Origin of the sequence: Photobacterium kishitanii, from assembly GCF_000613045.3 — a bacterium.
Classification (GTDB): domain Bacteria; phylum Pseudomonadota; class Gammaproteobacteria; order Enterobacterales; family Vibrionaceae; genus Photobacterium; species Photobacterium kishitanii.
In genome coordinates this window covers 1,668,939-1,726,609 of record NZ_LN794352.1, presented here as the reverse complement: position 1 = coordinate 1,726,609, position 57,671 = coordinate 1,668,939, and the positions used below count along the sequence as shown (strand labels likewise).

52 protein-coding genes and 1 pseudogene (1 of these 53 only partly in view) are annotated in these 57,671 nt (G+C 36.5%); 19 read left to right on the top strand and 34 right to left on the bottom strand.

All coding sequences use genetic code 11. From position 1 onward, the window contains the following. Positions 1-5 precede the first annotated feature (5 nt). From PPBDW_RS08170 to PPBDW_RS08155, 4 genes are all read right to left on the bottom strand, one after another. Positions 6-761: an FNR family transcription factor gene (locus PPBDW_RS08170; protein ID WP_036794696.1), complete on the bottom strand. Its 756-nt coding sequence runs from the start codon at positions 759-761 to the stop codon at positions 6-8. A 74-nt stretch (positions 762-835) separates the two neighbouring features. Then, positions 836-1,513: a sulfite exporter TauE/SafE family protein gene (locus PPBDW_RS08165; protein ID WP_036794694.1), complete on the bottom strand. Its 678-nt coding sequence runs from the start codon at positions 1,511-1,513 to the stop codon at positions 836-838. Then, positions 1,500-1,718 (bottom strand): cbb3-type cytochrome oxidase assembly protein CcoS, encoded by a 219-nt coding sequence (ccoS, locus tag PPBDW_RS08160; RefSeq protein ID WP_036794692.1) that lies wholly within the window; start codon positions 1,716-1,718, stop codon positions 1,500-1,502. Before ccoS ends, PPBDW_RS08165 begins: the two co-directional genes overlap by 14 nt. Continuing rightward, positions 1,719-4,136 (bottom strand): heavy metal translocating P-type ATPase, encoded by a 2,418-nt coding sequence (locus PPBDW_RS08155; RefSeq protein ID WP_036794690.1) that lies wholly within the window; start codon positions 4,134-4,136, stop codon positions 1,719-1,721. It lies immediately after the preceding gene. A 132-nt stretch (positions 4,137-4,268) separates the two neighbouring features. Here PPBDW_RS08155 and PPBDW_RS08150 point away from each other — a divergent pair, with 132 nt between their 5' ends. Then, the gene (locus tag PPBDW_RS08150; RefSeq protein WP_036794688.1) at positions 4,269-4,712 is read left to right on the top strand and encodes a hypothetical protein; all 444 of its coding nucleotides are present in this window, start codon (positions 4,269-4,271) and stop codon (positions 4,710-4,712) included. Between the two features lie 60 nt (positions 4,713-4,772). On the opposite strand, the gene PPBDW_RS08145 is transcribed toward PPBDW_RS08150, so the two are convergent. Beyond that, the gene (locus tag PPBDW_RS08145) at positions 4,773-5,510 is read right to left on the bottom strand and encodes an SDR family oxidoreductase (protein ID WP_036794686.1); all 738 of its coding nucleotides are present in this window, start codon (positions 5,508-5,510) and stop codon (positions 4,773-4,775) included. 152 nt (positions 5,511-5,662) lie between these two features. Between PPBDW_RS08145 and PPBDW_RS08140 the strand changes: the two genes are divergently transcribed. Next, a complete protein-coding gene (locus PPBDW_RS08140; protein WP_036796368.1) occupies positions 5,663-6,826 on the top strand; it encodes an FIST signal transduction protein in 1,164 nt (387 codons plus the stop codon). A gap of 5 nt (positions 6,827-6,831) precedes the next feature. Then, positions 6,832-8,916 (top strand): ATP-binding protein, encoded by a 2,085-nt coding sequence (locus PPBDW_RS08135; RefSeq protein WP_036794684.1) that lies wholly within the window; start codon positions 6,832-6,834, stop codon positions 8,914-8,916. A gap of 345 nt (positions 8,917-9,261) precedes the next feature. Here PPBDW_RS08135 and PPBDW_RS08130 read toward each other — a convergent pair whose 3' ends face one another. Then, positions 9,262-9,546 carry a hypothetical protein gene (locus PPBDW_RS08130; RefSeq protein ID WP_036794682.1) on the bottom strand — a complete coding sequence of 95 codons (285 nt, stop codon included), beginning with the start codon at positions 9,544-9,546 and terminating at the stop codon, positions 9,262-9,264. An 18-nt stretch (positions 9,547-9,564) separates the two neighbouring features. Here PPBDW_RS08130 and PPBDW_RS22780 point away from each other — a divergent pair. The 4 genes and pseudogenes from PPBDW_RS22780 to PPBDW_RS08110 all read left to right on the top strand — a co-directional run. Continuing rightward, positions 9,565-9,919 (top strand): annotated as a pseudogene (locus PPBDW_RS22780) (ISNCY family transposase); the annotation flags it as partial. A gap of 855 nt (positions 9,920-10,774) precedes the next feature. After that, a complete protein-coding gene (locus tag PPBDW_RS08120) occupies positions 10,775-11,554 on the top strand; it encodes a winged helix-turn-helix domain-containing protein (RefSeq protein ID WP_036794678.1) in 780 nt (259 codons plus the stop codon). After that, on the top strand, positions 11,544-11,957 hold the full coding sequence (locus tag PPBDW_RS08115) for a hypothetical protein (protein WP_054262024.1): 414 nt from the start codon (positions 11,544-11,546) through the stop codon (positions 11,955-11,957). Before PPBDW_RS08120 ends, PPBDW_RS08115 begins: the two co-directional genes overlap by 11 nt. A 124-nt stretch (positions 11,958-12,081) precedes the next feature. Further along, a complete protein-coding gene (locus tag PPBDW_RS08110; RefSeq protein ID WP_036794676.1) occupies positions 12,082-12,327 on the top strand; it encodes a hypothetical protein in 246 nt (81 codons plus the stop codon). Between the two features lie 30 nt (positions 12,328-12,357). Here the strand turns inward: PPBDW_RS08110 and PPBDW_RS08105 are convergent, their stop codons facing one another. The 3 genes from PPBDW_RS08105 to matP form a co-directional block, all read right to left on the bottom strand. Further along, positions 12,358-12,759: a PPC domain-containing DNA-binding protein gene (locus tag PPBDW_RS08105; RefSeq protein ID WP_036794674.1), complete on the bottom strand. Its 402-nt coding sequence runs from the start codon at positions 12,757-12,759 to the stop codon at positions 12,358-12,360. Positions 12,760-12,829: 70 nt separating this feature from the next. Then, entirely contained in the window at positions 12,830-13,135 is a 306-nt protein-coding gene (locus tag PPBDW_RS08100; protein ID WP_036794672.1) for a DUF3634 family protein, read from the bottom strand. 66 nt (positions 13,136-13,201) lie between these two features. Then, positions 13,202-13,663: a macrodomain Ter protein MatP gene (matP, locus tag PPBDW_RS08095; protein ID WP_036794671.1), complete on the bottom strand. Its 462-nt coding sequence runs from the start codon at positions 13,661-13,663 to the stop codon at positions 13,202-13,204. Between the two features lie 195 nt (positions 13,664-13,858). Here matP and PPBDW_RS08090 point away from each other — a divergent pair, with 195 nt between their 5' ends. Continuing rightward, the gene (locus PPBDW_RS08090) at positions 13,859-15,574 is read left to right on the top strand and encodes an AAA family ATPase (RefSeq protein WP_036794670.1); all 1,716 of its coding nucleotides are present in this window, start codon (positions 13,859-13,861) and stop codon (positions 15,572-15,574) included. 68 nt (positions 15,575-15,642) lie between these two features. Then, on the top strand, positions 15,643-16,158 hold the full coding sequence (fabA, locus tag PPBDW_RS08085; RefSeq protein WP_036794669.1) for a 3-hydroxyacyl-[acyl-carrier-protein] dehydratase FabA: 516 nt from the start codon (positions 15,643-15,645) through the stop codon (positions 16,156-16,158). Between the two features lie 304 nt (positions 16,159-16,462). Here the strand turns inward: fabA and rmf are convergent, their stop codons facing one another. The 10 genes from rmf to pepN form a co-directional block, all read right to left on the bottom strand. Continuing rightward, complete coding sequence (gene rmf / locus PPBDW_RS08080) at positions 16,463-16,636, bottom strand: ribosome modulation factor (RefSeq protein ID WP_036794667.1); 174 nt, start codon at positions 16,634-16,636, stop codon at positions 16,463-16,465. Positions 16,637-16,807: 171 nt separating this feature from the next. Further along, a complete protein-coding gene (locus tag PPBDW_RS08075; RefSeq protein ID WP_036794665.1) occupies positions 16,808-18,820 on the bottom strand; it encodes a DUF3466 family protein in 2,013 nt (670 codons plus the stop codon). After that, complete coding sequence (gene uup / locus PPBDW_RS08070) at positions 18,820-20,754, bottom strand: ATP-binding cassette ATPase Uup (protein WP_036794664.1); 1,935 nt, start codon at positions 20,752-20,754, stop codon at positions 18,820-18,822. The genes PPBDW_RS08075 and uup overlap by 1 nt, the downstream gene beginning before the upstream one ends. A gap of 6 nt (positions 20,755-20,760) precedes the next feature. After that, complete coding sequence (locus tag PPBDW_RS08065) at positions 20,761-21,018, bottom strand: glutaredoxin family protein (RefSeq protein ID WP_036794662.1); 258 nt, start codon at positions 21,016-21,018, stop codon at positions 20,761-20,763. Next, a complete protein-coding gene (rlmKL, locus tag PPBDW_RS08060; protein ID WP_036794659.1) occupies positions 21,019-23,157 on the bottom strand; it encodes a bifunctional 23S rRNA (guanine(2069)-N(7))-methyltransferase RlmK/23S rRNA (guanine(2445)-N(2))-methyltransferase RlmL in 2,139 nt (712 codons plus the stop codon). 908 nt (positions 23,158-24,065) lie between these two features. Further along, complete coding sequence (locus PPBDW_RS08055) at positions 24,066-24,608, bottom strand: cell division protein ZapC domain-containing protein (protein ID WP_036794656.1); 543 nt, start codon at positions 24,606-24,608, stop codon at positions 24,066-24,068. A gap of 188 nt (positions 24,609-24,796) precedes the next feature. Continuing rightward, a complete protein-coding gene (pyrD, locus tag PPBDW_RS08050; RefSeq protein ID WP_036794654.1) occupies positions 24,797-25,807 on the bottom strand; it encodes a quinone-dependent dihydroorotate dehydrogenase in 1,011 nt (336 codons plus the stop codon). A 276-nt stretch (positions 25,808-26,083) separates the two neighbouring features. Continuing rightward, positions 26,084-30,904, bottom strand: coding sequence for an NAD-glutamate dehydrogenase (locus PPBDW_RS08045; protein ID WP_036794652.1), 4,821 nt, complete (start codon positions 30,902-30,904; stop codon positions 26,084-26,086). A gap of 83 nt (positions 30,905-30,987) precedes the next feature. Continuing rightward, the gene (locus PPBDW_RS08040; RefSeq protein WP_036794651.1) at positions 30,988-31,206 is read right to left on the bottom strand and encodes a DUF2835 domain-containing protein; all 219 of its coding nucleotides are present in this window, start codon (positions 31,204-31,206) and stop codon (positions 30,988-30,990) included. Positions 31,207-31,323: 117 nt separating this feature from the next. Beyond that, entirely contained in the window at positions 31,324-33,954 is a 2,631-nt protein-coding gene (gene pepN, locus PPBDW_RS08035; RefSeq protein WP_036794648.1) for an aminopeptidase N, read from the bottom strand. A 380-nt stretch (positions 33,955-34,334) separates the two neighbouring features. Between pepN and pncB the strand changes: the two genes are divergently transcribed. Further along, the gene (gene pncB, locus PPBDW_RS08030; protein WP_036794647.1) at positions 34,335-35,534 is read left to right on the top strand and encodes a nicotinate phosphoribosyltransferase; all 1,200 of its coding nucleotides are present in this window, start codon (positions 34,335-34,337) and stop codon (positions 35,532-35,534) included. 101 nt (positions 35,535-35,635) lie between these two features. On the opposite strand, the gene PPBDW_RS08025 is transcribed toward pncB, so the two are convergent. The 4 genes from PPBDW_RS08025 to PPBDW_RS08010 form a co-directional block, all read right to left on the bottom strand. Then, on the bottom strand, positions 35,636-36,301 hold the full coding sequence (locus PPBDW_RS08025; protein WP_036794646.1) for a lipocalin family protein: 666 nt from the start codon (positions 36,299-36,301) through the stop codon (positions 35,636-35,638). Positions 36,302-36,535: 234 nt separating this feature from the next. Further along, entirely contained in the window at positions 36,536-38,539 is a 2,004-nt protein-coding gene (prc, locus tag PPBDW_RS08020) for a carboxy terminal-processing peptidase (protein ID WP_036794645.1), read from the bottom strand. A 17-nt stretch (positions 38,540-38,556) separates the two neighbouring features. Then, the gene (gene proQ, locus PPBDW_RS08015; RefSeq protein ID WP_036794643.1) at positions 38,557-39,189 is read right to left on the bottom strand and encodes an RNA chaperone ProQ; all 633 of its coding nucleotides are present in this window, start codon (positions 39,187-39,189) and stop codon (positions 38,557-38,559) included. A gap of 109 nt (positions 39,190-39,298) precedes the next feature. Continuing rightward, the gene (locus PPBDW_RS08010; protein ID WP_036794641.1) at positions 39,299-39,757 is read right to left on the bottom strand and encodes a GAF domain-containing protein; all 459 of its coding nucleotides are present in this window, start codon (positions 39,755-39,757) and stop codon (positions 39,299-39,301) included. Positions 39,758-39,843: 86 nt separating this feature from the next. Between PPBDW_RS08010 and PPBDW_RS08005 the strand changes: the two genes are divergently transcribed. The 4 genes from PPBDW_RS08005 (at position 39,844) to rsmF (ending at position 47,231) form a co-directional block, all read left to right on the top strand. Continuing rightward, positions 39,844-41,676: an ABC transporter ATP-binding protein gene (locus PPBDW_RS08005; protein WP_036794639.1), complete on the top strand. Its 1,833-nt coding sequence runs from the start codon at positions 39,844-39,846 to the stop codon at positions 41,674-41,676. A gap of 118 nt (positions 41,677-41,794) precedes the next feature. Beyond that, entirely contained in the window at positions 41,795-42,991 is a 1,197-nt protein-coding gene (locus tag PPBDW_RS08000; RefSeq protein WP_036794637.1) for a paraquat-inducible protein A, read from the top strand. Beyond that, the gene (locus PPBDW_RS07995) at positions 42,972-45,599 is read left to right on the top strand and encodes an MlaD family protein (RefSeq protein ID WP_036794634.1); all 2,628 of its coding nucleotides are present in this window, start codon (positions 42,972-42,974) and stop codon (positions 45,597-45,599) included. The genes PPBDW_RS08000 and PPBDW_RS07995 overlap by 20 nt, the downstream gene beginning before the upstream one ends. Positions 45,600-45,800: 201 nt before the next feature. Further along, a complete protein-coding gene (gene rsmF, locus PPBDW_RS07990) occupies positions 45,801-47,231 on the top strand; it encodes a 16S rRNA (cytosine(1407)-C(5))-methyltransferase RsmF (RefSeq protein WP_036794631.1) in 1,431 nt (476 codons plus the stop codon). Positions 47,232-47,529: 298 nt separating this feature from the next. Here the strand turns inward: rsmF and PPBDW_RS07985 are convergent, their stop codons facing one another. Continuing rightward, on the bottom strand, positions 47,530-47,844 hold the full coding sequence (locus tag PPBDW_RS07985) for a DUF496 family protein (RefSeq protein ID WP_036794628.1): 315 nt from the start codon (positions 47,842-47,844) through the stop codon (positions 47,530-47,532). A 545-nt stretch (positions 47,845-48,389) separates the two neighbouring features. Between PPBDW_RS07985 and cspE (PPBDW_RS07980) the strand changes: the two genes are divergently transcribed. Both cspE (PPBDW_RS07980) and cspE (PPBDW_RS07975) read left to right on the top strand, forming a co-directional pair. Next, on the top strand, positions 48,390-48,599 hold the full coding sequence (gene cspE / locus PPBDW_RS07980) for a transcription antiterminator/RNA stability regulator CspE (RefSeq protein WP_036794625.1): 210 nt from the start codon (positions 48,390-48,392) through the stop codon (positions 48,597-48,599). A gap of 458 nt (positions 48,600-49,057) precedes the next feature. Continuing rightward, positions 49,058-49,267: a transcription antiterminator/RNA stability regulator CspE gene (gene cspE, locus PPBDW_RS07975; protein ID WP_036794623.1), complete on the top strand. Its 210-nt coding sequence runs from the start codon at positions 49,058-49,060 to the stop codon at positions 49,265-49,267. Between the two features lie 64 nt (positions 49,268-49,331). Here the strand turns inward: cspE (PPBDW_RS07975) and PPBDW_RS07970 are convergent, their stop codons facing one another. Together PPBDW_RS07970 and efpL are read right to left on the bottom strand one after the other, a co-directional pair. Continuing rightward, the gene (locus PPBDW_RS07970; protein WP_054262023.1) at positions 49,332-49,793 is read right to left on the bottom strand and encodes a GNAT family N-acetyltransferase; all 462 of its coding nucleotides are present in this window, start codon (positions 49,791-49,793) and stop codon (positions 49,332-49,334) included. A 91-nt stretch (positions 49,794-49,884) separates the two neighbouring features. After that, positions 49,885-50,457 (bottom strand): elongation factor P-like protein EfpL, encoded by a 573-nt coding sequence (gene efpL / locus PPBDW_RS07965; protein ID WP_036794621.1) that lies wholly within the window; start codon positions 50,455-50,457, stop codon positions 49,885-49,887. Between the two features lie 274 nt (positions 50,458-50,731). On the opposite strand from efpL, the gene PPBDW_RS07960 reads away from it, so the two are divergent. Further along, positions 50,732-51,646, top strand: a complete 915-nt coding sequence (locus tag PPBDW_RS07960; RefSeq protein ID WP_036794619.1) for a VirK/YbjX family protein — start codon at positions 50,732-50,734, stop codon at positions 51,644-51,646. Positions 51,647-51,742: 96 nt separating this feature from the next. Here PPBDW_RS07960 and PPBDW_RS07955 read toward each other — a convergent pair whose 3' ends face one another. From PPBDW_RS07955 to PPBDW_RS07920, 8 genes are all read right to left on the bottom strand, one after another. Then, positions 51,743-52,162 (bottom strand): GNAT family N-acetyltransferase, encoded by a 420-nt coding sequence (locus PPBDW_RS07955; protein WP_036794618.1) that lies wholly within the window; start codon positions 52,160-52,162, stop codon positions 51,743-51,745. Between the two features lie 112 nt (positions 52,163-52,274). Further along, positions 52,275-52,421, bottom strand: coding sequence for a hypothetical protein (locus tag PPBDW_RS07950; protein ID WP_156312885.1), 147 nt, complete (start codon positions 52,419-52,421; stop codon positions 52,275-52,277). 137 nt (positions 52,422-52,558) lie between these two features. Then, positions 52,559-52,774 (bottom strand): hypothetical protein, encoded by a 216-nt coding sequence (locus PPBDW_RS07945; protein ID WP_036794616.1) that lies wholly within the window; start codon positions 52,772-52,774, stop codon positions 52,559-52,561. A 252-nt stretch (positions 52,775-53,026) separates the two neighbouring features. Further along, a complete protein-coding gene (locus PPBDW_RS07940) occupies positions 53,027-53,824 on the bottom strand; it encodes a Cof-type HAD-IIB family hydrolase (protein ID WP_036794615.1) in 798 nt (265 codons plus the stop codon). A 188-nt stretch (positions 53,825-54,012) separates the two neighbouring features. Next, complete coding sequence (locus PPBDW_RS07935; protein WP_036794614.1) at positions 54,013-54,195, bottom strand: hypothetical protein; 183 nt, start codon at positions 54,193-54,195, stop codon at positions 54,013-54,015. 125 nt (positions 54,196-54,320) lie between these two features. Next, positions 54,321-55,124 (bottom strand): Cof-type HAD-IIB family hydrolase, encoded by an 804-nt coding sequence (locus PPBDW_RS07930; protein WP_036794612.1) that lies wholly within the window; start codon positions 55,122-55,124, stop codon positions 54,321-54,323. Positions 55,125-55,274: 150 nt separating this feature from the next. Further along, positions 55,275-55,514 (bottom strand): hypothetical protein, encoded by a 240-nt coding sequence (locus PPBDW_RS07925; RefSeq protein ID WP_054262022.1) that lies wholly within the window; start codon positions 55,512-55,514, stop codon positions 55,275-55,277. Positions 55,515-55,526: 12 nt separating this feature from the next. Beyond that, positions 55,527-56,003 carry a DUF417 family protein gene (locus PPBDW_RS07920; RefSeq protein ID WP_036794611.1) on the bottom strand — a complete coding sequence of 159 codons (477 nt, stop codon included), beginning with the start codon at positions 56,001-56,003 and terminating at the stop codon, positions 55,527-55,529. A 133-nt stretch (positions 56,004-56,136) separates the two neighbouring features. On the opposite strand from PPBDW_RS07920, the gene PPBDW_RS07915 reads away from it, so the two are divergent. Continuing rightward, complete coding sequence (locus PPBDW_RS07915) at positions 56,137-56,700, top strand: TetR/AcrR family transcriptional regulator (protein ID WP_036794610.1); 564 nt, start codon at positions 56,137-56,139, stop codon at positions 56,698-56,700. A 779-nt stretch (positions 56,701-57,479) separates the two neighbouring features. Beyond that, a protein-coding gene (lysM, locus tag PPBDW_RS07910) for a peptidoglycan-binding protein LysM (RefSeq protein WP_036794607.1) crosses the window boundary here: on the top strand, positions 57,480-57,671 show its 5' end (the start). 240 nt of this gene lie beyond the right edge of the window; the window shows 192 of its 432 coding nt (coding positions 1-192); its start codon is at positions 57,480-57,482; its stop codon lies off the right edge, out of view.

Genomic DNA, 57,671 nt, shown 5'->3' with positions numbered 1-57,671 from the left:
TGCTACTACAAATTATTACTTTTACTGACACCAGCAAGTTTTGCTAACTCATCATGATCTAAGATCGTAATGTATTTACCTTTTACACTTAGCATTTCAGTTTTTTGAAAACGACCCAATAAGCGACTTATAGTTTCTACAGTTAAGCCTAAATAGTTACCAATATCACCACGTGTCATGGTTAAACGGAACTCACGAGGAGAAAAACCACGTTGAGAAAAACGTAATGATAAATTATAAAGGAACGCTGCTAAACGCTCTTCTGCATTTTTCTTAGACAATAGTAAAATCATTTCTTGATCACCTTTGATTTCACTACTCATCAAACGCATGATCTGTTGTCGAAGTTTAGGCATTTTACCCGATAAATCATCTAGAATTTCAAATGGTATTTCACATACCATTGATGTTTCTAATGATTGTGCAAAGCTAGGATGTTGCATTTCATTGATAGCATCAAAACCAACTAAATCACCGGCTAAGTGGAATGCAGTGATCTGCTCATCACCTTGCTCTGTAATAGTGTAGCTTTTTATTGTACCTGAACGAATAGCATACAAAGATTTAAGCTCATCGCCAGCTTTAAAGAGTTCTTGACCTTTCTGAATCGGCTTTTTACGTTCAATTATTTGATCCAGTTGATCTAACTCTGATTCATTCAAAGTGAATGGAATACACAGTTGGCTAATGCTGCAATCTTGACAGTGAATAGCACACCCACCGGATTGAATGCGTTTTGTGGTGAATTTTTCTGAAATCATATGCCTATCTAACCAATTTGATGTAGGTCAATATTTTAACATATTATGAAGCAATATTACGAGTATTAAAAACCTTACCATATTTGATTGATTGCAATGTAACCAGTATGCATACCATAAATGATAATAAATAATGCATTACCTCGTTTAAAGTAACTATTTTGAAGTAATAATTTTAGTTTATCTGCGACAGTTCCTATAGCTAACATAGCTGGTAATGTACCTAGACCAAAAGCTAGCATGATAGTCATACCATTGATTGCACTTCCAGAGACTGCAGCCCATGTTAATGTCGAATAGACTAAACCACAAGGTAACCATCCCCATAGAAAGCCAAAAGGAATGGCTTTAAAAGGTGATGTTAATGGTAAAAAATACTTAGTTATAGGTGCAATATAACGCCATAGACAGTGACCAACACGCTCAATATAAGTAAGACCAGACCACCATTTACCGATATATAGCCCTAATATAATCATCATGATAGAAGCTAAAATACGCAACAAAATCAATACACTACTTGAGTTGCTGAGAGTTGCAGCTTGAACGACGGCTTGGCTAACAATTAATCCGGCTATCATATAGGCACTTATTCGACCTAAGTTATAGCATAATAAATATATCCAATGTTGTTGCGGTTTATCTGGCATCCCCATTGTTACTGCTGCCGCGATACCACCACACATGCTAATACAATGGCCTGCACCGGTTAGACCTATAATTAATGCCGTCAGAAAATTAAGTTCGATCATGACTAGAGTTTGATGATAACACTGCCTTTTTTGATGAAGTTTGAGATGAATGTTGGGGCTTTTCTAAATCATCATCAAACAAAATATCATAACCTCGGCGCTCCAAATCATCAAATTGGTTAGTCTTTACTGCCCATAAAAAGACAGTAATTGCGAGGCAAACAAAAACAAGTGCAATAGGTATTAATATGTAAAGAATTGCCATTTATTTTAATAACCTTAAAGAATTTGATACAACAATAATAGAGCTTGTAGACATACCTATAACCGCAATATAGGGAGCAACAAGACCAATTATAGCTAATGGTAGAATAATTAAATTATAGCCTAATGCCCAAACTAGATTTTCATGAATAATATTACGTGTCCGTAATGCTAATTGTCTCGCGGCAATGATAGGTAATAATCGATCACCTAATAACACTATATCTGCCGATGACTTAGCAATATCGGTACCACCACTTAACGCAATAGAAAGGTGAGCTCCAGCCAAAACGGGGGCATCATTAACACCATCACCAATCATTAATGAAATATCAGTCGATGGTATTTTTTGTAAGTAATTCAATTTGCTAATTGGGGTCATATTCGCTTGTAAATGATCAATATCTAATTCTTGCGCCACTCGTTGAGCATTAACAGAGCAATCGCCTGTTAACATTGTGACTTTCATTCCTTGTTGTTTTAAAGCATTAACTAATTGTTTGCTATCACTACGTATTGGATCTTCGATTTTAAAAGCAGCAATAATACGTTTATTGCATGATAACCATATTGAGTAGTCATTAAGATGTTGATTGTTAATAGCAGGAGGATGCGAAGATTGGTTGTGACTGACAAATGCGTACTTACCAATTCGCCATTGTTGTTGATTTATAGTACCACTTAAACCATGACCAATTACATTTTCAACTTTATCAAATAGTGCTGTTTTTGCTTGATAAAGTATAAACATTTTTGCGATCGGGTGATTTGCATAGCGTTCTAACTCTGCTGCGTACATTAGAATATCTGCTATGGAATGTTCACCAAAGACTTTGGTTGTAACGAGTTGAACATTACCTTCGGTTAAGGTACCCGTTTTATCTAATATAACATGATTTACTTTGCACAATGTTTCTAATACGTGGCCGCGACGAACCAATAATCCTAGTCGCCCTAATGACGATGTTGAACAAGTTATTGCTGTTGGTGTAGCAAGCGATAATGCACAAGGGCAGGTAGCAACTAGTACAGCTAATGTTATCCATAATGCATCTTGCGGGCGATAAATATTCCAATAAAGCCATGTTGAAAGAGCAATGACTAAAATTGCTGCGACAAAATAGCGTGCAACAGTATCAGCAATTAAAGCTATTTGGGGTTTTGAATATAATGCATGATCTTGTAAACGAACAATGTTGGAAATTAATGAGTCTTTGCGATCGTGCATAACTTTAACAGAAATATTTCCATCGATATTAATTGTACCAGCGAATACAGCATCATTTTTAGTTCGTTGAACCGCAACAGATTCTCCCGTTAGCATTGATTCATTAATAGTTGTTGTACCTTTAGCAATGATTCCATCGGCTGGTAAACATTCACCAGGAAGAACTGTGACAACGTCACTTTTTTTGAGCGTTTTAGCTGCAACTTTCTTGCCTGAAATAAGCGTAGCCATTGTCGGAATAAGTTTTAATAAATTAGCACTTATAGCTGCGGCATGACGTCGAGCTCGCATTTCAAAAAAACGACCAAGCAAGAGGAAAAAAGTAAACATTGAAATTGATTCAAAAAAAACCTCACCTTGGCCAGTAATGGTGGCATATAAGCTGGCGCTATAAGCAAACAATAAAGCAATAGATACAGGCACATCCATACCTAAACTTAACGTCTTAATATTTCGCCAAGCATTACGATAAAAAGGGAGAGCTGAATATAATAAGACAGGGGTCGCTATCAATAAACTAACCCAGCGTAAATAATTTTGGAAACTATTATCATGCTTATCCACAACATCAAAATAAAGTGCAATAGCTATCATCATAATCTGCATTGTTGCAATACCAGCAATCCCTAACTTATACAGATAATGGCGCATAGTTTGTTGATAATTTTGCTCTTGAGAATCAACTTCAAATGGTGCTGCTTGATAGCCTAATTGATGAATAATAACCAGTAAATCGCTTAATTTTACAGTTGCTGCGTCCCAAACTAATAAAGCGCGATGAGTTGTAATATTCACTTCAATCGTGATGACACCTGCTTGTTTCTTTAACTGTTTTTCAATTAGCCACGCACATGCGGCACAAGAAACGCCATCAACAGAAAGTGATATTTGTTTATGCTGATGATCATTTTCGATTACAAAGTCATCTTGGATATCTTGATGATCATAAAGTTGTAATGCTTGTAGGTTAGGAGGAATAATATTGGTTTTTTTCGCAGTTTGAGTTCGATGTTCATAGTAAGTGGTTAAGTTATTATCAACGATAAGCCTCGCTACAGCTTCACATCCAGCACAGCATAAGTGTCGTGACTCTCCTAAAATCTCAAGATGAAATTGACACTCTTTAGGTATTGGTTCATCACAATGATAACAACGTTGGGTAGGCGGTGGTGTTATACTGTTTAAAGTCATTCCTTGTTATACCTATGTATTAATATAGGAAAAGTATTGGCTCCTTATAAGGTTAGCACTTAATATCGAATATGAATTTTTTTAGTCATTTAATAGCTAAATAATAGTAACAAAGGAAGGAATAAATAAGAAATGGCAGCACAAAAATTAACCAGAGGGCGATTAATTCAAATTATTGTTCTAATGATCATTTTAATTACAGCATTTGTTTGGAGAACAGTAACATATCAAGCACAACCTATAACAAAAGTTAAAGCGAAGGTCTGTAGTTTAAATGCTGGAAATTGTTTATTTAATATTAATAATAAAACAGTCACAGCCGCATTATTACCTGTAGCACCAAAAGCTGATATACCGCTTATATTGAATATTAAAAACGTTGATATAAAACCAAGTGCAAAGGTGAGTGGTGTTAGTATGAATATGGGTTCATTACCCGTTATATTTAAACAAAAAAATGATGGTTGGAGCGGTGAGTTTATAGTCCCTCAATGTACCCATGACAATATGACATGGGTTATCGATATTAAGGTTAATGACAATATATATTCATCAGAATTTACAGTAACTAAATAAGATAGGTAGTGCTATTTGGCACTATATATCAAATACAGAGTAAATATTAATGGTAAATGTTTACTCTGTATAAATCATTTTTTTTGTCATCCCGCCATCGATAACAAAATTTTGCCCTGTAATAAAACCAGATTGAGAACAGACTAAAAACTCAATCATTTCTGCAATATCGTCTGTATTACCAACACGACCAACAAGATGTTGTTGATGGTCTGCGCTATTTAAAATTTCGTTAGATGAATTGATCCACCCAGGCGATATACAATTTACTTTAATTTCCGGTCCTAAACTAACCGCTAATGCATGAGTTAATGAAACAATACCACCTTTAGTTGCACTATAAGCCTCTGTATTTGCTTCTGATTGAAGTGCTCGCGTTGATGCAATATTAATAACATTACCATGTGAGATCTTTAATAATGGTAAGCATTGTTGAGTGATCATTAAAGGAGCAGTTAAGTTAATATCAATAATACGTTGCCATTCATCCAATGGTAAAGACGCTAATGGTGTATTGTAAGGATTAGCAATCGCTGCATTATTAATAAGTCCATTGAGTCGACCAAACTGTAATGTTATTTCATTAATAATTGCTGTCATTTCATTTTTATTAGTCACATCAGCAGGCCAAAATCTAATTTTCGGGTTATCTGCAACTAGTTGATGGCCAGCATCAATATCTATATCGACAGCAATTACAATATTATTTTTTTTAGATAAATACTGACAAATACCTTTACCGATACCTTTTGCACCACCAGTAACTAATATAACATTTTGAACAATTGAATATGACATAACGCTCCTTGAGTCTATTAACTGTATACTATGATAGGTGATAATAGGTTAATTCATAATAATAAGATAAAAAATAATAATTAAAAATGATTTGTTTACTGATCATATTAAGAAAAATGATTATTATAAGGAAAAATTAAAAAGATATGGCTATGGATATTGCAACAAGTTTTTCAGTGCTAAATAATTCTCATGATGCGATCGTTGACGCGATTAATAAATTAGATGAGAAAATAGCACCTCCATCATTACTTTTGTTGTATTTTTCGGAAAATTACGATTACGACGTTTTACAATTAATATTAACGAAGCGCTACCCAAATACACCGTTTCTCGCATGTTCATCATGTCAGGGGTTTATGACGGAGGAAGGATATATTAATGGCCAAGGTATCGCACTTTGGGCTATTAATGATATTGTTGGTGCTTATGGGACATCTATTGTTTCATCTAACAGCTCTATTTTTAATATTGCTCGCCAAGCAATACTTAAAGCAATTAATAATAGTGGTCGCCTTGGTGAAGCACCAACATTAATTTTACTTCATGCGACACCAGGATATGAAGAAGAGGTGATTAGAGGAATAGAAGATGTTGTTGGTAAAAACATTGCCATCATTGGTGGTAGTGCGGCTGATGATCATGTTCAAGGTAAATGGCAGATATTTAACCAAGAACAACAAACACAACAGGGTATAGGCATTGCTGTTTTTTATCCAAATTGTGAAGTAAGTTTTTCTTTTCACTCAGGTTATGCTGCAACTTCATATTCAGCCATTGCCACAAAAGTGCAAGGTCGAGAGTTAATTGAATTAGATTATCAGCCAGCTGCGGATATTTATCAAAAATGGATAAAACAAAGTTTTGACGCAAACAGTAGTATTATTAATGAAAGTAGTTTAAATCCTCTCGGACGCTTAGTCGGAGAAATTCATGATTTACCTTATTTCAAATTAGCGCATCCTTTAATGGTAACTAAAACCAATGGTTTAAAAATGTTTGCCTCTATCATTGAGGGTGAGCGTTTATATTTCATGACTGGTACAGATGAACGATTAATAACTCGAGCAGGTCGAGTTGTTACTGCAACAAATGGAATTAAATTAGACCCAATTGGTGGCCTAACAATATATTGCGCAGGTTGCATGCTTAAAGTTCAAAAACGTATGAAAGAGGTCGCATTGTTTGTAAAGATTGCGATGCATGACAAACCTTTTGTTTGCCCATTTACTTTTGGTGAGCAGGGGCAATTCGTTACTGGTGAGAATGCACATGGTAATTTAATGATTTCAGCTGTTGTTTTTCATAGGGACTAATAATTATGATTGGTTTTGATTCAGAAAAACTACAAGAAACATTATTAGATCTTCAGCGCAGTCAAGAGAGAGAAAATCAATTACGGATAGAGAATGCAGCAATTCTTGAAGGCGTTTCTGCAATGGCTGGCGCAAATAATAAGCGTCAAGTTTTTAATAGTTTATTAGAAGTTTTACGGAAGTTTATTGCTTTTGATAATGCGATAGTTCTAACTCGTGACGACGAGGCTTCAGATTTACATGTTTTAATGAGTACTGTTACAACGCTTGATTTTAGCCATTGGCAAGTCGGAAGTACATTTAATCGCTGTATAAATGGGGAGTGTATTGCATTATATTCTCCCAAAGACATTGAAGAATTTAAAAATAAAAGCTCTGATTTATTAGATATATGTAATTCAAGTTTGATTACTGGGGTAAAAATCAGTTCTGGCGATGCTATGATTATTCTAATGAGCACCGAAAAAGGACATTTCACTTCTAGTTGTCGACGTGTTTTAAATAGATTTAGACCATTACTTGAACGTGCAATTATTGATATTGATTATCGAGAGCGATTGCAATCGTTAGTTACAGCACGAACACAAGAACTCACTCATAGCCAACAACGTTTTAAAGATTTTGCGCGTACTGTTGGTGATTGGTTCTGGGAGATAGACACTGATTATAACTTTAGCTATATTTCAGCGTCTCATATTGCTAACCATTTAATAGATAATGATAATATCATGGCATTCTTTGATGGCCATGAGGATTTTAAACAAAAATTTCGATTACAATTACAGCAAAATCAGTCATTTGAAGATCTTGAGTGGCAATTAGTCATAGACGGAAAAAAACAATGGCTCAGTTTTAGTGGTACTCCTTACTATAATAAACGTGGATTGCTGCTTGGTTATCGTGGTACAGCAAAAAATATAAGTGTCAGAAAAAAACGGTTATGTGATTTACAGCAAGCTCGCCAGCAAGCAGAATCTGCAAATAAAGCTAAATCACAATTTATAGCAATGATGAGCCATGAAATAAGAACGCCATTAAATGCTGTATTAGGTTTAATGGATCTATTATCATCCTCAGGCCTAGAAAATGAGCAACAACAATGGTTAGGACAAATGGAGCAATCAGCACATTTACTCTTAACTATTATCAATGATATCCTCGACTTATCTAGAATTGAATCTGGTAGCTTTGAATTATTCAATAGTAATATTAATTTTTCAGACAGTATTACCTTGGTTAAAAATCAACTTCAGCCAGAAGCCAATAAGAAAAACATACTATTACAATGCGATATTGATAAATCCATTCCTGAATATATTTTTGCAGATAAAAATCGCATCATTCAAATCATGTTTAACCTTATTGGTAATGCTATAAAATTTACTAATATTGGCTCTGTTAAAATAGTTGCACGTAAGATAGATAATAATATTGAAGTTTCTGTTTTAGATACAGGTATTGGAATTGCTGATGATGCATTGGAAAATCTCTTTAATCCATTTCATCAAGCTGATGGTAGCATTACCCGTAAGTATGGTGGTACAGGATTAGGATTAACGATTAGTCAGTTATTGATAAAAAAAATGAAGGGAACTATCACAATTAAAAGTGAGTTAGCTGTTGGTAGTTGTTTTACCGTTACATTTCCTATTCATCCTGCAGAAGTTAAAATAGATAATCCAACTGAAAAAAAACAAATAAAATTAATACAATCACTTAATATATTGCTCGTAGAAGATAGTCTTACAAACCAGCTTGTTGCTAGGTTAATGTTAGAACGGCGAGGACATCAGGTTACGATAACTAATCATGGCCAAGAAGCAATATTAAAACTGTTACAGTGTCACAAGTTGTTTGATTTAGTGCTAATGGACATATCAATGCCCGTTTTAGATGGGTTAGAAGCAACTAAATACATCAGAAAACTCAATATTGATACGCCAATCGTCGCATTAACTGCAAATGCTATGCAAAGTGATCAATTTCTGTACCAGCAAACAGGAATGAATGGCTTTTTAGCTAAGCCAATTCAACCTGAAGAGCTAGATCTAATGCTCGTAAAATATCAGGCTTTAAAACAAATAACATAACATTAGTTATACATGATTAAGACAGCTGGTATTTTCCAAATATTCAAATAACTAAGAACGATCAAAAACTGATTACGTTAAACATAGTCAGTTTTTGGTTCATAAGTAATTAAGATCTAATTTAAGTACCAAGCATATGTAATGTGCGGCAGTATTTAAATTAGGTGTTAATTACCTATTTTATGGTAAATAGCCAATACTGTTAAATAGCGAGAGTTTAACGATATGTAGATCGTTAAAGGGGGAGTTAATAGAGAGCAGTTCAAAACAATATGACCATTATATCCCACTGCTTAATACCTTATTTAACATAATATACATAATGCGCACTGATGTATCAGGTTATTATCGGCGTTTCTTTCTAGACCGTTTGGCCTTATTCTTTGATGCAGGCTTAGGTTCATTAGTTGCTGGCTTAAGGTTTTCATTTGAAACATTGTTGCAGATTGGAACATTAGACTTAACTCTTACTGGTTTTTTCGTATCAACATAATCAACCGCGTCACCACCAATAATCCCAAGTGATTCCCAGCCAGATAGCAACGGATGACCACCACGCTCAAGTGACACAATAAACTGCAAATACCTAGCCGCATAAAGTGTACGATTGTCTATTTCTAAAAGTTTCATACTGGAACATAATGGTAATGTTGTTTATTGGTTTTCATTGATGATACCACTGGCAAACTGATGAACTTACGATTTATCGAAATAGAATCTGCGTTTGATTACATGGTTGCCACACGTGAATATGTTGAACACCATGGTAATTTTTACAGTGATCAGCATGCCGTCTTTCATGTCAGTAAACTGGATGCAGAAACTAATCGCATAACTTAAATATAGAATTGATTTGCGAAAATAGTTCTCAAGCCAAAGGCTATATTGAGCGTGTGGGCAAAACCTTACAAGATCGCTTAGTTAAGCGTGGCTCCTCGACTTTATCACTGATTTTAACCAATGTTTTGCCAAGGCTGCTCAGTATCCTAAAGACATGCATCGGAAGATGAATTACATGATATTTTTGTGGTTATCGATTAGGATTTAAAGTGTTTGATAAACACGAAGATAGGTGGTTGATAACAAACGCTTGGGTTCGGTATTGAAATTTCCCAGGCGCAACAGCAACAATATGACCAAACAGCAAACACATATTCAGCAAAAAAGCCGTGACTTCCCTACTCTATAACTCCATTTCCTCCCTATGAACTATCTTAATAATGATCCTTCCTAGCTCGTTTGGTCTAGCTCTTTGATAACGGTTTAGATTCATTAGTTAATAAGTCACCGACAATTTATTATTTTTCTATTTGGTACTTACTGATCAATTTAGCTAAGCTAAATATGTCATTGTCAGATCTAATACATACTATCAAGATCTTAATTATGTGTTATAAGACCATGACTAATCAGTACGAGAAAATTAATTAAGCACCATCGTCTCAATATTTGATTAGAAACGTAGATCAATTGATAATCGTCTTTTGATTCCGCACTTGAGTCTATCAACCATGTTTGTATAGAGCGTTAATATTGATGTTGTAAACTAAGAACCTCTGTATCCATAGTTCACTCAATTAACCTTATCACTTCCTTTATCTAGATATGCTTAATCTTAATATATTTTTCATAATCACTTAGATATAAGACAATTAAGTATAGATACCTGAAGTATTGGTATAAAAAAACATCTATTCTATCGTATTATTATAGCTTTTATGATAGTTATACTTGTTTCACAATTGCATATTTAGCGGTTTTGTATAAAATACTAAGGCGCTTTATCTATTTTGATACGGTGAATTTGATGACAATTTAGCTATCGATTTATAGCTAAAACTGATAGATAAGAATAAAAATGAACGATGAAGTAAACGACGGTTGCAAACGTCTTGGGCGTTTCGATGTTGATTTTGCACGTAGAACCATAACACGAATTAGTGATGGCGCTTTTATTAAAGCTTCACGCTCAGAAACCTTAATTTTCACTCTTCTTGCTGAGTCAGCTAATAATACAATATATAGAGAAGTATTATTGGCCGAATGCTGGCAAGGAAAAATTGTTACTAATAATTCACTAACAGTTGCAATTAAAAATTTACGTACTGCTTTTTCAAAAATTGGCGAGAATAAAATAATAACAACAGAGCCTAAATTAGGTTATTGTATTCGACAATCTGCACTTATTGATGACGGCTCTCACCCACCTAAAAGTGATGAGATTAGCTGTGAAGAAAAACACACTCGACCTTTAATTGAAGTTCAACCTGTTGTTACTGAAGAAAAATTAGAAAATTCAAAAAAAATAAAAATATTAACGCCACGAATATGTAATATTAATGTTTTTGAGATTATTGTTGGTATTGCTTTTTTCTTTGCGACATTAACAATATGCTATCGTTTTTTATTTTTCATTGATACTACCTCTGTTGAGGGGTTACCTGTTATATACAATGGTGCTGATTTACCAAAGCCGGTCCAAAATGCTATTTTACAGAATGATAATAGTAGTATAAGCAGATGGTATGCGTTTCCTATTAATAAATCATGTAATTATTATCAGTTATTTAGTGTAAGTAATGATCATTTTATTAATTACTCACCTACTATTAAACAGGAAATTTGTAGTGTTAAATAAAGCGCTTATAGGCATTGTTAGTGCTCTTGTTTTTTTGATTATACAGGCAATAATTAGTTCCGTTAATACTAAGGCTACTTATGAGTTTTCAATAAATAATAATATTGCACAAAAAGAAACATTAAAATTAACATTAAATGATGGTCATGCGTCTATGCTGATTTCTCGTAATTCAAATAACCAAGACTTCAGCCATTTTGATGGTTTATTTTTACGATTTCAAAATCATTATTATTTATTTGGTATTGAACACATAGATAATAATAATTCTCAATTCAAGTTCAGTAGTCTTTTTATTGATTCATTACGTTCAGGAGAAGCTATTTATATACCACGCTCTCCTTCTTTGTGTCTGGATAAAGATTTCCCTGGTTTATTATTAGGCAAAAAAATAAGTGGTTAATATAGTAAAAGTCATTGTGAGATGGCTTTTATTTTAATAAAAGCATAAAGTTATAGTGCGTTAGAATAAAAGGTTCACGTATATGTATCTTCTTGTTATTATAAATATTCAATAAGGAGTAACTATGGCTATTACCATTAGAGATATCGATCAGCATTATTATATGATCGAAGCATTAAAGTCTCTGACAGAAACAAATGTAACAACTAAAGCATTAATTAAAGGTGGTTATTTAGCCGTTGAAATCGGTGAACAATTAGAACAAGAGACTAATCGACGTCTAAAAGCAGAAAAAGAACTAGCTGAATTAAAAGAAAAAATTACCCTTTTTATCCAAAGTAAAGAAGCATTAATTAAATCTATCAATTGATATAACTAGTCCAAGGAGTTAATTCTTGGACTAATTATTATTATCAACTATAACTAATTCATCAAACCCTGTTTTACTATCATATTCACGCTCAAAATTTAAATTATTAAACGCTACCATACATAATTCCGTTGTATAGTGGACAATACAACCAGGCATTAAATGTCCCCCATACACATCCCCTTTCCCATCAGCAACGGAAATATGGATATGAACGTGCTGTGATGTTAATGTTCCTGACAACGTTATAATTTCTAAAGGCCCTTCAAGATTTAATACATTATTCTCGTTCGCTAATCTAATTTTAGCTTTAGATAAGCATCCAACCCCACTTAATAATGAACCCGCTTGAATACTATTTTTCTGAACAAATTCCAGTAGTGAATAACGTAAGTCATCCCCTTGTAATAATCGTTTCGCATAAGGTGTCATTATTTATAACCTTTTTATACATAATAAAAACGCTATCTTATCGATAACGTTTCATTTTAGCTTTATTCGTCTATGCTCTCTTTCCGCGTTTTGAGGTGGGTATATTGTGCGGAAATACATTTTTGATACGTTGTTTAATTTTGTTTGGAATATTTTTTGAAAAATCTAATTTTGTAACAAATCGTGTTTTATATACTTTTACTCGTCCTGAAAATGGTGTTTTATGAGCAATATCTCGGCAAGCTATTTGAAATCCCGTTGGTACTTGTCCTTTTGTCTTAATAAGTTCACCATCTTTAAACTCTAGTACCATTATAGGACGATCCTTAAATACAAGGAAAACAACTACAATAGCTAATAAAAGAACATATTCCATTACACACTCCCTAATAGTAAAGTTTAACTTGAAAGAGAAGTACCAACGACTTAATCAAAAAGTAAATTATTCAAAAGAATCTGAATTAAGTAGTTGGTTGAGATCATTCTTTAAATCAGAAACTTTTTGACTTGCTTGCTCTGTACGAGAGCTTTCGCTAATCAAATATTCGATAGTATCCGATAACGTTGAACCCAACTCTTGCGATTTTTCCGCTAGCTTTTCCCAAACACGGTAATCCAAATCAATTGATTTCTTTCTTGTATGCATCTGCTCTGAATTAAAATGTCGCTTACGTTTAGCCCTAATAGCTTGCTTTAGTTTATTCTCTAAATCACGGGACATATTGTTATCAATCCACTCGATAACTTTGGTTGGTTCGTGTTCAATATCAAGTAATATTTTTACAGCTGCATTCGCTTCACTTTGATCAATAAAGCTTGTTATCGCCTCTCCTTCTTTCCATTTCTTAACCAAATAAGTCCATTTCCAACCTGCTTCAAGGTTCTCAAGTTGCTGATATTTCATAGGATTGATAATTCTCAAACTATTTAAACTGACTGTTACAGTGTAACTCCAGAGAAGTAAAATAACAATCTATTCCCCCAATATTAAATAACCTTAATATTGAAATTTAAATATAGACGATAAGTGTCTATTATGAGTCCTTTGATTGCTTTATACTGCACATCTTTTCACAGTAACAATAGAAATCATAAATTTATGCATGAAGAATCTTGGCGTAACATGTTTCCTGATTACAGCCCATACCAGCACGTTTTAGATCAATATGATGATTTAGACTCTACTCTGGTTGGCATCCTTCAGTCCCGCCTATCAGATGCTGTACGCCGCTTCACCGCGATGAATTTACAGCCACGCATTCTACGCATTACGGCTTCCGATAACACGTTATATCGTGATTACATTATTGAATTGCTAAAAAAAAGCATTAATAAATCAAGCAACGATAATGAAAATGCCGTAAAACAGCCAATCATCATTGCCGGTGACAACGTCACTCATGAAAAGCTATTTGGCGCAGTTTACCCAGCTAAAAACGGTGAAACACAACCTCAGCTAAAATACGGCTTACTCCATCAAGCACATAACGGTTATCTCGTTTTATCTATTACTGCAATTTTAAGCAATCCAAGCTTATGGCCACAATTAAAAAACGTATTAACGGATGGTCAACTAGAATGGCATCCCATCACTAATAAACAGCTCTATACTATACCGGCAGCAGAAACAGTTAATGTTAAGCTTATAATTATTGGCGAACGTTATCTAATGGCTGAACTTGATACTGCGGAGCCAGATTTAAGTGATGGCTTAGCAATGTATGGTGAATTTGAGCAAGATTTATTACTTAATGAAGCTACACTGACAGATTACTTGAGCTACATTAAAGGTATTGGTGCTCATTATGGTTTGCCAGAACTTGCTGATTCTGATGCGATTCACGCGATATTACAAGCAGCTGCTCGCCATGCAGAAGATCAAACACGGTTACCTTTGTGTCCATTATGGCATTTAAATTTACTTTCAGAAGCTGCTGTAGAATCTGAAGGTAAACCAATCACAGCTCAGCACATCAAAGCGTCACTAAGAGCAAAAGAATATAGAGAATCATATTTACCTGAGCGTGCAATTGCAGATATTCACCATGGCCAAGTGCTCATAGCGACTGAAGGTGAAGAAGTAGGACAAGTTAATGGCCTAACTGTTGTTGAAATGCCAGGACACCCGAGTGCTTATGGCGAACCGGCTCGTATTTCTTGTGTGGTTCACTTTGGTGATGGTGATATTGCAGATGTTGAACGTAAAGTTGAACTCGGCGGTAACATTCATGCAAAAGGCATGATGATTATGCAAGCCTTTGTCGCAACGGCATTAGACTTAGATCAGGCTCTTCCCTATTCAGCATCAATTGTATTTGAACAATCCTATTCTGAAGTTGATGGTGACAGTGCTTCTCTTGCTGAGCTTTGTGCGCTTATGTCAGCGTTATCATCACAACCAATTAATCAAGAAGTCGCAGTTACTGGTGCTGTCGATCAATTTGGTCGCGTGCAAGCTGTTGGCGGTATTAACCAAAAAATTGAAGGGTTCTATAAGGTTTGTGTGCACCGAGGCCTTACAGGTAATCAGGGGGTAATTTTACCACATACCAATTTATCGAACCTTTGCTTAAATGATGAAGTTATTGAAGCTATTAAGGCGAAACAATTCCATATTTGGGCTGTAAATAATGTTGATGAGGCTATTCCTCGTCTTACAGGTAAACCTTTCCGTAGTGAAAATGAAGATGATGAAACAATCCTCTCTTTAATTGAAGAGCGCATTGATTATTTCCATCATGGTGACCTTTCAAATGAGGTTGGTGTTATTAATCGACTGCGATTAATGATTTCCAACTGGTTGGGCCAGAACTGATCCGAGTTGTTTAGCGTACACGTGTAAGCTAAATTGCTTGCATACTTTTGAAGGAGTAAATGATTCTAATGACACGCCAGAATTCTTATACACACGAAGAACTAGTTGCATGTGGTAAAAGCGAACTATACGGTCCTGAATTTCCATCATTACCAGTAGATAATATGCTGATGATTGACCGTGTTGTTAATATCTCTGCAGAAGGTGGAGACCACGGCAAAGGTTTTATCCACGCGGAATTAGATATCAATCCTGATCTATGGTTCTTTAAATGCCACTTTATTGGTGATCCTGTTATGCCAGGCTGTCTTGGCCTAGATGCTATGTGGCAACTTGTTGGCTTCTTCCTTGGTTGGTCAGGCGGTGAAGGCAAAGGTCGAGCTCTTGGTGTAGGTGAAGTTAAATTCACAGGTCAAGTATTACCAACAGCGAAAAAAGTAACCTACGATATTCAGTTTAAGCGTGTTATTAACCGTAAACTTATTATGGGTGTTGCTGATGGCCGTGTACTTGTTGACGGTAAAGAAATCTATGTTGCTAAAGATCTAAAAGTGGGTCTTTTTAAAGATACTGACAATTTTTAATTCTTTTCCAATTTTAATACTAAAACCCTGAAGTCTTCTTCAGGGTTTTTTTATAATAATTTTTCACAGTAATATCTTATTTAGTCCACCAGCAATAACATCGAGAAATATACATAAAGACTAACCATCCCCACCATTATTGCCATCTTATTGACTAACTAATAACACTAAAATATAAATAGATTGCTTTTTATCGTGGCGTTATAAAAACCCTAGGGTAAAAATGATAGCAATAATATATTTGGTAATAAAAAGCCCCTTCTCCTAAGGGGCATCAGAAAGGTTAACCATGAGGGAGGTTATCTTATTTATAGAGACCTTGTTGCATTTCCTCTCTTGCGTCTCGCCAACCGCCTAACCAATTCGTACGGGCGTCTGTACCGTTGTACGGACAATCATCTGTAGAACGGCCATTCAAACCGGCTTGATAACCTCGAGCTTGTGCGCGTTCTAAACGATCCCGCTTTTGTCTCTTCATAGTTCGATCCTCATTCCTTATCTGTTGGTACTTTTCATCACACTAAAGTAATGACGGAGTGTTTTAACTCCTTTATTAAAAATGGGTCAAATTTCTAAATTGATCAAGCCTAAAAACAAAACGGGCTCACAAATTGTGAGCCCGTTATAATTAAACAATTTAATTGAAAATTTATTTTCTTCTTCTGAAACCAATAAAGCCTAACGCTGTCAAAGCAAGAATGCCCAGTGAACCACCAGAACGTTTAAACGGTTGCTCATCATCTTTAGCACGTGGTTGAATAACTGCATCAGTATTTTTAGGTACCAATTTAACAACCGTTTTTACTTCTTTTTTAGGTAGAGAACAAGCTGATAATTTACTTAGATTGTCATAACCACCATCACAATAAAACGCTGTTGCAGAAATTACACCTGCATTATTAATGCCTGTCGCATCTACAATACGGTATGAGTTAGCAATAGAGTTAGCGGCACCATTATCGTTAGTCAGATCATCAAGCATCCAAGCACCACCAGTCTTTAATGGGCCTTGAGCTGCACCATTAATGTAAGTAAATGCACGATGACGCGCTTCTGCACCATTACTTGCTTCTACATCAACCCAACCAACAACTTGACCATTATTATTGATCGCAGCTGCGTTACTGTTTGAGTCTTTAAAGAACAGTGAAGATGCTAATTGATCAAAGAACTTAGCATTGCCTTGACCTACTTGATAGATAAATGCACGTTGTGGTTTTGTGCCATTACCTTTTGCATCACCAACAATCACAGAATGACTATTAACACCATTTGCCATCGTATAAGTAAAATCACGATCATCACCTGGCTTAATATTCAAACCAGGAATAGGTGTCGCAGTCCATGATGCTAAACTACTATCCTTAGGTGTAAAGTAAGTTGCTTGCATTGCATAGAAGTCGTCTCTAACATCTGCAGTAGAGTAACCAACAGCAATTGGAATATCATCCCCCTTTAGTGCAACTGCTTGTGCCGATGCTTGGAATGATAACGAATCATTGTCTTTATCAATAATAGCTAAACCATCGCGATTGTTCCCACTACCTGCCGTAATTGCGCTAGCTACTACCGATGTCTTTGTACCATTAGCATCAACGATCCAAAATGCAGCTTCGTTAGCAAACGTACTAAATTGACATTCCCAATTAGCATAAAGATTATCAGATGGATTAGTTGCACATTGTCTAAATGTATCAAAATCTAGTTTTTGCGAGCTATCTTTTAATATATCATTTTCGTTTGGTAATTTATTCGTATCTTCACGGAATTTACCATCGCGATCTTGAGCATAAAAGCTTGGCGCATAAGATGATGAACCAACAACAAGCAACTTACCGTCTGCCATAGCAACAGCATCATTCGCTTGAGTTTGTCCCATATTTGAAACAAGTTCATTCGATGTCGTTACAGGTGCTAATTGAACAGATTTATCATTTATATTAACAAAACCACGCTTGCTAAATGCTCTTGGCTTGCCTGTTGCGTTTTTAAATAATGCTGATGATGTAACACCATAAACAAAATCAGTACCTACAGCACCTTTTACAATACTATCTGTAGTATTTTCAACAATTGAACCAAGATTCTCTTTTTGAGTACCATTATAGTCAGCAATCGTAGATGCAAATGTATTAGATGGCGTACCGTCAACTAAACCTTGAGTACTTGAATGATAGCCCTTAACCCAAGCGGCTTGTTTTTTCTGTAAGCCACCTAAACCTTGACCATTCCACTCATCGTTATCAGCATAATCATGACCAAAAAACTGATTCTTAGCCCAAGTATCACAAGTGCCGTAACCTAAATTATCATCACAGTAGCGTTGTAATTGAAATAGATCTGTTATCTGTTGGTCATTTTGATTATACGGTGTGGTATCAGCAATCGGTGTACCTTCTGTACCACGATTCGCTTCACTCGTAACTTTATATGCTTCAGCAGTACAATCAGTTGTAAAGCAACTTGAATCAGTCCCTGAGTCCTGAATGCCAGTACTTGAGTATAAAAGCGGAGCATCTGATTGTGCCGTATCAAAATATGGCTGATCTTTTAATGTACTATTCTGATCAACAGGCACAACTGTATACACAGCAGCATTGGCTTGTGAGGCACCCGCGATTAAAATGGCAAGTGTAGAAAGCTTTAATATCTTATGTGGCATTAGGATTCCTTTTGCATCGCGTCCAGCTCTTCCCATCGTTCAAAAGCTACTTCAAATTCTTCTTCAAGCTTAGCTAAAGCTGTAAGCGTTGTTTGAGTATCATTTTTCGGATCCGAGAAAAACGCAGGATCATTAACTTGTTCCTGCAATTTTGCGATTTCATTTTCTAAGTCTTCAATTTTTTGCGGTAAGCCTGCTAACTCATGTTGAAGCGTAAAAGATAACTTCTTACCTGCACGTTTAGGTGTTACTTCTTGCTGCTTTTGTTCTTGTTCAGCTTTTTTCTTTTTTGCTAATTCAATTTGAGCAGCCTGCTCTTTTGCTTGATTTGCATAAGAATTAGCGCGCTGAGATTGAGCATCATGGTAACCGCCAACGTATTCGTTAACAACGCCATCCCCCTCAAAAATCCAGCTTGTTGTCACAGTATTATCAACAAATTGACGATCGTGACTAACTAAAAGCAATGTTCCTTGATAATTGGCAAGAATATCTTCCAAAAGTTCCAATGTTTCGATATCTAGATCATTGGTTGGTTCATCGAGAACCAATAAATTATTAGGTTTAAGGAACAATTTCGCCAATAATAATCGGTTTTTCTCACCACCAGAAAGTGCTTTAACCGGCGTACGAGCACGACGTGGATGGAATAAGAAATCTTGCAAGTAACCTAGTGCATGACGTGTTTTACCATTAATAGTTACTTCTTGCTTACCATCAGCAAGGTTATCCATTACCGTCTTCTCTGGATCTAGAATTTCACGGTATTGGTCAAAGTAAGCTACTTCTAGTTTAGTACCACAGTGGAAATCACCTTCTGTTGCTTGTAATTTATCAAGCATCACTTTAATCAGCGTACTCTTACCACAGCCGTTAGGGCCAATTAATGCAATACGATCGCCACGCATGACATTAAAGCTAAAGTCTTTAACGATTTGCTTATCACCGTAACTATAACCGATATTTTTAGCTTCAAAGACAATCTTACCTGAGCGGTTAGCATCTTGTAGCTGCATATCGGCCTTACCGACAACATCACGACGCTCACTACGCTCATTACGTAATGCTTTAAGCGCACGTACACGACCTTCATTACGCGTACGACGGGCTTTGATACCCTGACGGATCCATACTTCTTCTTGCGCCAGTTTCTTATCAAATAACGCGTTTTGTTCTTCTTCTACACGTAATAATTCAGTTTTAGCGTCTAAGTAAGCTTCATAGTCACCAGGGAAAGACACTAATTGACCACGATCTAAATCAATAATACGTGTTGCCATTGAACGAATAAATGCGCGGTCATGCGAAATAAAGATAATTGAACCACGGAAGTCTTTTAGGAAACCTTCTAACCATTCAATCGTTGTTACATCTAGGTGGTTAGTTGGCTCATCCAATAATAAAATATCAGGATCACATACAAGCGCACGAGCAAGTGCTGCTTTACGTTGCCAACCACCAGAAAGATCAGTTAACAGTGTATGTGGTTCTAATTTTAAACTTTCTAGTACAGCCGCAATACGTGTATCAAGCTGCCAACCATTGTGATGATCAACTTGTTCTTGAATACGTGCTAGCTTATTAATGTTTGCTTCACTAGGATCTTCTGTTACTAAATCTAACTGATGATGATATTCACGCAGTACACGACCCGCATCAGCAAGACCTTCTGCAACATAATCAAATACAGAACCTTCAGCATTACGTGGTGGATCTTGCTCTAAGCGTGAAACCACCAGCTCGTTTTGACGTTGAATGCTACCGTCATCAAGTAATACCTCACCAGCAATCACTTTCATTAATGTTGATTTACCTGCGCCATTACGGCCAACAAGACAAACTCGCTCATGAGAGTGAAGAAGGAATTCTGCTTTATCAAGTAGAGCATGATCGCCGTAGGCTAGTTGGGCGTTACTGATTTTAATTAGTGCCATCTTATTTTAACCAAGCTTATAAGTAGTTAACCATGCTGCTAACCTATTTCTGTCAAACGGCCAATGGAGTTCTGGCATCGAAATAGTGTGATCATGATTTTGAACTGAGAGTACGGGTATAGTTACACCGTAACGAGAGAATAAAGCATCATCAAACGCGATATCGATGATGCTTACTTGATGCTGCACTCCCATCTCCACCAGCAAACCATAAGCTTGCTCGCAGAGATGACATCCTTGTGTGCTATAAAGTGTGATTAGCACTTAGTCTTCCTTGTGGGTAATAATCCAACAGTTATGGATTTGCTTATTTTTAGCGAAATCAAGTGGTAATGTCTTATCTGAAATATTCTTAGCTTGTAAGCCAAGTTCAGTCAGTTTTTCAAGATCCATCTTGAAATGACGCTTATTGTTAGAGAATACAATCTGTCCATCTGGACGCAGCATACGCTTTAGATTTTCCATCAACATGATGTGATCACGTTCGATATCAAAAGTCTGCTTCATACGCTTAGAGTTTGAGAACGTTGGTGGATCGATAAAAATCAGATCAAACGTATCATCAACTTCTTGTAACCATTGTAGACAATCTGCCTGCACAAACTCATGTTGATCACCAACCTGATTATTAAGCTCCATGTTCTCTTGAGCCCAACGCAAGTACGTATTTGACATATCAACAGTTGTGGTTGATTTAGCACCACCTACTGCAGCATGAACCGTTGCAGATCCTGTGTATGCGAACAAGTTAAGGAAATCTTTACCTGCTGCCATCTGACCTAACATACGACGAGTAATACGGTGATCTAAGAATAAGCCTGTATCAAGGTAATCATAAAGATTTACTTTAAACTTAATACCGTATTCATCAACGATCATGTGACGTTCAGCACTTGATAGTTTTTGGTATTGATTACGGCCTTTTTGACGCTCACGTACTTTTAAAATAACTTTATTTGGCTCAACACCCGTTACTTCAATAGTGGCACGTAATACATCCATAATACGGCGACGTGCTGTTTCTTCAGAAACTGTCTTTGGCGCTGCATATTCTTGAATGATTAGGTAATCATTGTATTTATCAATAGCAGCGTTGTAGTTAGGTAAATCCGCATCATAAATACGGTAACACTCAACGCCTTCACGCTTAGCCCACTTACCTAACTTCGCGATATTCTTCTTCAGACGGTTAGCAAAATCAGGAGCAACGTCTTCTTGAACAATAACACCTTCTTTCTCGCCGTCTTCTTTCTTAACACTACCAGCAGTAATTAAGTATGTTTTAAGAACACAATCAAGTGCACCGTTACTTAATTTAAATTGTTTGTCTGCACGCATACGCATACAACTTAACAATTCATTAGAGCCTGAATAGATAGCCGCAACTGAACCTTCAAAGGCAAGCTTTAAACGGTTACCAAACTCTTTGTACAATGAGATAAGCTCAGGTGTTGTGCCCAAACGCTCACCGTAAGGAGGGTTACAAAGAATAATACCTGTTTCAAACCCTTCAGGACGAATCAGTTGTGTCGCATCACCGTATGCAAAGTCAATTAAACCTTTAACACCAGCGCGGCCAGCATTATCACGAGCAATCGCTAATACACGTTGATCCATTTCACGACCAAAGAATTTAGTCGTTACTTTCGCAGGACCACGACGCGCTTTAACCGTCGCTTCAGCATGAATCTCTAGCCAAGCTTCTTTGTCAAAATCTTTAATTGACTCAAAGCCCCAACGCTTACGTTTAAGACCTGGTGCAATTTCAGCGGCCATCATAGCAGCTTCAATGACTAACGTACCTGAACCACACATTGGATCTAGTAATGCTGTTTCTGGTGTCCAGCCACTTTTCATAACCAATGCAGCAGCATGTGTTTCACGTAATGGCGCTCGTCCTGCTTCACTACGGTAACCACGTTGGTGTAAACCACTACCAGCCATATCTAGGCCAAGAATACCTTTCTCTCCAGAAAGACGCATATGAATACGTAGATCTGGATTTTCACGATCGATATTTGGACGACGAAGGTCCGCTTTAGTAAAACGGTCAACAATCGCATCTTTGATTTTCATCGCGCCGTATTGGCTATTACGGATTTCACGGTTAGTACCATTGAAATCAACCACAATACGCGTATTGCTATCAAAGTGGCTCATCCAATTAATCGCCGTTGCACCTAAGTATAAGTCCATATCATCACGGACATTAAACTCACTCAACACTTGGATGATTCGAGAGGAGATACGAGTCCATAGACAGCAACGATAAGCCATTGCTTGATCTGCTTTAAAACGGACACCGGCATGCACAACTTGAATGTTCTGTGCACCTAATTGTTCTAGTTCATCCGCAAGCAAGTTTTCTAGGCCGCGGGAAGTAATCGCTAAATATTGATTCATGGCGTTCTTTTCACACTAATATTGCATCGAATTATAACTGAAATCACATTAAATACCTCGCTTTTACCACAATCAATTCGCTAATTAGATGAAAAAATAAACCATTGATAACCAATGAGCATTCCCGACCCATTATTTGAGCATAAATTCAGTGCATATTTTTGCCTTCAGAATTGGTTGTTTTTAAATTTTCAATTATCTACCTGTGTGAACAATTAACGAGCAACCTCTGTTTTAAACACATCAAAAACAGAGGTGAAAACATTGTTTACACAAGAAGATAATAACTAACATATTGAATTGTAATTATAAATCCAGACAAAGCGTATTAACATAAGACTATTAAGCGACCTAAAATCCTGTATAATTAACAGAAATTGTCATGATGGAATAAATGGAATACACCTAATTAAATTTACTTATTCGACGATCTTTCATTCTGAAATAAGGAAATTATTTGATTTAATATGACATTAACAACAATAAAAATAGCGATTTTGACTATGCTGTTAGGATAATAATGGTTGTTTTTCATGCTTAAATGATCATTTTTTTGATATTGATCACACTACTATTTATGTCTAGTTTCAACTTCTTTATTCATTTTTATATAAGCCACCAGCAAGATCAGCTTAAGATCTAATAAACTTCTCTTCTCTATCACTCCATTTTTTAAGCCTCAAATAGCTTAATATCAATATTGATGTAAATTAAATAACAATGAAGAGAGTATGTGTTTATGTCGGTACGAGAAAGCATGGCAAGATTAACAATCGTAGATGTAAGAGCATTAATTGCGCAGGAATAACGAGGTTATAAGTAATTATGATCGAGGAGAAAAAGCAGAGAATAGATAATGATATTAATAACACACAGTAGTAATTAGGGAGTTACATAAGAGTAACTCCCTACCCTACTAGAGCAAAGTCCATTGGCATACTCCCTGAATATGATGACATACGATTATTCATAACACGGATTGTATCTGAAAAACTAAGCATCTTATTATTATCTAACTTTATTGGTGTAACATCAGCTAACATACAAAGACTTGAATTTCCGTCATTTTCAACAACAACAAAACGTGCACAACCATAAGCCGTTTTTAAAATAACCACTTCTCCCCAATGAGGATTAAGTCCAATTTGTGGTGTGAAAAACCAACTTTTTACCATCAACGGTTTTTGAAAGCGGTACGCTGCGACAGCATTTAACGCCAATTCAGATTTACGCGCTTCCGATAATGGTAAACCAACCATACCCTCTTTAAATGTTTGATAAGCTGCAACATCTGCCACCGTAAAAACTTGCTTTGAAATAGACATTGTTTCAGCAATTAATTGCTTTGATGGTATAGAAACACAAAACAATAATTCATTACCAAGGTCTAGCATTAATACCTTTGTTTCTACATCAAACTGCCAATACCAATAATTATTTGGAGTTAGCATATCCCCTCCCTTACTTACTATATTTCGATATTATCAACAAAATTTTACTGCACAAATGACATATTAAAAGAGGAAGGTTTTAATCAGTTACTTTAGTGGGATTAGTACACAGACATAAAAAAACCAAATTGAACATTATATTCAATTTGGTTTAATAGCTAAGGATGAACTTACATTATATGGAGGTATTAAAGACCATTAACAATGTCTTTTACTAATCGTGGGCCATGGTAAATAAAGCCAGTATAAACTTGGACTAATTGAGCACCGGCTTGCATTTTCTCACGAGCAGCCATTGCTGAATCAATACCACCCACACCAATGATCGGTAATGCACCATCTAAAGCTATTGCCATTTTACGAATAACTTCAGTGCTTTTATTTTGTAATGGACGACCACTTAGTCCGCCCATTTCATCACAATGCTCCATTCCTTCAACTAAGGTACGATCTAACGTGGTATTAGTACCAATAACGCCATCAATGTTATTACGAATTAATGACTCACAAACCTGAACGATTTCTTGATCATCAAGATCTGGTGCGATCTTAAGTGCTAACGGAACATACTTACCGTGTTTTTCGGCTAGTTCGGTTTGTTTTTGTTTTAGTTGTGATAGCAAATCATCCAATGCTTCACCATATTGAAGCGAACGTAATCCCGGTGTATTTGGCGATGAAATATTGACAGCGATATAACCTGCATATTGATAGACTTTTTCCATACAGATTAGATAATCTTCAGCACCCTTTTCTATTGGTGTGTCTTTATTTTTACCGATGTTAATACCAATAACGCCGTCATAGGTTGATTTCTTTACGTTCTCTACTAAATTATCAACACCAAGGTTATTAAAACCAAAACGGTTAATAATACCTTCTGCTGGAATTAAGCGGAATAAACGTGGCTTATCATTACCTGACTGAGGGCGTGGTGTTACAGTGCCGACTTCAACAAAACCGAATCCCATTGCGCCAAATGCATCAATACATTCGCCATTTTTATCAAGGCCAGCAGCTAGACCGACAGGATTTTTAAAAGTAATGCCCATAACTTCAACAGGACATTCAGGTACATGTTGACGATAGAAGATATCAAGTGGAGTGCCAGTAAAGCGAGAAAAGTTTTGAATAGCGAGGTCGTGTGCTTTTTCTGCATCCAACTGGAAAATAGCGGATCGTGCGATGCGATATAACATTATAACTCCATTAAAAATCCCGTATAAACGGGGTGGTATTATTCACAGTTATAACGCTAAATACAATCCTTATTCATTTGATTATTATCAATAAAACAGCAGCTTATATTTTATATCAATATTTACAATGAGTTATAAATAGCTCTTATTTAAAATAATTGCCATTAAAAGCAAACGTTTTCGTGACCAATGCTAAAAACCCATAATGAAACACATATTGATTACATAAAACCACTAATAAAGTACATTTTGTTTACTTAAAATAACGTGTTCTGATTATTCAGCTGATTTAGAATGAATATTTAATAATGTTAACTCTCTTAGTGCTACGGCAAATTTAGCAAATTCATGCACTGTCCCTATTTTAAATTCCGTTAATACACTTTCCCAACGCTTAATCGGAACAGGATGTTGATCAATCCATTGCCGTACACACTCTTCTGGCTGAGAGGCTGTATTTTGAATAACTGAAATAGTGAGTTGTCGTTGTTGCCAGTCGAGCTCTTCCCTAAATGATGCTCGTGCCAATGCTTGCCAGTGATTATCTACGGGTTGATTATTAATTTGTTTCAAAAACCAGTGTAATGATAAATCAACACCAACAATAAAATACACGCGAGCAATATGGCTTACATCCTGTTGTTGATGATCTGCAATTTGGCCAATATCCATCGCACAATATAAACTTGATAGCCGCACAATACCATTAGCCAAACTTTGAGGTACACCGACGTTTATCAAACGTTGAGCTTGCTGTTGATGCTCTTGTACTTCGTCCGTGACAAGGTAACTTTCTAAGTTTTCTCGTAAATCAATAATATAAGGCGTATAGAAACTGATCTGTTGTTCTATCGTTAACTTTCTATCTTGATTACGTAACAGCCATCGCGTTATTCGGCGCAACATTCGCCGACATTGAAACAGCATGTCGTATTGTGTCTCTGTAGTAACTTGGTTATCTAATCGACGAATAGCGCTATACAGTTCAGGAAAATTGAATATTTCACGCCCCACAACATACGCAGATGCAATATCCGTTATTAATGAGCCTGTCTCTTCATGTAGCCGTGTAACAAAATTACACCCCATTTCATTCGACATCTGATTAGCTAATGCTGTCGCTATAATTTCTTTGGTTAACGGATGATGATTCATTTGTGGGTGATATCGTTGTAATGCTGATGGAAAATATTTCGCTAACTGGTTACGGTGAAAAGCGTCATTAGCAATATCATCACTCTCTAATTGTTGTTTTAAGACCATTTTCCCATAAGCCACCAGCACTGATAGTTCAGGCCGAGTCAGACCTATTCCTGCTTTTTCTCGTTCAATTAAAGTTTCATCATCAGGTAAATACTCAAGACAACGGTCCAATTTCCCTATTCGCTCTAAATGATGAATAAAACGAATTTGTTCTTTCAGTAATACCGTCTGCTGGTATTGCGTAACCGATATTGATTCACTTTGACAATAAGCATCAGCTAATACTTGTTGACTCACATCAGCTTCCATTTTATCCAATAACACATTACGCTGCTTATAAGTCAAATCACCAGCAACAACGAGGCTATTTAATAAGATTTTTATATTTACTTCATTATCAGAGCAGTCAACCCCCCCGACATTATCAATAAAATCACAATTAACCCTTCCCCCGTGTTTAGCATACTCAATCCGTCCTAATTGAGTTAGGCCGAGGTTGCCACCTTCCCCAACAATCTTTGCTTTTAATTGATTACCATTAATTCTTAACCCATCATTTGCACGATCGCCGACATCAGTATTTGATTCTGATTCTGCTTTAATATAGGTACCAATACCGCCATTCCACAACAAATCAACATCCATCATCAAAATCAATTGAATCAATTCATTCGGGGTACAGCTATGTTTTTTTGTTTGCAGTAATTTTTTTATCTCTGGCGTAAGTTTAATCGCCTTGCTACGACGAGAAAAAACACCGCCACCAGCCGAAATGAGTGTTGAATTATAATCTTGCCAACTAGACCGTGGTAATTCAAATAAGCGCTGCCTTTCTTGAGTACTGGCCTGTTCATCTGGTGCTGGATCAATGAAAATATGTTGATGATTAAAAGCAGCAATTAAACAAACATGAGGTGAAAGTAACATACCATTACCAAACACATCACCGGCCATATCACCAATACCAACACAGGTAAATGGCGTCGTTTGACAATTAATCCCTAATTCACGGAAATGGCGTTTAACTGATTCCCATCCTCCTTTCGCAGTAATGCCCATCTGCTTATGGTCATAACCATGTGATCCTCCAGAGGCAAAGGCATCACCTAACCATAGTTGATAATCTGCAGAGATTGAATTAGCTAAATCAGAAAAAGTGGCAGTGCCTTTATCTGCAGCAACAACCAAATAAGGATCATCGTCATCATGGCAACGAACATCTACAGGTGCAACAACCTTACCTTCTATAATATTGTCAGTCACATCAAGTAGTGCTTCTATAAAATGTTTATAACAACGCATACCTTCATGAGTGACTTCTTCTCTAGTTTTTAATTGCAGTTGACGTTTACATACAAAGCCACCTTTAGCCCCCACCGGTACGATTACCGTATTTTTTACTTGCTGTGCTTTCACTAAACCTAATATTTCGGTTCTAAAATCTTCCTGTCTATCCGACCAACGCAGCCCACCACGAGCAATTTTACCTGCCCGTAAATGCACTCCTTCAATATCAGGTGCATACACAAAAATTTCAAACATTGGAATGGGAGCTGGAATGTCGGGAATATTAGTGGGTAATAGTTTTACAGCTAAACAATGCTTAGGTTGATAGTTACTATCATGTTGATAATAATTAGTGCGAACAGTTGCTAGAATCATATCGATATAACGTCGAATAATACGATCATCATCTAAACTTTCTACCGATTCTAACTTTTGCTCTAATTTTGACACTAACGCTTGTTCGTTTTTGAGTGAATGATGGCATTTTGTATTAAAGCGTAACTGAAACAACTTTACTAAATCGCATGCAATATCACTATGGTACGTTAACGTATCTTCAATATATTGCTGACTAAATGGAAATCCGACTTGGCGCATATAGCGAGCATAACAACGCAAAATCGTCACTTCTCGCCCAGTTAATCCTGCATTTAGCACTAATCGATTAAAACCATCACTCTCAAGTGTTCCTTGCCAAATCAAAGCCAATGCATTTTGAAACCGATCTCTTGCTTCTATTAGATCAATACCACCACGGCGGCTATGTAGCATTGAAAAATCAAGCACCCAATAAATGGTATTCTTGGCCGTTATAACTTGATATGGAGATTCACCAACGACACGTAAACCTAAGTTCTCCAACATTGGCATGACATCAGAAAGGTAGATGGGTTGAGTTCGGTGGAAAAGTTTAAGTTTAACGACACAAGAATCTGAAGCTTCTTCTTGGGGTCGATAAAATAGCATGCCAAGCTTGTTAGTATCGCTTAGCTGTTCTAATTGAAGTACATCCGCGACAGCATAACCGGGTAGCATTTGTTCTTTATAAGATCGAGGAAATGCATTGGCATAATTTTTAGCCACCGCAATACCTTTACTTTCGCCAAGATTAGCGACTAAAGCATGAGTTAATCTGTCTTCCCACAATGAAGCGACTTCTACCAAATTATGCTCAATCTCTTTAACATCAATATCGCTATTATTGTTATCAACTCGCACAATATAATGCGTTCGTGCTAACCGACTCTCTGAAAAAAACGTCGTAAACTCAACATGTTCATTAGATCCAAGATACGCTTTTAATATCCGTTGCGTCTTTCGCCTTAGCTCAGTGTTATAGCGTTCTTTACTGACATACACCATGCATGAAAAAAAACGACCAAAGGGATCTCGCCGAATAAATAACCGTAATAAATCACGATTTTGCATCTGTACGACACCCATCCCCACAGTTAGCATTTCATTTTCATTCGCTTGAATAAGCTCATCGCGAGGATAGGTTTCTAATATGTTATTTAACGCTTTCCACGAATAAGATCCTGGTGAATATCCACTGGCTTGTAAGATACGACTAACACGATTACGTATTAACGGAATATTACTGACGGTTTGATGATAAGCACTTGAGGCGTATAAGCCAATAAAGCGGTGCTCCCCAATAATATTACCTTCAATATCAAATCGTTTAATACCAACATAATCAATATAAGCTGGACGATGAATACGTGACTTACCGTTACTCTTGGTAAGAATAAGCACTTCAGGTTTTTGTGCCTCAATACGGGCAGATTCAGGCAGGCTAGATAATCTAAATGAAGCCGCTGATGTGGTTTTAGTGAGTAGCCCTAAACCAGTATGTTTAACCGGTGTTAATTCATAATCGCCATCTACAACGCTAAGATCATAAGTATGATAGCCCATAAAGGTAAAATTGTGCTGAGTTAACCAATCAATGAATTCGAGTGCTTCTTGGCTATGTTCCTTTGAAATAGGTAAATCATGATCTTGCAATTCAGACGCTATTTGCAGTAACTTTTGTTGCATTGGCTGCCAATCATGTACTACCAGCGTAATGTCTTTTAATAAAGAAGTTAACTCCCGCTTTAATTGCGCTATTTCGGCTTTTGTAGGTAAACGATCAACCTCAATATGAAATAAAGTTTGTGGATCGCCATCATCACTACAAGCCTTAATAATTTGTCCATCATCATCACGTTGAAAGCGATACGGTCCATTAAGCATTAAATGGCTTGTTATATCGAGTCGATCTAACACCATTCGAACAGAATCAACTAAAAATGGCTGATCCGGTGTCACAATCTCAACCACGGTATGAGTCGATTTCCAACCATGAAGACTAACACTTGGGTTGTAAACTCTAACAGAGATCTGATCCGGTTTGTTCATGGCCAAATGTTGCCATAAACTCAGAATCGCGCCATAAAGATCAGATTCGTTACGATGTAACAAGTCATCATCGGCGAGTTGCCCTAATAGTTGTTGGGCAAGTGTCATAACTAAAACACGTTGAGGGGATTTTACTTTTTCAGCAATTAAGCCATACACTTTTTCAAGTAAAACGGGGACGATATTGTCGGGTGCAGTCATGCATATGCTCCAACATCTTTATAATTATACTAATAAGTATAGAGTTTGATGCTGGTGGCGTGACTTTTTAGAGGAGTATTAATCTAAATACGTTCAATTGTCTCGAATTTGTTATCGCTATTAACTAAAACACGAAATTTTCCAGCTATACCTGCATGAGTTAAAAATCCACGTAACCTCACCGCTGGTAGTTGAAGTTTTAATCCCGTATCGGTTAATACCACCACACTACTTGCGGCACCAGAATAGTGCTGCAAGAATACATTGTAGCTAATATTAACGTTAAACGTAAAACTGCGCATAACCTATTAACCTATATCTAAAGATTTAAAAATAATATAAAACAATAGCATAAAATAAAAGCCAGTCACTATTTTAGTGGCTGGCTTAGTTTCATAACAGTTTAAATCGTCGAATGATTATTTTTGATCAAGTGCTTTTTGTACTTTTTCAAATAAGTCTTTTGCCAAATGATCCATGGCAGCTAACTTTTCAAGTTGGGTACGCATCAATTGTTGACGACTCGTATCGTAATGACGAAGTTTAAGCAATGGCTCAATTAAACGCGCAGCAACTTGCGGATTACTGGTGTTTAAAATCACTAATATCTCAGTTAAAAATTCATAGCCTGAACCATCTTTAGCATGAAAATGTACCGGATTATTAGCACTAAAACCTGCAACTAAACTACGGGTGCGATTTGGGTTTTTAAGGCTAAATGTTGGGTGATTCATAGTATTACGTACATTCTCTAATGCATCAGCAGCAGGATTTGTACCTTGCAACATAAACCATTTATCCATCACTAAACCATCATGGCTCCACTTATCACTAAAGTCAGCCATTTGCGCAGCACGACAACTAAGTTGCGCATTATTTGCTGCCGACATTGCAGCCATTGTATCTGTCATATTATCGGCAGTGTTATATTGCGCAGCAACAAGTGCATTTCCTTGCTTTGTATATGCAAGGTATGACAAGCATTTATTACGCAGTGCACGTTGTGCCATTGCTGCATGATCGAGGCTATATTGAGCTTGAGTTAAGCTATGATAAATTGCGCTAAACTCATCTTCCATTTCAGTGGCTAATAATTGCGTAAATGCGCCAGCAACTTGATTAATCGCATCCACATCAACAGTTGTATACCAACCGGCAATTTCATTTTCACTTGGCAGAGTTAGCATTTCAGCAATAAAAGCAGGATCAAGATTTTCATCAAGTAATGCACCACGGAAAGCATCAATAACCGCTTCTGGTAATGTAATACTTTGACCCTGTTGTACACGTTCTACATTTTGGCGAATATATTTTGCCAATAACATTTGACCCGCATCCCAACGAGCAAATTCATTAGATGCATGAACCATTAAGAAAATAAGTTCATCATCAGTGTAGTCATATTCTAAAATTACTGGTGCAGAAAACTCACGCAGCATAGAAATAACAGGTTGCTCTACTACATTATCAAACACAAATGTTTGCTCGGCTTCTTTTACATCAAGTACATGATGTACCGATTGGCCATTACTCTGTAAAGCAATCACTTTACCTTTGCTATTGTATAACTCAATATCAAAAGGAATATGTAACGGCTGCTTTTCAACTTGCTCTGCTGTAGCTGGTGTCTGTTGGCGAATAGTTACAGCGTAACTCTTTTTATCCGCATCATAAGCTGTTGATACTGTTACAACAGGTGTACCTGCTTGACTATACCAGCGACGGAAACGGCTAAGATCAATTCCCGATGCATCTTCCATTGCTTGTGCAAAATCATCACACGTTGCAGCAGTTCCATCATGACGATCAAAATACAGTTTCATACCGGCTTGGAAGTTTGCTTCACCTAATAAAGTATGTAGCATCCGGATCACTTCACTACCCTTTTCATACACTGTTAAAGTATAGAAATTATTCATCTGAATCACTTTTTCAGGACGAATTGGGTGTGACATTGGGCCACGATCTTCAGCAAATTGAGGACCACGAACAATACGTACATTAGCAATACGGTTAACTGGTCGAGAGCCTAAATCAGACGAAAACTCTTGATCACGGAATACCGTTAAGCCTTCTTTTAAGCTTAATTGGAACCAATCACGACAAGTAACGCGGTTACCCGTCCAGTTATGGAAGTATTCATGCCCAATAACGGCTTCAATACCTTGATAATCAGTATCTGTGGCTGTGTTTGGGTTGGCTAATACGAATTTAGAGTTAAAGACATTAAGACCTTTATTCTCCATTGCGCCCATATTAAAGAAATCAACCGCCACAATCATGTAGATATCAAGATCGTATTCAAGACCGAAACGTTCTTCATCCCACTTCATTGAGTTTTTAAGAGATGTCATCGCATAATCGGCACGATCAAGATTGCCCTTATCGACAAAAATCTCCAGTGCAACATCACGTCCGCTCATGGTGGTAAATGTGTCACGCAAGACATCAAAATCACCGGCAACAAGTGCAAATAAGTAGGATGGTTTTGGGAACGGATCTTGCCACTGAACCCAATGACGCCCATTATAAAGCTCACCTTCTGCAATGCGATTACCATTGCTTAGCATGTAAGGAAAAGCGGCTTTATCTGCAATAATTTTGGTCGTGAAACGTGCTAAAACATCAGGGCGATCTAAATAAAACGTTATACGACGGAAACCTTCTGCTTCACACTGGGTACAGAAACCACCACCAGATTTATATAGACCTTCAAGTAAGGTATTGGCTTCAGGATTAATTTCCGTCGTAATCGCCAATTCAAAATCAGCAGGCAGGTTTGTTAATGTTAAGTGCCCTGACTGCTGGTGGTAATCTTGCCAAGCTTGACCATTCACAGTCACACTGATCAATGTTAAATCATCACCATCTAACACTAACTCAGCGTCCGCTTGTTCGCTAAGACGTACTACATGACTGATAGCAACAACAATGGTCTTGGTATCATTAAGGTCAAATGTCAGATCAATATCAGTAATGGTATAATCAGGCGAACGATAGTCTGAACGATATTTTGCTGCTGGTTGAGTCACAGTAGAATGTTCTGTCATTATTTGAAATCCTTTATGATTAGCTCCAATGCTAAATGCACGAGCTACCGATTAATGTTGACTGTTATATAATTAATATTGTGTCATCAATAACACTTTTCAAGCATGAATTCATAGACAATATTTATTATCACCAACGTAATCGTTTACGTATATTAATAGCAATACACGTTGAGATGATTAATGCAACAGTCACAATGAGTAAACTTGATATTCCTTGACGTAGTTAACCTCTTAGGTCACAATCTCACACCAGTTAAATAGTTTAGTTATTTATTTACTAAGTCTTATAAACCATGTCCAAGACATTGAATTTAAAGATCCTATAATTATAAAAATAAATTCTTTAAGTTTATTAATTTGAGTATCTACTACCAGATATGAATAATAACAGACACAATAATGGGGTTATCGACTCCCTGCTTGATACTGATGCTTATAAACTGCATATGCAACAAGCAGTTTTCCATCAATACCCAGGCGTTGAAGCTGTGGCAGAATTTCATTGCCGTAGCGAAGAAGATTTACGTCCGTATGCTGATGAAATTAAAGCACAAATTGATCAAATTGCGACCTTATCTTTCACTCAAGGTGAACTTGACTTCTTATCGACTCTGACTTTTTTTCATGCCGATTACCTTGCGTTTCTAAAAGATTTCAAACTTAATGCAAATGATGTTGAAATTGATACTTCAGGTGATCAATTAGCAATTACTATTCGTGGCACATGGCTTAATATCATTTTATGGGAAGTACCTTTACTTGCCATTATTTGTGAAATTCGCTGTAAACATCTTTACCCACAAGCAACTACAGCGATGGCAATTGAGCAGTTAAAATCAAAAATTGACCGCTTCTATCACGACGCTAAAAAGTGTGATTTAAGCCAATTTGCGTTAGTTGACTTTGGTACTCGTCGCCGTTTTTCAAAAGATGTTCACCATCATGTTGTTGATTATTTAAAAGACAATATGCCTGAATTTAAAGGCACATCGAACTACTATCTTGCTTACACGCGTGGTTTAACACCTGTCGGTACTCAAGCACATGAATGGTTCCAAGCACATCAACAACTTTCAGGTGAATTGGCTGATTCCCAGCAACTAGCCCTTAATCGTTGGTTACAAGAATATCCTCATGATTTAGGCATTGCGTTAACTGACTGTATCAACATGGATGCATTCTTACGCGATTTCGATCAACGCCTTTCAGAGCGCTTTATTGGTTTACGCCATGATAGTGGTGATCCTATTTCTTGGGGTGAAAAAGCCATTACGCACTATAAATCTTTAGGTATTGACCCAAAAACTAAATCTTTAGTATTTTCAGATAGCCTAACACTTGATAAAGCATTAGTTATTTATAAACACTTTAATGATCATATCAATGTTAGTTTCGGTATCGGTACTCAACTCACCTGTGATTTACCTGGTGTTAAAACACTAAATGTTGTTTTAAAATTGACGGAATGTGAAGGTCGACCAGTAGCAAAGATTTCTGATGAACCAGGAAAGAGCATTTGTCGTGATGAAAACTATCTAGACCAGCTACGTACTGCTTTTAAACTAGTCAACGAATAATTGGCTACAAAAGATAAAGTTATCATTCAATAAAAAAGCGAACAATCATTGTTCGCTTTTTTATGCTTTTAATACCATACTAATACAACCCATCGTTGCTATTACTCTCGACTTAATATTGCTTCCATTCCAAAATGCTTGTTGGTAAGCGTTAAAGTGTTATGTCCATTTAATACAAAATGACTGTCATGTTGCCCTTCTTCATACAATAATACTATCTGATCATCTTCTAAATAATACACACCTCGGTGCTCTTTCTTTTTCCCTGCTTGATTAGATATTTCAGCCGAAAATAAAAAATCAGGACGTAAAGATAATGCAAACTCTGAAATATTATCAGCTACATCTTGTCCTGAAATCGTTTCTGTTCGCCAATTTCCAGCTAAATGTTCAGGTGCAAGTTTGGTGAAGTGAGCACCATCAAGAACAAACCGATTATAATTAAGCAAATAGGTATGCATTTGATCATCATCACCAGATGAAAAGAAAGTGATATTGGTATCATCAATATCATAGTTACCCGTCCACTGCTCAACTTTGCCATCAATCCGTAATAATCGCATCGAAAAGTGATAGTCTGATTTAAACATTACATGCATTGCACGATAACTTTCACCATCACTTTCTATACCCTCTTGTTGATTACTAAACCAATACCAATTACCTAATAAAAAGGGGTAGTCAAATTCAGTAATATCATCAGCAATCGAATTTACACTAAACAAGCTCAAGATAAATAACCAGAAAAAATAAAACGTCTTCATCATACGCATTTCCCCTTGCTGAATATTTTAGCTTTTGTATTTCCCCTTCAAATTGCAGAGGTCTCATACTTAAAGCTAGTTGGGAAACCTAATTTTCGATGAAAAATATGCTGATTATCACACTTTATGATTTAATCTCTCTCAATAATAAGACAAAAAATCACAGACAAAAAAAGCGCTCCTAAGAGCGCTTTAATAATAGAGACATCAACAAGATAATGTCATTCCGTATCATACTTACGATTGTTTTTGATTACTAAAATCAGCTGTTATCGCAATGGCTTCATCAAGATAAACATCTGGAGCTTCATAATCTTTCGGCACCGCATCCAAATCAGCAAAAGGCTTTTCACCTAACACTTTTTGACGTTTATTTAAGCGGGCTAAACGATCAGCATCCTCTTTATCTTGTTCAGCTATACGTGTCTTTTCATTCAATGAAATTGTATTGATATCTTTTTCCTTTTTATAGGTAATAATATCTTCATTGATAAAACCAAATTCCATATTATTTTTAATACGAGTTTGGTGCTCAGCTGTTAGTATCGGTACAAGCGTACTATAGTCATGTAACTTCTGATAACCTGCTGGTTTAATACTATCCCAAGGTAATGCATTATCCTCAACACTTTCTCCCGTTTCAGATGGATCAATCGCTGAAGGGAAAGAAATATCAGGCACAACACCTAGGTTTTGAGTACTTCCACCATTAATACGGTAAAATTTTTGGATAGTATATTGAACATGGCCTAATGGTTTATCAAATAAATCATAAAGATGATTTAACGATCGGTGTTGTTGCACCGTACCTTTACCAAAAGATTGCTCGCCTAAAACAATAGCACGTCCATAATCTTGCATTGCTGCAGCAAAAATCTCTGAAGCAGATGCACTATAGCGGTTAACTAATACAGTCAACGGCCCATCAAACGAAATTTGATCGTCTGAATCACCATTTATTTTAATTCGACCATAACTGTCTCGCACTTGCACAACCGGCCCACTCGAAATAAATAAACCTGTTAACGCAGTCGCTTCAGTTAAAGCACCACCGCCATTATTACGTAAGTCGATTACAACACCATCAACATTCTGATCATTCAATTTAATCAGTTCTTTTTTGGTATCTTTTGATAATCCCACATAAAAGCTTGGAATTTCAAGCACACCGATCTTTTTACCATCGATAGTTTTCACTTCCGACTTAGCAGCACGATCTTCAAGACGAATCTTATCTCGTACAATCGTTACGGTGTAACTCTTTGCATTATTGCCTTCAGGTAATATATCCAGAATAACCTTACTGCCTTTCGGCCCTTTGATTAACTGAACAACATCATCAAGACGCCAACCAATTACATCAACAACTTTCTTGCCTTCTTGACCAACGCCAATAATGCGATCACCTGCTGCTATTTTTTTCGAACTCGCAGCTGGTCCACCAGCAACTAAAGAACGGATCTTGGTATAATCATCTTCTACCTGTAATACTGCGCCAATTCCCTCTAATGACAGATTCATCTCTGCCTGAAATTGTTCAGCATTGCGTGGCGATAAATAACTTGTATGTGGATCGACTTCACGTGAGAAAGCATTCATATATAACTGAAATACATCTTCACTATGAGTTTGTGTTAGACGCTTAATTGCATTGTTATAACGTTTAGTTAACGTTTTTTGAATCTCAGGCCATTCTTTACCTGCAAGTTTAAGATTTAACGCGTCGTATTTAACTCGTTGTCGCCAAATCTCATTCAATTCAGTGCTGTTTTTCGGCCATTCAAGTTCTGAACGATCAATAACAAAATCATCTTTATCATCAAACTTTATTTCGGTATCAAGTTGAGTAAGTGCAAATTGATAACGTTCAAAACGACGTTGAAGGACTTTGTTAAAAATATCAAATGCAGCTGATGTATTCCCTGATTTCAGTTGATCATCTAACTGATTTTTCCATTTTCCAAACTGTTCAACATCTGTTGCATCAAGAAAGCTTTTATTATAATCAAGCATTTCAATATAACGATTGAATACTTGTCCAGAGAACTGATCATCAAGTGCAAAATGCTTATAGTGAGAACGCGTATAACGCGAAGCCACCCTAGTGCTCGCGGTTGCATGCTGTTTTTCAGGAGCAAGGTGCGGCACATCACTTAATGAATACTTAGCCTCAGCGGCTTGAACCGAAGCTGCTAGCATCATGCCAGCAGCTATCAGTGAGAAACGGAATCGACAATTCATGTGTCGCGCATTCTCCTTTATGAACGCAAGTGCCCCGCTTTAACAGCCATTACTAGACCGTTATTTAAACGAACTCGCACATCGTCCTTGTTAATTTCAACAATAGTCGCAGGCATATTACCAGAACCCATGTTCACCTGAACATTTTTGCCTACGATTACTTCATCAGCATTCAGTACACGTGTCGTCTCTACAGGCTTCTTCTTAATAGTAGCTGTTTTTGGCTTCACATTACTAGATTTAGCTGTTTTCGCTCGAGTTTTTTTAGCTTCGCCTTCTTTAGCCGCTTTAGCAATTGCTTGCTCTTTACGACGAGTACGTACTTTAGCTTTGCTTTCTTCTAAAGCTTTAAGCGCATGATCTACGTGCTCTTGCTCTAGAACATCACAATCATTACCATCTAGATCAACACGGTTCACACCCGCTTTAACACCGTGAAGGTAACGCCAAGAAGATGTGTATTGACGTAAAGCTGTACGTAGTTGAGTCTTGCTTACTTTTGGATCTTCATTAAGACGCTCTGCAAGGTCTTGGAAGATACCAATCTTAAGTGGCTTCGCTTCACCTTCAACAGTGAAACATTTTGGGAAACGCTCAGCGATGTATGCAATAACTTCTTTACTGTTCGTTAACTTTTCAGAGTTTTCCATGGAGTTTCCTGACATAAACGAGGATTGCTCGTTATTTGTGCTTTGTTCAAAAAGAAATAGTGCTGCTATTATAATTACCTAACGCGGAAAAACCACCGAAAGCATGAAATTAGAGTACTTTTTGTAGTGCTTCTACGAAAGAAACTAGACCTCGTTCATCATTTTGGTCAAATCTTGACAAAATTGGGCTATCAATATCCAACACACCGATTAATTTTCCATTCACTGTAAGTGGAATAACTATCTCAGAATTACTTACAGCATCGCAAGCAATGTGCCCTGGAAAACTATGTACATCCGCAATCCGCTGTACTTTGTTCTCAGAAATAGCAGTACCACAAACGCCTCGCCCAACCGGAATACGCACACACGCAGGATTTCCTTGAAATGGACCCAAGACTAATTGGTCTTGCTTGAGCAAATAAAACCCTACCCAATTAATTTGTTCTAACTCCATATTTAATAACGCACTAATATTAGACATATTAGCGATAAGATCTGTTTCACCTCCAATTAATGCCAATGCTTGTTGGGTGAGGCGATTATAAAAAGCGATTGTATTTTCCATAGCTTACTCCGTATATAGCCGTTAGAATAGCAAGAACAATATTGATAATAGGAATTATTCTCACTGTGAAAGATAAGAACCATCTTATGATTAATTGGTCTTGGTTACTACTACAAGCGAAACTACATAAACCAAGATTAATTATTGCGAATATTATTGCGGTTATCGCAACCTTGATCAGCGTACCCATTCCACTTCTGATGCCGTTAATGGTTGATGAAGTTTTATTGCACAAACCAGGCGAAGGCATTACCTATCTAAATACCCTTTTACCATCTGCTTGGCATAATGCAACTGGTTACATTCTTTTAGTGCTGGTTCTGGTTGTATTAATGCGTACATTCAGTCAAGCGCTGAATATACTGCAAAGTCGACAATTTACATTAGTATCAAAAGACATAACCTATAACCTACGCCAACATTTACTCGATAAATTAGGCCGTATAAGCATGCGACAATATGAGGAACGCGGTAGTGGCGGTATTAGCTCCCACCTTATTACTGATGTCGAGACGATTGATAAATTTGTTGGTGATACATTAAGCCGTTTTATTATTGGACTATTAACTGTTGTCGGTACGGCTGGTGTCCTTTTATGGCTTGATTGGAAACTTGGACTCTTTATTCTTATTATCAATCCGGTTGTTGTCTATGCCTCTAAATTGATGGGCAACCGAGTTAAAAACCTCAAACGTAAAGAAAACCAATCTTACGAAAAATTCCAACATCGTCTAATAGAGGTATTAGACGGCCTGTATCAATTACGGGCATCTAATCGGGAACGTGACTTTTTAGAACAGTTAAAAGGTAATGCCAATGATATTCGCCATAGTGCCGATAAATATGCATGGCAATCAGAAGCAGCCGGTCGTGTTTCCTTTTTGTTATTTCTGATTGGGTTTGAAATTTTCCGCGCTGCCGCTATGCTCATGGTGCTATTTAGTAACTTAACCATTGGTGAAATGTTAGCTGTATTTAGTTACTTATGGTTTATGTTAGGCCCTATTCAAGAGTTATTAGGGATTCAATTTGCTTGGTATGGCGCATCTGCAGCAATGCAGCGTCTCAACAGTTTATTAGCCTTAGAAGAAGAAACGCGTCCACCAGCAACGGTTTACCCTTTTAATGATGATGAGACCATTGCGATTAAAATTCGCAACTTACATTTTTCTTATGATAACGACAAAGAAGTACTCTGCGGCTTAAACCTTGATATTCCCGCAGGCAAACGAGTAGCATTAGTTGGAACCTCTGGTGGCGGAAAATCAACATTAATTCAATTGCTGTTAGGTATCTATCAAAAAAGTAGCGGTGATATTTTAATCAACAATCACCCTATTGAAGCTGTTAGCTATGAAGCACTACGTGAAAAAATGGCAGTCGTATTACAGCAACCCGTGCTGTTTAATGAAACGTTACGTCATAACTTAACACTTGGAGCGCCATACAATGATGATGAATTATGGCAAGCTTTAGATATTGCTCAATTAACCGATGTAACTGAACGCCTAACTAACGGATTAGATACTGAAATTGGCCGTCAAGGCATTCGCTTATCTGGTGGGCAACGACAGCGACTGGCTATTGCACGTATGATACTCTCTAATCCTGAGTTTGTTATCTTAGATGAAGCCACTTCAGCACTAGATACATCAACAGAAGCAGCTTTACATACTGCCCTCAATACTTTTTTGAAGAATAAAACTACCTTAATTGTTGCCCATCGTTTATCTGCAGTGAAACAGGCTGATATTATTTATGTACTTGAAGACGGCTTAGTTAGCCAATCAGGGACACATTTAGAGCTAATCAATAAACACGGTCTTTATCAAACACTTTATGGCTCAATTCAATCAGCGGAAATTGCCACTAATGGCAGCAATCCTCACGAAGCAGTAGCCAGCGTCAACACAAAATAATATAGTGTGCACCAATCGGCGCTCATTGATAGTTGTTATTGTTTTTCCATTAACAATAAGTGACTAACAACTCAATGAGCGCTTTTGTACACCTTATAACTAAAGGAAGAAACGCACCATGTCGAAGGCTCGACGCTGCCCAGGCTGCGATTTACTTGTGTTGCCAGAAACAGCAACTCAAGGACACAGTGCCTATTGTCCACGTTGTCATACTCGACTCTATCGCGGCGGTATTGCGCGCTTTAATGCAGAATTAGCGATTGCGGTTGCTTGTCTTATTCTTTATATCCCTACGATTAGCTTACCGTTAGTTACCATTCGTTTAATTGGCCAAATGATCCCTGCAACACTAACCTCTGGAACCGTTGCACTTGCTCCAACCTTTCCTGCTGTTGCAATATTAATTCTATTTTGTAGTGCAATAGCGCCATTATTACTAATCAGTGCTGTTTTAGGGGCACAGTTCTCGTTACGTTTTCGACAATTACGATTATTTAAACTATCACTATGGATCCTCTCACACTTAAAACAATGGGCAATGCTGGAAGTCTTTTTAGTTAGCTTAGCTATTTCATGTTTTAAAGTGCAAGAAGTCGCAGAAATTTATGTCGGGATTGGGCTTTATTGCTTGATCAGTATGCAGATTTTATTATCGGTATTGTTAACTAAAATCAGTGTTCGTCGTTATTGGGATGCTTGGCAGCCCGAAAATGAACATATCAGTGACAAACTTGATACTGTCTGCCATAGCTGCCACTTAACCCAAGAAGCCCTACCGCATTGTCGTCGTTGTGGCAGTCAATTACATCACAGAATCCCTAAGTCACTTCAAAAAACATGGGCATATCTCATTACCGCTAGTATTTTCATCTTACCAGCAAACCTTTACCCCATTTCTATTTTTATGAATAACGGTAAACGTATCGAAGATACCATCTTTTCAGGGGTCGCAGGTTTAGTAAAAACAGGAATGACCAGTATTGCCATCATTATCTTTGTTGCCAGTATTGTTGTTCCCGTCGCTAAAATTATTGGGTTAGCGTACATATTATTATGCATTCAATTTAAACAGCGTAGCCAACGTCTACAACGCATGCGTATTTTTCGCATAGTGCATTGGATTGGAAAATGGTCTGTTATGGATCTTTTTGTAATAGCGATTATGGTCGCTTTAATCGATCGTGGACAACTTCTTGATTTTACACCGGGGCCTGGCGCCATCGCTTTCGGTGTAGTTGTTATTTTAACAATGTTAGCAGCAGAGAGCTTAGATTCTCGTCTAATCTGGGACAAATATGAACAACGAACCAAATAACGAGCAACCGCAACACGTTAGTATTCGCCGTGATCGCGGCTTATCCCCTTTATGGTTATTACCACTACTGGCAATTATTATCGCTGGGTGGTTATTATATAAAGCGGTTAATGAGGGTGGCGAACGTATTCAAATCCACTTTAATGATGCTGTTGGTTTAGTCGCGGGGCGTACCACTATCCGTTACCAAGGATTAGAAGTTGGCATCGTACGTGATGTAACTTTATCGAAAGATCTTAAAAGTATCTATGTTTCTGCTGATATCTACCCTGAGGCAGTAAAAACATTACGCACGCACACGCGGTTTTGGTTGGTCAAACCCAAAGCCTCTATTACCGGTATTTCTGGCTTAGATGCATTAGTTTCAGGTAACTATATTGCCCTTCAACCGGGAACAGGTGATGAAGCAACCAAGTTTACAGCGTTAGAAAATCAACCTGCAAATATGCCCACAAATGATGGTTTAACCTTACAATTAAAAGCACCTAATTTAGGCTCTCTCAGTATTGGCTCCCAAATTTTTTATAAAAAGATCCCTGTCGGTGAAATTTATAACTATACCCTTAGTGCTAATAAAAAAGAGGTGCTTATTGACGCACTAATAAAACCGCGTTATGCCAACCTTGTCACGAACAAAAGCCGTTTCTGGAATGTCAGTGGGGTCAGTGCCAATATTGGCTTTAGTGGTGTTGATGTCCAATTTGAAAGTTTATCTGCATTAATCGCCGGAGCTATTGCCTTTGATTCTCCAGATGCAGGTAAGCCTATTGATGAAGGACATTTATTTAACCTGTATTCTGATATTAATACTGCTGGTCGCGGTATCGCTATCACAATCACCCTTCCTGATAATAATAATATCAGTAATTCAGGTGCGCCGATTATGTATCGTGGCCTGCAAATTGGTAAGATTTCAGATTTAAAACTGGATGATAAAACCAATAAAATCATTGCCCATGCCGCCATAGAACCGAGCATGAGTGATTTACTTAATAATGGCTCACGGTTATTGCTAGAAGAAGCACAAGTTTCACTCACCGGCGTCAAAAATATTGGTAACCTTGTTCGTGGTAATTATTTACGCTTAATTCCCGGTGAAGGTAAAAAAGCACGTCATTTTACAGCTATCACCCAAAATACGCTTGAAGAGCAGCAACCAGGTGTCGCTGTTTTTTCACTATTTGCTGATCAAAGCTATGGCTTAAAAGCAGGAACAAAATTACGTTACCGTGGGATTGATGTTGGTCATATCACAACAGTGAAACTCGACGGTAATCGGGTGCGATTAGAAACATTAATTCAACCGCAATATACCCATTTAATTCGCTCTCATAGTCGTTTCTTTATTGATGGTGGTATTGAAGCTAATATCAGTAACAGTGGCGTAGATGTTTCTATTCCAGCAGCAGATCAATTGATCAGTAGTGCCATAAGCTTTACTTCTAATGGTAAAGAAGGAATCCAAAAGAGTTACTCTCTCTTTAAAAATAGACATCTAGCCAAACTCGCGGATGAAAAGTTAAAAGGCTTCACTTCTATTACACTTGTAGCTGACAACTTACCAGCAATATCTGAAGGCAGCCCAGTGCTTTACCGTAACTTACAAGTCGGTGAAATCACCAGTTTTGCTCTTAAAACATCAGGGGTTGAGATAAAACTTAATATACAAAAGAAATATCGCCATTTAATCGATAACAATACCGTATTTTGGAATCGCTCAGGCGTTGAAGTTGAGGCTGGGCTTAACGGCATTAAAATCAAAGCAGCGCCACTCTCGACATTATTAAAAGGCGGGATTGCATTCGATTCAATGAAAGGTGTTACTAACCGTTCTGGTCATGACTATAAACTTTACCCTAGCCTAAGTGATGCCCAACATTTTGGGGTAATGATTACGTTAACTGCTGATGATGCACGTTCGATTTCAAAATCAACAGCTATCAAATATCAAGGCGTTGTCATTGGTAAAGTTGATAATATTGAGCCTAACTTTGAACATAATAATGTCACAGTAAAAGCACGCTTATTCCCTCAATATGCAAAAGTAGTCGCACGTAAAGATAGCTATTTCTGGATAGTAAAACCCAAGATAAGTTTAAATGGCAGCGAAAATTTAGACTCACTATTAAGCTCATACATTGCGGTACAACCAGGTAAGGGCTTAACATCTCATACTTTCAAATTAGGTTCTGCCGAATTATTTGATGCCGGCAAAACCTTTATTTTAGAAAGTGAAGAAAGAGGTTCAGTCAGCGAAGGTACTCCGTTGCTTTATCGTGATATTCAAGTAGGACAAGTTATTAAAGTCGCTTTAGGCGCATTAGCCGATCGCGTTTTAATTACCGTCCAAATTGAACAAAAATACCGTCACCTTATTCGCGCTAATAGTGTATTTTGGAATGCATCAGGACTAAACGTTGATATCGGTATTACTGGTGCGAAAGTAAAAGCCGGCACTTTTGATAGTTTGCTTCGTGGTGGTATTTCATTTGCTACGCCAGCAACACACCCACTCGCGCCATTAGCAAAACAAAATAAACACTTCTTACTCAATAAAGAAGTAAACCCAAAATGGCTAAGTTGGCGAACGGCTATTCCTATCAAGTAACTATTTAAGCAACAAATAATTAAGGGGCATTAAATGCCCCTTTTTAACATTTAATGTTTAAAAAACCACCACACCAACATCCTATATGATAATGAAAATTGTTCATATGCATAACAATCTTAGAAGCACAGATAGCTGATATAAATTTGCCACTGTTTAGTATAGAATTCTGACATTGCCAGTTTGACTGAGAGTGCTACCTTGCATCCTAATATCTATATTCCTGACGCTTTTATTGATCTAATCAAGCATACAATGCCAGAAAACTTGAGTATTGATGAATTTATTAGCTGTTGTAAAACACCGTTACGTCGCAGTATTCGTGTAAATACGCTCAAGATAAGCGTGGCTGATTTTCTTACTCGTATTGCAGATAAAGATTGGACACTAACTCCCATTCCTTGGTGTGAAACCGGATTCTGGATTAAGCGCGAGGATGAAGAGAGTGTTTCATTAGGTAATACAGCAGAGCATATGGCAGGGTTATTCTATATTCAAGAAGCCAGCTCTATGATGCCAGTAACCGCTCTACTCAATAATAATAATGCACTTGATTGTGTTCTTGATATGGCATCAGCACCAGGTTCCAAAACTACCCAAATTGCTTGTGCTATGCAAAACCGAGGCGCGCTGGTTGCTAATGAACTTGCAGCTAGTCGAATTAAAGTATTACATGCCAACCTACAACGTTGTGGCGTACATAACGCAGCATTAACACACTTTGATGGTTGTGTTTTTGGCACATGGGCACCTGAAGCTTTTGACTCTATTTTACTCGATGCACCCTGCTCTGGTGAAGGCGCTATTCGTAAAGATGATGATGCAATGGCAAACTGGAGCCTTGAGTCAATTGATGAAATCGCAGCAGTACAACGTAATTTAATTATCAGTGCTTTTCAGGCTTTAAAACCTGGAGGTGTCATGGTGTACTCAACATGTACCCTTAACCAACGTGAAAACCAAGAGGTCTGCCATTATCTGAAAGCAACCTTTGGTGATGCGGTTGAATTTGAGTCTTTAGGTGATTTATTTGATGGTGCAGAAAAAGCATTGACGGCTGATGGTTTTTTACACGTTTACCCTCAGGTTTTTGATAGTGAAGGTTTTTTTGTTGCTCGCATTCGAAAACACGCATCTGTTGAAACAGATCCAGTTAAAAAACGAATGGGGAAATTCCCATTTAGCCAAGTAAAAGCCGATGAGCAGCAGCTTATAGCCCAGCAACTTAATACTGATCTTAATATCACATTATCAACTAACAGTGATATTTGGCTACGAGATAAAGAAGTGTGGCTATTTCCTTCACAGCTTAAACATTTAATTGGCGAAATTCGTTTCCAACGTATCGGTATTAAATTAGCTGAACAACACAAAAAAGGCTATCGCTGGCAGCATGAGGCCATCATGACACTTGCTACAGGTAAAGAATCGGTTGCGATAGCACTAACTGCACCACAAGCAAAAGAGTGGTTTATGGGACGAGATATTCGCCCAGAGAACCTTACAGGTAAAGGCGAAGTAATTGTAACTTATCGTGATTACCCTATCGGCATTGGTAAATGGGTCGGTAATCGAATCAAGAATGGCTTGCCTCGCGAATTAGTACGGGACACTAACTTGTTTGATATCTGATTATATTCAACTTGTTAGCATTAGCTGGTGGTTTATTGACTAAATAAACAATTATTTTTGATTAAAACTGGAAATTCATCAAAGCTAAACTAATATTGATAGTGTAACCGAATTCTATACATAAACCAGTTAGCGCAAGGCTCATCACGAGCCTGTTCCCCTAAGCCCGACACAGGAATCGTTTCGGGCTCTTTTTTTATCTTTTCGTTACATCACTATTTTTAGTTATATTACTAACCAATAAGCAAAAAAAACCTGAGCATATAGCTCAGGTCTTAATTAGCTCACAAACAAAATATTAGTTATGTTTGTGTGCTGTAATTTCTGCTTTTTTAAGGTCTTTAACGTTCTTGCTAACGTCACGACGCTCTTTAGATAACTCAGCACTGATGATGATATGATCATCAACACGATCTTCGTAATCGCCTTTCATGTTTTCAATGATCTCTAAAATTTGATCATGGCTCATATCTGGCTTGATATAATCCAACATGTTTTCTAGTAATTCTACACGCTTACGGTTATCACGAATTTTACGATCGTTATCAAGGATTTCGCGCTTAAGTTTGTTTTTACGGCGAGCCTGACGAACAAGTTCAAGGATGTTGTTCATGTTTTGTCCTTAGTCTGAAAATAAAGCCTTGTGAAACTGATTTAATGCTAATAATTAGGAAAAATGCACTTCCTAGTACATAACCGTCGAGTCTCAGTTTTTTTCTAAAATCGGTTATATCAGAAAATCTGCTGTAAACTCAAGTAATACCCGAAGATTATCGACTAGATGGTGAGTTAACATACGCTTAAAGAACCTTTCTTGTTTGGATTATGCCCTTTCCTATTCGACTTTGCTTTGATTTCGTTCAATAAATATTTAAGAGAATGGCTGACGAAGAAGACATTTAAATAAACTTTCTAAGAAATTATCATGACACCAATATTATTACTTTCTTTGTTCACAAAAAAAGTGAATTTGATTTGCAAATCACCAATCAACGCCTAGTCTTCATAGTAGACCAGTACTTATTTACAGTTAAAGCAATCTGAACAAGGATATCTTCGCTGTCATCTTCATGATCAGCAACAGAGTTCAAAGCTCAAATCGCTCCGTAATCTGATATTGGCTATACCGTGTGATGAATAGATTTATCAGGAGACAACATGTCAAAAGCAACAGGTACCGTTAAGTGGTTCAACGAAGAAAAAGGTTTTGGTTTTATCACTCAAGATGACGGCGGTGCTGATGTATTTGTACACTTCCGTGCGATTAGTGGTGATGGCTTTAAAACCTTAACTGAAGGCCAAAAAGTGTCTTACGAAACAGAACAAGGTCCTAAGGGTCTTCAAGCTGCAAACGTTGAAAGAGCCTAGTAATTTAACCTTGAATACCTACAAAATAAAGGGCTCATTCAGCCCTTTTTCTGCCTCTAATCATACTGGTTTGTATAAACACCACGCCTTTAAACAACATAAATGCAAGCTAAAAACACGCTAATATCATTTGATATATAAAGAAAATATATATCAAACGTCAGCTGGTATCCTCGCGATCACAATGCGCACACTAGCTCATATAAATTAAACATATTATTTTGTTAAAGTGGTCACATTATTGACTTGTTCTTACAAGAGAAACTTGCCCTTTCAATATGAAAATGGCCTAATACTCATGGTTTTATTAAAGGCCTATTTATGCAACAAATTGAAATAGAAAACTTCGATACACTGTTCAAATATTCACAGTTGTCCTGAAGCGCTTCATTATTCTTTTGTACATAAGTAAAACAGCGTAATGTGCGCTACTAATTTATTTTTTCAGGAGACATAACATGTCTAAAGCAACTGGTATCGTTAAGTGGTTCAACGATGAGAAAGGTTTCGGTTTTATCACTCAAGACAATGGCGGCGCTGACGTATTCGTTCACTTCCGTGCTATCACAGGTGAAGGCTTCAAATCTCTAGCTGAAGGTCAGAAGGTTTCTTTTGACGTTGAGCAAGGCCAAAAAGGTCCTCAAGCTGCTAACGTTGAGCGTGCTTAATTTTTCAACGAACAGTTGAAAGAAGTAAAGGGTATCTTAGATACCCTTTTTTTGTATCAGTAAATCACACCACAACATAGACCATTTTGACTCGTGGCTGCTCCAGCCCAAAATAATCACTCTCTTGTTCAACCTCCATAAACCCTAGCTGCTGATACAATTTCTTCGCATGATTATCAGGATGAACCGTAAGCCACAATTTTTCACAGCCAGCTAATTGATTCATTGCTACTTGCATCAATTGTCTACCTACCCCGCTCCCCTGCACGCTTGTATCTACCGCTAAGGCAAGTATCCATCCTTCTAATACAACTAATGACATATTATTAAACTGAGGCGCGCACAGTACATAACCGACAACATTATCATGATCTCGTGCGACGAAGAAACCAGCGGGCCAGCAATCATAGGCTTGGCGAATAAAAAAATCAGGATAACAATAATCACCAAACAAGCGTTGCTCTAACTGATACACCGCTTGCAGATCTTCTTTCTTAGCAACATCAATTGTTATTAACTCAACCACAGCATTCCCTACTCATTATTTTGCTTTCTTCCATAAAAAAGCCAGCATCGAATAAACGATACTGGCTTTATAAAACAATAATAACTAATTATTATTTATCAGCACGACTCATGAACTTGTGTTCAGTTGTGTTGATTTTGATTTTTTCGCCATTTGCAATGTACTCAGGAACTTGAACAACAAGACCTGTAGATAATGTTGCAGGCTTAGTACGAGCACTTGCAGATGCGCCTTTAATTGAAGGATCTGTTTCAACAATTGTTAGTTCTACCGTTGCTGGTAGCTCTAGCGCAACAGGTGCACCATCAACAGTCAATACTTCAATACCTTTAGTATCTTCATTGATGAAAAGCAATTCTTCTGCAATTGCATCTTTTGAGAAAGTGTATGGAGTGTAATCTTCATCATCCATAAATACATATTCTTCGCCATCGATGTATGAGAAAGATGCTTTTTGACGACGGAAGTCTGCTAATGTAATCATCTCATCAGCTTTGAAGCTAACATCTGATTTTGAGCCTGTTGCAACATCATAAATACGCATACGGTAAAGACTTGCGCCCGCACGACCACTAGGCGTTAGCTTAGTAATTTCTTTAACTAAAGCTACTTTACCGTTAAGTTCAATAGCAGCAAATTTTTTAATATCACTAGCCTTTGGCATGATCATTATTCCAAAAATAAATAGTGGTGAGAAATTACACCAAGATACAGATTTATAGCAAGTAATATGATAGTCCAATCTCTATTTTTTTGCATTGATATGCCAACATGGTTAATAGATAGCCAAGACAATAATTATAGAATTTCATTATCTTTATACAACAGCACCACCCCACCCATAAAAGAATAACATATCCCTAATACAAATATATTGTTGTAAGTCTCCCAAAAAGCGTGATAATAGTTAATTACATATATTTTAGAGCGTTACCAAAATGGCAAATACATCTCCAACTCTCCGCGATTATGCCAAGATTATTTACCCCGATAGTACAGCTGAACAATATTCACCGCTTTGGAGTTATCGCGCTAAATTCGTACTTCGAGCGACTTATTATCATAATGCTTTTCAGCTTATCTCTTCTAGTATTACCCCTCCTTTACTGAAAACGCTATGTAAGCAATGCCCTCGATTTTTAGAAAAATCCTTTCGTCCTTATATTGTTAATGATAGTAGCGCGATTGAGAGAGCACAGTTTGTTGTACAACATTATCAATTTGTAAGCGAGAAATTACCGGCACATATTCGTGACGAAATTTATGTCAATGAGAATGGATTAACGCTATTTAAATTTACCGTTGATGAAATAGATTATTCTTTTAAGTTAGTTTTTCACGCACGCTATCAAAAAGAAGGTGATATGAGCCTACTTTTATTTAATGATATAGATAAAAACTTTTACACTCTTACCTTTTCAGTGCGGGATATAGAAGGGCAACGCCAGTTAGTGATTGGTGGTTTACAAGGACCAGCAAGTAGTTCTGAAAATAACCTTAAAATAAAAGCATTGACCAAAAAATTACATGGACAACGCCCTAAAGACTTAATGATCAAAATCATTACACTTATTGCTAATATTTGGCAGGTTGACACATTACTTGCAGTAAAAAGTGCTTCCCATGCTTATTCTGTTAAGCGGTACAGTAAAGGGCGTATCAAGACTAACTATGATAAACATTGGCAGGCCTTAGGTGGAACCGAATTTGATCGTCATTTCTATACATTAAGTTTAGAGGATATTCGTCGCAACCCTGAAGATATCTCTCGCCCTAAACGCGCTATGTATCGCCGCCGTTATGAATGGCTTGATACTATCAACGAGATACTCCAACAAAAAATAAGTTTATAGTTACTTAACTCTAACTGCCCTTATAACCACAGAGATCAATCTCCTCTGTGGTTAAAGCGCTACAATTCATAGCTTCAAATGCGATGTATTAGATTATTAAGGTAATACTAACTGACTCGCATCAGTTAAAACCCAAGCACTATTATGTTCAACAAAACCAATTTTAGAATAATACCCTTCAGATTTAGGTGCGGATAATAAAACTATTTTACAGCTCTCAGATACTGATTCTGCCGTAACTAAAATAAGATATTTACCAATACCCATTGATTGAATACTTTCATCAACCGCAAGATCTGATAGATAGCAGCAATAGTGAAAATCTGTCATTGAACGAGCAATGCCGACAAGTTGATCATCAACCCATGCCGTTACAACCAAATTACTATTTTCAAGCATGCCTTTTATTATAGTTTCATTTTCCGTTGGCCTTCGCTCACCCAAAGCAGTTTTATTCACTAATTCAATATATTGATTTGGCGTAATAGGATGATTAACTTTATATTCAATTTCCATCTTGACCCTTTAATACTAGCTCGATGTTTTAGCAACATACTACAGCCTTAAAGTGACATTGAGTTAATCGAATGTCCATTATATGGATTTCTGTGCTATTTATTATTATTTATTAATCACTCCGCACACTAAACAAGCCCCACTGCCACCACGTGGTGAGGATGATTTCTTCCCACGATGGATTTTCATCAAAATGGAAACCATGCAAGCCAGTTGATAAATATGGTGTAAACACTACACCACATTGTGATTGTTGCACGGTAATATCATTAAATATTAACATAATCGGTAATTATTAAATTATAGACAGTTTTTATATCTTCGTTAGGAACGAAATGACAATATGATTCAATAAAATAGCAACGTGATATTTATCGTCACGTTGCTAGCTACATTTTACTTACTTTCAGATGTATAACTGGAATATGAGCAGTAATAACAACCATTTGATTGAGGGTATATCTTTTTTGCGGCATCTAATGCGGTACTACATGCGGTATGATAACCAAGAGCATCACAATTTTTCACACCAGGACTGTGGCTACATGTTGCTGTATGTATTTCATGATCGCCATTATCTTGCGCATTTTTATCAACATAAAACAAACTCATAATCACCTCTGAATATTAGTATATTGAGCAAAGACATTACTCCTATAAAATTATAGGAGATACTCAATAATCCCAATAATTAGATTCGCATCACTATCAGTGGTAAATATTAACCATTAAATATTAATACTGTGATTTAATCGATTTATTTAAGCATGTATTAATGCGATTAAGCCACTACGAATCATGGCAAACAACCTCAATAATTTTTATGCTTAAATAAAATCAATTAACATACCTATTCACGGTGGTTTATTTTAAGATTTTCTCTTTAATAACCGTCATTACGCCTTGATCATTATTACTTGGAGCATGAAAACGCGCCAATTGTTTGATCTCAGGGTGAGCATTATCCATCGCATAACTGAAGTAAGTTTCTTTTAGCATTTCAACATCATTTAAAAAATCACCAAAACTCATACTTTCTTCAAATGTAAAATTGAAAATACGTTGTAATTCCTTAATAGCAGCCCCTTTAGATGCAGTTTTATGCATAACATCCAACCAAATCTTTGCACTTACAACAACTTGGTGAGTCTGTGAATATAAAGGAGATATTATTGGATATATATACTGCTCTGTGCCGTTGAAATTTAGCACTGCAATTTTAATAAATTCATCATCAACAGCAAATAAATCGCTAACAATTTCAAGATTATGATAGTACTTGTTAATTTCTTCTAATGCCTGTGTATCTGTTGTTTCTGTATAAGCAGAATTTTTACCGCACAAGACAATGAAGGAATTATCAATCGCTTTAACCCTAGTTATAATGGCATGAATTTCAGATGTTGGAATGGTTGAGCTATAGAGTTCTTTGCCTTGGTACATAACCAATGTACCATTCTCTGCAATAAACACCATTTTATCTTTAATCGGTTCAAAAGTATTAACTAAACTCTGATACTGTCGACCGGATGCAGCTGAAAATAAAACATCTTTAGTATGAAGTGCATCAAATACATCATAAAAATCAGTAGGAAGATTTTTATCGTCATTTAGTAATGTGCCATCCATATCTGTTGCTATAAATTTTATTGAAGATGTCATATACAATTATTACTCCGATATTTAATGTTATCAATGCCTAACATTCTACCTGTTAATGATGTCAATTTTCACCAAAAACACACATAAAATGTCATAGATATAAATCGAGTAATATGAAAAACACTCACTATTTACCTAATTAATCTAAAAAACACCACTACATAATGTAGTAGTGTTTGATATTTACACTACGAGCGATGATCATCACTCCTCTTATGCTTTGGTGTAGGTTTTACTTCAGCACCACAGCAACCACCAACATTTTCTTTTTTTGCTTTTAGGTATAACTGTATAAATAAAAAGAACATAAAAAATAAAAATACAACAACAGAAATAACGATATAGAGAGGAAATAACTCATCGGTACTCATAGGACCCCCTTATCTAACCCTTTCAATTTATCAATAAGTTAATTAAAAACTAATCTATTAATAATATTTGTCAAGAGAATCATAACTTAATCATCATACCTTTATAACAAATTTAAAATATCACGTTAGTTACACTGTAACACTTTTTGTTTAATAACAGTAATAACACCTTGTTCATTATTACTTGGAGCAATAAAGCGTGCTAATTCTTTAATCTCAGGATGGGCATTACTCATCGCATGGCTAAAATAGGTTTCGTTTAGCATTTCAACATCATTAAAGAAATCACCAAAACTCATACTATTTTCAAACGTAAATCCAAATTTGTTACGCATTGCTTTTATTGCTTGTCCTTTTGATGCTTGCTTATCCATAAAGTCTAACCACGTTTCACCACTGACAACAACTTGGTGTGTTGCTGCAAACAAAGGAGCAACAAAAGGATAAACATGCTCTTCTGTACCCTTTAAGTTTAATACTGATATTTTAATAAACTCATCATCAACATCTAATAAATCATCAACGAATGTTATTTGATGACAATACTTCATTATTTCTTGCTGAGCTTGTTCATTTTTAGTTTCGGTGTAAGCTGATTTTTTTCCGCATAACACAATATGGCTATCTTCAATGTTACGTACAACATCAATAATTGAATCAATCTCAGACTTAGGGATCGTAACGCTATAAAGCTCCTTCCCTTGATACATAACTAGAGTTCCATTTTCAGCAATAAACAATACCTTATCTTTAATCGGTTCCAGCATATTTAACAATGTAAAGTATTGACGTCCAGAAGCGGCAGCAAAGAGTATATTTTTCTCATCAAGTGCCTTAAATACATCAAAAAAATCACATGGAAGTTCATTAGTGTCGCTCAGTAAAGTACCGTCCATGTCTGTTGCAATAAATTTTATACAAGATGTCATTACTGTTACTACTCCGATAATGGCTAAACTAATCTAGTGACAATATCTTACCCATAAATTCTCAATAAGAATATAAAAGCAACACTATTTCCTATCCAAATAGTGCTGCTAAATATTTATAGCGTAGTCGTTATTTCATAATTGACGTTATCACTTATCCGCAGCCGATAATAACTTTTGTTGAAAAGTCAGCATCTCTGCTGTCCGCTTTAATAATACACCAGAATGAGATTTATCAGCCGAACCATTCACCATGTACCTTTGCAGCGATACATTATTAGATTTAGTCTTATCAAATCGAACATTACCCATAAAATCACCATCTTTAGCTGATACGGTATAAGACGTTAAGCTAATAACAATCAAAAAAACATACTTAATATATTTCATAACTATCCCCTATTAAGACTTACAACCTAATAATTTTTTATTATGCTCAACAACCATAATTGCAATGGCTAGAAATAAAATATCTTTGACTAAAAAGAAGCTTGTCGTCGGCACCCCATCGACAATTTTCCATGTGTCAGGCGTTGTAAATAAAAAGCTCAGTGTCACAATAAAAATAATGCTTGATGCTAATCCTGAAAAATAACCGACTCTAGGATTAAAAAAACCATAAATAAGTCCAATCGCCACAACGATTTCACTAAAACCAACAAGGTTAGATACCATTTGGACAGACAAAAAGTTATATGCCCACCCCATTAGTGGGTGGTTTTTAATTAAAGGTTCAATTGCTGCCGCTTCAGTTGGTGTAAATTTAAAAATACCAATCCACAATAAAACTAACACAACACCGAAAACACCTAATTTATAACCAAATGTCGTTACTGATGATACTAATGGTACTGATGTCTGTTGACTTAAACTATTCATATTAGACCTTTCAAAATTAAATTGAACTAAACTGTTCAGTTCAATTTAGTTGTAAATAAATCTGCTGTCAACATTTTTGAACTAAACAGTTTATTTTGATATGATCTGACCAATGAAAAAAGAGGTCTACGAAATGAGCAAACAACAAGAAAAACGACTCAATATTATCAACAAAACAATTACATTATGTGCACAATATGGCTTTCATGGCACCAGTATGGATAGCATTACTACCGCTACCGGAGTATCTAAAGCAACTATTTATAAGTATTTCATTTCAAAAGAAAATCTTATAAAAGAAGCATTAATAATGTTCAGTGAACGTGCATTGAACCACTTAAATATTATTTTTTCTGATCCAACACTAACGCTAGAACAAAAGCTCTCAGAACGGTTTGAAATATTAGTAACATTAATGAAAGATGATTTATTTAATGGCTGTTACTTTCAATTGGCATACAGCGAATTTAATCATACCGATATTACCATTGCTGATATTTGCAGCGGTTATAAAAAGACGCGAGTAAAGATGATTCAAGCTTTATTAACTAAGCATAATATTAGTGATCCTGAACTAAAGTCACAACAAGCAGAGTTAATTTTTAATGGATTACTAGCATCGTTACAAATAACAAAAAACACGCAACTAATACCGATGGCAAAAGCAATGTATCTTGATGCTATTTTTAAAGATTAATACATGTAACATGATCTATTTACCATCATTGTTATACATTAGCTTTTAAAAACACCACTATACTGTAAGCGAATTATTGTTTTGCACTATGTCACAATTTAATGATAATTTCCTTTGCTAAAAACCATTGCAGTGCCATAAGATGAATACATATGTGTTATTGGTGGGTAAATAACCATTATAAAATATGGTTTATCATTACTTTTAAGCATGGTTTTTAATAAAAAGGCATATCGATATGAAAAATTATTTTGTTTTCTCTCTACTATTCATCTCAACATCAGTATTGGCTAATACTGATATAATAAATTCAAAATTTCATAATCCACATAATAAAAAAGTAATACAAAAGGTCTCTAAACCAACGACCAACAGCAGTAGAATAATAAACCCTAAATTTCACCACCCTGATAATAAAGAACATCATGTGATAAAAAAAACCAAAAAGATCCCCGCATCAGTTCCAGCTCTTTAATTATCTAATTACCATAATCATTAAAAATGAGCACAATGACGTGCTCATTTATTATATTATTTATCATGCAATTACAGCATATAACGCACCTACTATCCTCCCCTAGAACCCACTAATTAATCATTAAAAATGAACAATGGCAGATAAGACACTCATGAAGTCATATCACCTTGCTGATAAAACTTCCTTCTCTCCACAATAAAAAATACCGCACCAACATAAATAAAAACCAACATTCTCATTTTTTAAACTAAGCTTGGTAACAACATTCGCTTTTACGACCAAACGACAAGGATAGAATGAGATGGCATTACTTGATTTTGTACGCGATATTGGCAACAAACTATTTAGCAATGAAGATGAAGCACCAGAGAAAATTACCCAACATATCGAGAATAACAATCCAGGACTGACTGATTTAAAAGTTGAAGTAAAAGATGGCGTAGCAACCCTTTCTGGCACAGCAAATAGTGCTGCAGCCAAAGAAAAAGCCATT

Coding starts and splice junctions, on each gene's coding strand:
- ccoS (WP_036794692.1), bottom strand. CDS start 1,718: ATGGCAATTCTTTACATATTAATACCTATTGCACTTGTTTTTGTTTGC.
- cspE (WP_036794625.1), top strand. CDS start 48,390: ATGTCAAAAGCAACAGGTACCGTTAAGTGGTTCAACGAAGAAAAAGGT.
- PPBDW_RS08150 (WP_036794688.1), top strand. CDS start 4,269: ATGGCAGCACAAAAATTAACCAGAGGGCGATTAATTCAAATTATTGTT.
- pyrD (WP_036794654.1), bottom strand. CDS start 25,807: ATGTTATATCGCATCGCACGATCCGCTATTTTCCAGTTGGATGCAGAA.
- uup (WP_036794664.1), bottom strand. CDS start 20,754: ATGGCACTAATTAAAATCAGTAACGCCCAACTAGCCTACGGCGATCAT.
- PPBDW_RS07930 (WP_036794612.1), bottom strand. CDS start 55,124: ATGACATCTTGTATAAAATTTATTGCAACAGACATGGACGGTACTTTA.
- rmf (WP_036794667.1), bottom strand. CDS start 16,636: ATGAAGAGACAAAAGCGGGATCGTTTAGAACGCGCACAAGCTCGAGGT.
- PPBDW_RS08110 (WP_036794676.1), top strand. CDS start 12,082: ATGGCTATTACCATTAGAGATATCGATCAGCATTATTATATGATCGAA.
- PPBDW_RS08010 (WP_036794641.1), bottom strand. CDS start 39,757: ATGGAAAATACAATCGCTTTTTATAATCGCCTCACCCAACAAGCATTG.
- PPBDW_RS07940 (WP_036794615.1), bottom strand. CDS start 53,824: ATGACATCTTCAATAAAATTTATAGCAACAGATATGGATGGCACATTA.
- PPBDW_RS07985 (WP_036794628.1), bottom strand. CDS start 47,844: ATGAACAACATCCTTGAACTTGTTCGTCAGGCTCGCCGTAAAAACAAA.
- cspE (WP_036794623.1), top strand. CDS start 49,058: ATGTCTAAAGCAACTGGTATCGTTAAGTGGTTCAACGATGAGAAAGGT.
- PPBDW_RS07935 (WP_036794614.1), bottom strand. CDS start 54,195: ATGAGTACCGATGAGTTATTTCCTCTCTATATCGTTATTTCTGTTGTT.
- prc (WP_036794645.1), bottom strand. CDS start 38,539: ATGAATTGTCGATTCCGTTTCTCACTGATAGCTGCTGGCATGATGCTA.
- PPBDW_RS08025 (WP_036794646.1), bottom strand. CDS start 36,301: ATGATGAAGACGTTTTATTTTTTCTGGTTATTTATCTTGAGCTTGTTT.
- PPBDW_RS07920 (WP_036794611.1), bottom strand. CDS start 56,003: ATGAATAGTTTAAGTCAACAGACATCAGTACCATTAGTATCATCAGTA.
- rlmKL (WP_036794659.1), bottom strand. CDS start 23,157: ATGAATCAATATTTAGCGATTACTTCCCGCGGCCTAGAAAACTTGCTT.
- PPBDW_RS08055 (WP_036794656.1), bottom strand. CDS start 24,608: ATGCTAACTCCAAATAATTATTGGTATTGGCAGTTTGATGTAGAAACA.
- proQ (WP_036794643.1), bottom strand. CDS start 39,189: ATGGAAAACTCTGAAAAGTTAACGAACAGTAAAGAAGTTATTGCATAC.
- fabA (WP_036794669.1), top strand. CDS start 15,643: ATGACACGCCAGAATTCTTATACACACGAAGAACTAGTTGCATGTGGT.
- PPBDW_RS08045 (WP_036794652.1), bottom strand. CDS start 30,904: ATGACTGCACCCGACAATATCGTCCCCGTTTTACTTGAAAAAGTGTAT.
- PPBDW_RS08090 (WP_036794670.1), top strand. CDS start 13,859: ATGCATGAAGAATCTTGGCGTAACATGTTTCCTGATTACAGCCCATAC.
- PPBDW_RS08005 (WP_036794639.1), top strand. CDS start 39,844: ATGATTAATTGGTCTTGGTTACTACTACAAGCGAAACTACATAAACCA.
- PPBDW_RS08140 (WP_036796368.1), top strand. CDS start 5,663: ATGGATATTGCAACAAGTTTTTCAGTGCTAAATAATTCTCATGATGCG.
- PPBDW_RS08135 (WP_036794684.1), top strand. CDS start 6,832: ATGATTGGTTTTGATTCAGAAAAACTACAAGAAACATTATTAGATCTT.
- pepN (WP_036794648.1), bottom strand. CDS start 33,954: ATGACAGAACATTCTACTGTGACTCAACCAGCAGCAAAATATCGTTCA.
- PPBDW_RS07945 (WP_036794616.1), bottom strand. CDS start 52,774: ATGAGTTTGTTTTATGTTGATAAAAATGCGCAAGATAATGGCGATCAT.
- PPBDW_RS08145 (WP_036794686.1), bottom strand. CDS start 5,510: ATGTCATATTCAATTGTTCAAAATGTTATATTAGTTACTGGTGGTGCA.
- PPBDW_RS08075 (WP_036794665.1), bottom strand. CDS start 18,820: ATGCCACATAAGATATTAAAGCTTTCTACACTTGCCATTTTAATCGCG.
- PPBDW_RS08130 (WP_036794682.1), bottom strand. CDS start 9,546: ATGAAACTTTTAGAAATAGACAATCGTACACTTTATGCGGCTAGGTAT.
- matP (WP_036794671.1), bottom strand. CDS start 13,663: ATGAAATATCAGCAACTTGAGAACCTTGAAGCAGGTTGGAAATGGACT.
- PPBDW_RS08155 (WP_036794690.1), bottom strand. CDS start 4,136: ATGACTTTAAACAGTATAACACCACCGCCTACCCAACGTTGTTATCAT.
- PPBDW_RS08105 (WP_036794674.1), bottom strand. CDS start 12,759: ATGACACCTTATGCGAAACGATTATTACAAGGGGATGACTTACGTTAT.
- efpL (WP_036794621.1), bottom strand. CDS start 50,457: ATGCCAAAGGCTAGTGATATTAAAAAATTTGCTGCTATTGAACTTAAC.
- PPBDW_RS07925 (WP_054262022.1), bottom strand. CDS start 55,514: ATGAAATATATTAAGTATGTTTTTTTGATTGTTATTAGCTTAACGTCT.
- PPBDW_RS07915 (WP_036794610.1), top strand. CDS start 56,137: ATGAGCAAACAACAAGAAAAACGACTCAATATTATCAACAAAACAATT.
- pncB (WP_036794647.1), top strand. CDS start 34,335: ATGAATAATAACAGACACAATAATGGGGTTATCGACTCCCTGCTTGAT.
- PPBDW_RS08000 (WP_036794637.1), top strand. CDS start 41,795: ATGTCGAAGGCTCGACGCTGCCCAGGCTGCGATTTACTTGTGTTGCCA.
- PPBDW_RS08170 (WP_036794696.1), bottom strand. CDS start 761: ATGATTTCAGAAAAATTCACCACAAAACGCATTCAATCCGGTGGGTGT.
- PPBDW_RS08040 (WP_036794651.1), bottom strand. CDS start 31,206: ATGCGCAGTTTTACGTTTAACGTTAATATTAGCTACAATGTATTCTTG.
- PPBDW_RS08100 (WP_036794672.1), bottom strand. CDS start 13,135: ATGGAATATGTTCTTTTATTAGCTATTGTAGTTGTTTTCCTTGTATTT.
- PPBDW_RS08120 (WP_036794678.1), top strand. CDS start 10,775: ATGAACGATGAAGTAAACGACGGTTGCAAACGTCTTGGGCGTTTCGAT.
- PPBDW_RS07995 (WP_036794634.1), top strand. CDS start 42,972: ATGAACAACGAACCAAATAACGAGCAACCGCAACACGTTAGTATTCGC.
- PPBDW_RS07955 (WP_036794618.1), bottom strand. CDS start 52,162: ATGGAAATTGAATATAAAGTTAATCATCCTATTACGCCAAATCAATAT.
- PPBDW_RS08165 (WP_036794694.1), bottom strand. CDS start 1,513: ATGATCGAACTTAATTTTCTGACGGCATTAATTATAGGTCTAACCGGT.
- PPBDW_RS07960 (WP_036794619.1), top strand. CDS start 50,732: ATGGCAAATACATCTCCAACTCTCCGCGATTATGCCAAGATTATTTAC.